Annotated in this window: 45 protein-coding genes and 9 pseudogenes (2 of these 54 cut by a window edge); 29 read left to right on the forward strand and 25 right to left on the reverse strand. The window is 66.2% G+C overall.

The window, feature by feature from the left end; all coding sequences use genetic code 11:
- The 3 genes and pseudogenes from OMK73_RS28870 to OMK73_RS28880 all read left to right on the forward strand — a co-directional run.
- Window positions 1-380: pseudogene (locus OMK73_RS28870) on the forward strand (transglutaminase family protein); it begins 546 nt to the left of the window's first position.
- A gap of 77 nt (window positions 381-457) precedes the next feature.
- On the forward strand, window positions 458-1483 hold the full coding sequence (locus tag OMK73_RS28875) for an alpha-E domain-containing protein (RefSeq protein ID WP_267605037.1): 1026 nt from the start codon (window positions 458-460) through the stop codon (window positions 1481-1483).
- Between the two features lie 1083 nt (window positions 1484-2566).
- On the forward strand, window positions 2567-3160 hold the full coding sequence (locus tag OMK73_RS28880; protein ID WP_267605039.1) for a reverse transcriptase domain-containing protein: 594 nt from the start codon (window positions 2567-2569) through the stop codon (window positions 3158-3160).
- A gap of 41 nt (window positions 3161-3201) precedes the next feature.
- Here OMK73_RS28880 and OMK73_RS28885 read toward each other — a convergent pair whose 3' ends face one another.
- Window positions 3202-4941, reverse strand: coding sequence for an IS1634 family transposase (locus tag OMK73_RS28885; protein WP_267605041.1), 1740 nt, complete (start codon window positions 4939-4941; stop codon window positions 3202-3204).
- A 148-nt stretch (window positions 4942-5089) separates the two neighbouring features.
- Window positions 5090-6841, reverse strand: coding sequence for a recombinase family protein (locus OMK73_RS28890; RefSeq protein WP_267605042.1), 1752 nt, complete (start codon window positions 6839-6841; stop codon window positions 5090-5092).
- 229 nt (window positions 6842-7070) lie between these two features.
- Here OMK73_RS28890 and OMK73_RS39445 point away from each other — a divergent pair, with 229 nt between their 5' ends.
- Entirely contained in the window at window positions 7071-7844 is a 774-nt protein-coding gene (locus OMK73_RS39445; protein ID WP_420715677.1) for a reverse transcriptase domain-containing protein, read from the forward strand.
- A 72-nt stretch (window positions 7845-7916) separates the two neighbouring features.
- On the opposite strand, the gene OMK73_RS28895 is transcribed toward OMK73_RS39445, so the two are convergent.
- The 9 genes and pseudogenes from OMK73_RS28895 to OMK73_RS28935 form a co-directional block, all read right to left on the reverse strand.
- A complete protein-coding gene (locus tag OMK73_RS28895) occupies window positions 7917-9464 on the reverse strand; it encodes an IS3 family transposase (RefSeq protein WP_267605032.1) in 1548 nt (515 codons plus the stop codon).
- A 212-nt stretch (window positions 9465-9676) separates the two neighbouring features.
- Complete coding sequence (locus tag OMK73_RS28900) at window positions 9677-9898, reverse strand: hypothetical protein (protein ID WP_267605043.1); 222 nt, start codon at window positions 9896-9898, stop codon at window positions 9677-9679.
- Entirely contained in the window at window positions 9882-10091 is a 210-nt protein-coding gene (locus tag OMK73_RS28905; protein ID WP_420715678.1) for a BrnT family toxin, read from the reverse strand. The genes OMK73_RS28900 and OMK73_RS28905 overlap by 17 nt, the downstream gene beginning before the upstream one ends.
- Window positions 10092-10114: 23 nt before the next feature.
- Window positions 10115-10882, reverse strand: a complete 768-nt coding sequence (locus OMK73_RS28910; protein WP_267605046.1) for a ParA family protein — start codon at window positions 10880-10882, stop codon at window positions 10115-10117.
- Between the two features lie 92 nt (window positions 10883-10974).
- Entirely contained in the window at window positions 10975-12117 is a 1143-nt protein-coding gene (gene rodA / locus OMK73_RS28915; RefSeq protein ID WP_267605047.1) for a rod shape-determining protein RodA, read from the reverse strand.
- 12 nt (window positions 12118-12129) lie between these two features.
- Window positions 12130-14443 (reverse strand): annotated as a pseudogene (gene mrdA / locus OMK73_RS28920) (penicillin-binding protein 2).
- Window positions 14444-14514: 71 nt separating this feature from the next.
- Window positions 14515-15027, reverse strand: coding sequence for a rod shape-determining protein MreD (mreD, locus tag OMK73_RS28925; RefSeq protein ID WP_267605048.1), 513 nt, complete (start codon window positions 15025-15027; stop codon window positions 14515-14517).
- Window positions 15024-16051 (reverse strand): annotated as a pseudogene (mreC, locus tag OMK73_RS28930) (rod shape-determining protein MreC). The gene mreD and the pseudogene mreC overlap by 4 nt, the downstream one beginning before the upstream one ends.
- Window positions 16052-16253: 202 nt before the next feature.
- Window positions 16254-17296, reverse strand: a pseudogene (locus OMK73_RS28935) (rod shape-determining protein).
- Window positions 17297-17957: 661 nt separating this feature from the next.
- On the opposite strand from OMK73_RS28935, the gene gatC reads away from it, so the two are divergent.
- From gatC to OMK73_RS28970, 7 genes and pseudogenes are all read left to right on the forward strand, one after another.
- A complete protein-coding gene (gatC, locus tag OMK73_RS28940) occupies window positions 17958-18257 on the forward strand; it encodes an Asp-tRNA(Asn)/Glu-tRNA(Gln) amidotransferase subunit GatC (RefSeq protein WP_267605049.1) in 300 nt (99 codons plus the stop codon).
- A 95-nt stretch (window positions 18258-18352) separates the two neighbouring features.
- A pseudogene (gene gatA / locus OMK73_RS28945) lies at window positions 18353-19857 on the forward strand (Asp-tRNA(Asn)/Glu-tRNA(Gln) amidotransferase subunit GatA).
- Window positions 19854-20321, forward strand: coding sequence for a hypothetical protein (locus tag OMK73_RS28950; RefSeq protein ID WP_267605050.1), 468 nt, complete (start codon window positions 19854-19856; stop codon window positions 20319-20321). The pseudogene gatA and the gene OMK73_RS28950 overlap by 4 nt, the downstream one beginning before the upstream one ends.
- Window positions 20318-21282: pseudogene (locus OMK73_RS28955) on the forward strand (dienelactone hydrolase family protein). Before OMK73_RS28950 ends, OMK73_RS28955 begins: the two are co-directional and overlap by 4 nt.
- Window positions 21283-21380: 98 nt before the next feature.
- Window positions 21381-22840: pseudogene (gatB, locus tag OMK73_RS28960) on the forward strand (Asp-tRNA(Asn)/Glu-tRNA(Gln) amidotransferase subunit GatB).
- A 1024-nt stretch (window positions 22841-23864) separates the two neighbouring features.
- Window positions 23865-24533, forward strand: coding sequence for a DUF484 family protein (locus OMK73_RS28965; protein ID WP_267605051.1), 669 nt, complete (start codon window positions 23865-23867; stop codon window positions 24531-24533).
- Window positions 24533-25690 carry a tyrosine recombinase XerC gene (locus tag OMK73_RS28970; RefSeq protein WP_267605053.1) on the forward strand — a complete coding sequence of 386 codons (1158 nt, stop codon included), beginning with the start codon at window positions 24533-24535 and terminating at the stop codon, window positions 25688-25690. Before OMK73_RS28965 ends, OMK73_RS28970 begins: the two co-directional genes overlap by 1 nt.
- On the opposite strand, the gene OMK73_RS28975 is transcribed toward OMK73_RS28970, so the two are convergent.
- Window positions 25687-26646 (reverse strand): transcriptional regulator GcvA, encoded by a 960-nt coding sequence (locus OMK73_RS28975; protein WP_267606555.1) that lies wholly within the window; start codon window positions 26644-26646, stop codon window positions 25687-25689. The two genes, OMK73_RS28970 and OMK73_RS28975, sit on opposite strands and share 4 nt — an antisense overlap.
- Window positions 26647-26876: 230 nt before the next feature.
- On the opposite strand from OMK73_RS28975, the gene OMK73_RS28980 reads away from it, so the two are divergent.
- The 9 genes and pseudogenes from OMK73_RS28980 (at window position 26877) to pcp (ending at window position 34910) form a co-directional block, all read left to right on the forward strand.
- Window positions 26877-27239: a DUF2917 domain-containing protein gene (locus OMK73_RS28980; protein ID WP_267605054.1), complete on the forward strand. Its 363-nt coding sequence runs from the start codon at window positions 26877-26879 to the stop codon at window positions 27237-27239.
- Window positions 27240-27406: 167 nt separating this feature from the next.
- Window positions 27407-28138, forward strand: a complete 732-nt coding sequence (gene lipB, locus OMK73_RS28985) for a lipoyl(octanoyl) transferase LipB (RefSeq protein WP_267605055.1) — start codon at window positions 27407-27409, stop codon at window positions 28136-28138.
- Between the two features lie 43 nt (window positions 28139-28181).
- Window positions 28182-29177 (forward strand): lipoyl synthase, encoded by a 996-nt coding sequence (lipA, locus tag OMK73_RS28990; protein ID WP_267605058.1) that lies wholly within the window; start codon window positions 28182-28184, stop codon window positions 29175-29177.
- 678 nt (window positions 29178-29855) lie between these two features.
- Entirely contained in the window at window positions 29856-30506 is a 651-nt protein-coding gene (gene pxpB / locus OMK73_RS28995; RefSeq protein WP_267605059.1) for a 5-oxoprolinase subunit PxpB, read from the forward strand.
- The gene (locus tag OMK73_RS29000) at window positions 30503-31525 is read left to right on the forward strand and encodes a biotin-dependent carboxyltransferase family protein (RefSeq protein WP_267605060.1); all 1023 of its coding nucleotides are present in this window, start codon (window positions 30503-30505) and stop codon (window positions 31523-31525) included. Before pxpB ends, OMK73_RS29000 begins: the two co-directional genes overlap by 4 nt.
- Before the next feature lie 83 nt (window positions 31526-31608).
- Window positions 31609-32349, forward strand: coding sequence for a 5-oxoprolinase subunit PxpA (gene pxpA, locus OMK73_RS29005; protein ID WP_267605061.1), 741 nt, complete (start codon window positions 31609-31611; stop codon window positions 32347-32349).
- 123 nt (window positions 32350-32472) lie between these two features.
- A complete protein-coding gene (locus OMK73_RS29010; protein WP_267605062.1) occupies window positions 32473-33210 on the forward strand; it encodes a DUF969 domain-containing protein in 738 nt (245 codons plus the stop codon).
- Between the two features lie 3 nt (window positions 33211-33213).
- Window positions 33214-34165: pseudogene (locus OMK73_RS29015) on the forward strand (DUF979 domain-containing protein).
- Window positions 34166-34235: 70 nt separating this feature from the next.
- A complete protein-coding gene (gene pcp, locus OMK73_RS29020; protein WP_267605063.1) occupies window positions 34236-34910 on the forward strand; it encodes a pyroglutamyl-peptidase I in 675 nt (224 codons plus the stop codon).
- Between the two features lie 8 nt (window positions 34911-34918).
- On the opposite strand, the gene OMK73_RS29025 is transcribed toward pcp, so the two are convergent.
- From OMK73_RS29025 to OMK73_RS29045, 5 genes are all read right to left on the reverse strand, one after another.
- The gene (locus OMK73_RS29025) at window positions 34919-36202 is read right to left on the reverse strand and encodes a VanZ family protein (protein ID WP_267605064.1); all 1284 of its coding nucleotides are present in this window, start codon (window positions 36200-36202) and stop codon (window positions 34919-34921) included.
- Between the two features lie 11 nt (window positions 36203-36213).
- A complete protein-coding gene (locus OMK73_RS29030; RefSeq protein ID WP_267605066.1) occupies window positions 36214-36858 on the reverse strand; it encodes an ABC-type transport auxiliary lipoprotein family protein in 645 nt (214 codons plus the stop codon).
- A 92-nt stretch (window positions 36859-36950) separates the two neighbouring features.
- The gene (locus OMK73_RS29035; protein WP_267605068.1) at window positions 36951-37889 is read right to left on the reverse strand and encodes an MlaD family protein; all 939 of its coding nucleotides are present in this window, start codon (window positions 37887-37889) and stop codon (window positions 36951-36953) included.
- Window positions 37889-38788, reverse strand: coding sequence for an ABC transporter ATP-binding protein (locus OMK73_RS29040; RefSeq protein ID WP_267605069.1), 900 nt, complete (start codon window positions 38786-38788; stop codon window positions 37889-37891). Before OMK73_RS29040 ends, OMK73_RS29035 begins: the two co-directional genes overlap by 1 nt.
- Window positions 38785-39906 (reverse strand): MlaE family ABC transporter permease, encoded by a 1122-nt coding sequence (locus tag OMK73_RS29045; RefSeq protein ID WP_420715598.1) that lies wholly within the window; start codon window positions 39904-39906, stop codon window positions 38785-38787. Before OMK73_RS29045 ends, OMK73_RS29040 begins: the two co-directional genes overlap by 4 nt.
- A gap of 148 nt (window positions 39907-40054) precedes the next feature.
- On the opposite strand from OMK73_RS29045, the gene OMK73_RS29050 reads away from it, so the two are divergent.
- From OMK73_RS29050 to OMK73_RS29060, 3 genes are read left to right on the forward strand one after another with little or no spacing between them, the layout of a single operon-like run.
- Complete coding sequence (locus OMK73_RS29050; protein WP_267605071.1) at window positions 40055-40933, forward strand: biotin--[acetyl-CoA-carboxylase] ligase; 879 nt, start codon at window positions 40055-40057, stop codon at window positions 40931-40933.
- A complete protein-coding gene (locus tag OMK73_RS29055) occupies window positions 40930-41781 on the forward strand; it encodes a type III pantothenate kinase (RefSeq protein WP_267605072.1) in 852 nt (283 codons plus the stop codon). Before OMK73_RS29050 ends, OMK73_RS29055 begins: the two co-directional genes overlap by 4 nt.
- A 57-nt stretch (window positions 41782-41838) precedes the next feature.
- Window positions 41839-42561 carry an SPOR domain-containing protein gene (locus OMK73_RS29060; RefSeq protein WP_267605073.1) on the forward strand — a complete coding sequence of 241 codons (723 nt, stop codon included), beginning with the start codon at window positions 41839-41841 and terminating at the stop codon, window positions 42559-42561.
- 18 nt (window positions 42562-42579) lie between these two features.
- Here OMK73_RS29060 and rfaE2 read toward each other — a convergent pair whose 3' ends face one another.
- From rfaE2 to OMK73_RS29095, 7 genes and pseudogenes are all read right to left on the reverse strand, one after another.
- Window positions 42580-43068, reverse strand: a complete 489-nt coding sequence (gene rfaE2, locus OMK73_RS29065; protein ID WP_267605074.1) for a D-glycero-beta-D-manno-heptose 1-phosphate adenylyltransferase — start codon at window positions 43066-43068, stop codon at window positions 42580-42582.
- A 765-nt stretch (window positions 43069-43833) separates the two neighbouring features.
- Window positions 43834-44697 (reverse strand): ferritin, encoded by an 864-nt coding sequence (locus OMK73_RS29070; protein ID WP_043342844.1) that lies wholly within the window; start codon window positions 44695-44697, stop codon window positions 43834-43836.
- Between the two features lie 219 nt (window positions 44698-44916).
- Window positions 44917-46137, reverse strand: a complete 1221-nt coding sequence (locus tag OMK73_RS29075) for a patatin-like phospholipase family protein (protein WP_420715679.1) — start codon at window positions 46135-46137, stop codon at window positions 44917-44919.
- A 96-nt stretch (window positions 46138-46233) separates the two neighbouring features.
- Window positions 46234-47102: pseudogene (locus OMK73_RS29080) on the reverse strand (PhaM family polyhydroxyalkanoate granule multifunctional regulatory protein).
- A 68-nt stretch (window positions 47103-47170) separates the two neighbouring features.
- Window positions 47171-48040 carry an enoyl-CoA hydratase/isomerase family protein gene (locus tag OMK73_RS29085; RefSeq protein ID WP_267605076.1) on the reverse strand — a complete coding sequence of 290 codons (870 nt, stop codon included), beginning with the start codon at window positions 48038-48040 and terminating at the stop codon, window positions 47171-47173.
- 180 nt (window positions 48041-48220) lie between these two features.
- Window positions 48221-49204 (reverse strand): fumarylacetoacetate hydrolase family protein, encoded by a 984-nt coding sequence (locus OMK73_RS29090; RefSeq protein WP_267605077.1) that lies wholly within the window; start codon window positions 49202-49204, stop codon window positions 48221-48223.
- A gap of 87 nt (window positions 49205-49291) precedes the next feature.
- Entirely contained in the window at window positions 49292-50350 is a 1059-nt protein-coding gene (locus OMK73_RS29095; protein WP_267605078.1) for a Bug family tripartite tricarboxylate transporter substrate binding protein, read from the reverse strand.
- Between the two features lie 224 nt (window positions 50351-50574).
- Here OMK73_RS29095 and OMK73_RS29100 point away from each other — a divergent pair, with 224 nt between their 5' ends.
- The 4 genes from OMK73_RS29100 (at window position 50575) to OMK73_RS29115 (ending at window position 53908) form a co-directional block, all read left to right on the forward strand.
- A complete protein-coding gene (locus tag OMK73_RS29100; protein ID WP_267605079.1) occupies window positions 50575-51411 on the forward strand; it encodes an IclR family transcriptional regulator in 837 nt (278 codons plus the stop codon).
- 312 nt (window positions 51412-51723) lie between these two features.
- Window positions 51724-52455, forward strand: coding sequence for a DUF3108 domain-containing protein (locus OMK73_RS29105; protein ID WP_267605081.1), 732 nt, complete (start codon window positions 51724-51726; stop codon window positions 52453-52455).
- Between the two features lie 101 nt (window positions 52456-52556).
- Window positions 52557-53399 carry a 3-oxoadipate enol-lactonase gene (gene pcaD / locus OMK73_RS29110; protein ID WP_267605083.1) on the forward strand — a complete coding sequence of 281 codons (843 nt, stop codon included), beginning with the start codon at window positions 52557-52559 and terminating at the stop codon, window positions 53397-53399.
- 251 nt (window positions 53400-53650) lie between these two features.
- On the forward strand, window positions 53651-53908 hold the full coding sequence (locus OMK73_RS29115; RefSeq protein ID WP_267605084.1) for a DUF3567 domain-containing protein: 258 nt from the start codon (window positions 53651-53653) through the stop codon (window positions 53906-53908).
- 135 nt (window positions 53909-54043) lie between these two features.
- Here the strand turns inward: OMK73_RS29115 and OMK73_RS29120 are convergent, their stop codons facing one another.
- Window positions 54044-54436 (reverse strand): rhodanese-like domain-containing protein, encoded by a 393-nt coding sequence (locus tag OMK73_RS29120; RefSeq protein ID WP_006161304.1) that lies wholly within the window; start codon window positions 54434-54436, stop codon window positions 54044-54046.
- A gap of 177 nt (window positions 54437-54613) precedes the next feature.
- On the opposite strand from OMK73_RS29120, the gene OMK73_RS29125 reads away from it, so the two are divergent.
- Together OMK73_RS29125 and metH are read left to right on the forward strand one after the other, a co-directional pair.
- Window positions 54614-55708 (forward strand): homocysteine S-methyltransferase family protein, encoded by a 1095-nt coding sequence (locus OMK73_RS29125; RefSeq protein WP_267605086.1) that lies wholly within the window; start codon window positions 54614-54616, stop codon window positions 55706-55708.
- Window positions 55709-55743: 35 nt separating this feature from the next.
- Window positions 55744-57671, forward strand: the 5' portion of a protein-coding gene (metH, locus tag OMK73_RS29130) for a methionine synthase (protein WP_267605088.1). The gene runs 820 nt beyond the window's last position; only the first 1928 of its 2748 coding nucleotides appear in the window; the start codon lies at window positions 55744-55746; its stop codon lies beyond the right edge, outside the window.

Below are 57671 nucleotides of genomic sequence, written 5' to 3' on the forward strand. Positions count from 1 at the left end.
GCCACCGAAGTCGACACCCCGGCGCTGCAAGCCTTCGGCCTGCGCAGCGGCGTGTGCCAGGATTTCGCCCAGGTCATGATCGGCTGCCTGCGCTCGCTCGGCCTCGCCGCGCGCTACGTCAGCGGCTACCTGTGCACCAAGCCGCCGCCCGGCCAGCCCAGGCTGATCGGCGCCGACGCCTCCACGCCTGGCTGTCGGTGTACTGCCCAATGGCCGGCTGGGTCGACCTCGATCCCACCAACGACGTGCTGGCCGACACCAGCCACGTCACGCTGGCGTTCGGGCGCGACTACAGCGATGTCTCGCTGCTGCGCGGCGTCATCGTGGGCGGCGGCGCGCACGATGTGGAAGTGGAGGTCAGCGTGCTGCCGGTCGGGTAGGCACTGCGCCGCGGTCAGCGCCTGGCAAGCCAATTGCTTGTCAGTGGCCTGGGTTTGCCGAGAAAAGGGGAATCATCATGCTAAGCCGCACCGCCGACCACCTGTTCTGGATGGCCCGCTACACCGAGCGCGCGGAGAACACCGCCCGCATGCTCGACGTCAACTACCAGGCCTCGATGCTGCCGCAATCGCCCGAGGTGGCGCAGCAGGGCTGGCTGGCGATGCTCGACGTGACGGAGCTCACGCCGGTATTCGCCGCGCATCACGGCGCGGTGGTGCACGAGGAAGTGATCGACTTCATGGTGCGCGACCTGAGCCACCCGGCGTCGATCATGTCCTGCCTGCGCGCCGCCCGCGAAAACGCCCGCGCCGTGCGCGGCGCACTCACCACGCCGCTGTGGGAAACCATCAACACCACCTGGCTCGATGTCCAGCAGATGGTCGTCGATGGCATCCTGCGCCACGATCCGGCGCGGTTCTTCGAGTGGGTCAAGTTCCGCTCCCACCTTACGCGTGGTGTGGAAGCCGGCACCATGCTCAAGGACGAAGCCTATTGCTTCATGCGGCTAGGCACCTTCCTGGAACGCGCCGACAACACCGCACGCATTCTCGACGTCAAGTTCCAGGCTACCGACCTTAGCCAGCAGCAAGACGACTTCTACCAGTGGGCCGCGGTACTGCGCTCCGTGTCGGGGCTGGAGATGTACCGCAAGGTCTATCGCTCGGTGGTCACGCCGGAGCGCGTGGCCGAGTTGCTGATCGTGCATCCGGATATGCCGCGCTCGCTCGCCGCCAGTTTGCGGGAGGTGATTTCGTTGCTGGCGCAGGTGAGGAATGCGCGGTCAGTGGAGACGGAGCGGCGTGCCGGCAAGCTGCATGCCGAGCTGAAATTCACTCGGATCGAGGATATTTTTTCGGTTGGGATTCATGGGTGGCTTAGCGATTTTCTGCGGAGGATCCATGAGCTTGGGGGTGGGGTTAGTCGGGATTTTTTGATGAAGGGGGGTAGGGGGAGGGGCGGGTTGCAAGATCAGCTGCAACTGCAACTGCAACTGCAACTGCAACTGCAACTGCAAAATCAGCTTCAACTTCAACTTACTTAACGTCAAAGTCAAAGGCAGTTTCACCTCCCCTGCGGGGAGGCGACCTACTTTCTTGTCTCGCCAAGAAAGTAGGCAAAGAAGGCGACCCGGATGGGGCGAAAGACTCCTCGTCGGCAGGCAAAAAGAGCGGCCGGTGGCCAAACTCACATCGCCTTAAGGCGATGCTCGGACATGGCCCCCTCTTTTCCGCTCTTTTTGCCTGCCGACGAGGCGCCCCATAACGGGAGATGAAAACCTACACGGCTCGCTTCGCATCGCGCATGGGTGATTGCCGCCTGGGGGCGGTAATCACGGCTACACCGCATGGTGATTTGAGGACATCGCTCTCCCACTGGTTCGGCCGTGTTTCCCGCCCGAGGGGCGGGAAACACCCATGGCGATGCGAAGCGAGCCGTGGAGGTGTGCCAAGGCCGTATGGGGCGCCTCGGGATTTCACGAAAAGAGCGGAAAAGAGGGACCCATGTTTGAGTATCGCCTTAAGGCGATGCGAGTTTGGGTCCCGGCCGCTCTTTTCGTGAAATCCCGAGGGGTGTCGCCCCATCCGGCGCGCCTTTTTTGCCTACTTTTTTGGCAAGCGGCGTGTGTCAAGGTAGTTGTCGGTGTGCCAAGAAGGAAAGCGACAGTACGTCGTCGTACATGCTGTATCTGTGATGAGGGTAGGCCCCTCGGTTTCGCCGATCAGGCGGTGATACCAAACCACCCTGAGCTGCAGCCGTTAAGAGCGGTTGTGGTGAGCGTCAAGGGAAAAGGCGGGATGAATCTCGTCAGGTAGGCAAGGAGGAGGCGAACGCAAGTGAACCATCGAAGAAGTGTCGAGAATTGCAATGATGTCAAAACCGAGGGCTCGACAACACCTCGGGATAAGTCAGACGGCAACCTGGAGGTGGGTCTGACGGCATCCGGCATAGAGATGGCGCGACCTTCCTGCAGGCATGGATACGGAACTTGGGAACCTGTCGTCTCGATGCTAAGGGAGAAACTCAAGCGGAGAACCCGTGAGAGTCAGAGTACCAATGCGAGGCACAGGGGCGGAGTCATGCGTAGTAGCGGTGAAAGGGTTGTAATGACCTCTGGAGCGAAGGCATGACCTTGTCCGGCAGAGACCATAGAACAACCGCGATGCGGGAGGATTCCAGGGTCGACGCCAAGTCGTTCGAGATACCCAAGCGGTTGATTTGGGAAGCCTGGAAGCGTGTGGCCGCCAATCAAGGCGGGCCGGGCGTGGACAGCGAAAGTATTGAAATCTTCCGAAATCGTTTGGCAAGGAATCTATACGCCCTGTGGAATCGAATGAGTTCGGGGAGTTATTTTCCCCAGCCGGTCAAAGAGGTGCTGATTCCGAAGGGGAGCGGGTTTCGTCCTCTCGGGATACCGACCATCACTGACCGAGTGGCGCAGATGGCGGTCAAGTTAATGGTGGAGCCGAGAATCGATGCGATATTCCATGCATCATCGTTCGGTTATCGGCCGAACAAATCGGCGAAGCAAGCTGTGGCGCAAGCGAGAAGGAACTGTTGGCGCTACGATTGGGTAGTCGATATTGACTTGAAATCCTTCTTTGACACCATCGACCACGAGCTTCTCAGGCGTGCGGTAGAAAAGCATGTCACGGAGCCATGGGTACGACTCTACATTAGACGCTGGCTAGACCGAAGTTTGACTCGGAGAGCAAGCTAACCTGTTGAAGCGCCGAGAGATTTTCAAGCGGCAGGGGTTGGCTACTGGGAACAGCCGGGGTCGATGCCGAGCAGCGCAAAGGCTTTGCGCTGCAACGGCGTGGGACGGGTCGTGATGACGATCTTGGTCTGTGGGTTGACCGAGGTCGAGGTGATGTTATAGGTCAACGTGGCGAGGTCCTGCAGCAGCGTCTGCAGGCTATGCACGGGCAAGTCGTCGTCGGTCCGGTGGCGCGCGGCTTTGACGTCGGCCGCCTCCGAGCGCGGCGTTGGCATGACCGGATTGGCACGCTGATCACGCAGCGTTGCCAGGTCCTCATCGTCATGGAGCAGCGGCTTAAGCGCTTGGCGCAGATGCCACTCGACGTAGTAGGCCAGCATGCATAGAAACACGTGCGCGCGCACGCGCGACTCGCTGAAGTGATAGATCGGACGCACCTGCAGATCGACCGTCTTCATCGAGCGGAAGGCGCGCTCGACCTGTGCCAGGCTCTTGTAGGCCAGGACCGTCTGGGTGTCGGATAGCCGTTCACTCGGCACATTGGTCCGCAGTACGTAGAGTCCATCGAGAGCCGTCTCGGCATCGATTTGCTCTTGCTTGCGGGTGAACGTAAAGCTCGTCTCGGTGATGACCAGCTCAAAGTGCTTGGCCATCCGATAGCGCTCGATCACACGACCCACGCGCAAGCCAATCTTGTCTTGGCCGCGCAGGCGATTGCGGGTGCGCTCGGTGGCCTGCGCGATCGCGGCCAGCTCCACTTCGGTGGCCGCCAGCAGCTCGGCGCGCTTTCTGGCGCGCTCCTCGGCCAACGCCGGGTTGCGGCAGACCAGCAGCCGCTCGCCCGGATAGCGCGCGCTGTCCAATGCGATCAGGCCGCGCTCGTCGAACAGCGAGGGCTGCCAAGGGCCGCGCTCCTCGATCAACTCGGCGATCTGCGGCGAGCGCAGCGCGGTGATCCAGCTCATGCCGGCCGGGCGCAGCACCTGCTCGATTCGCGCTGCGGTAATCATGCCGCGATCGCCCACCCACACCACCTGAGACAGGCCAAAGCGCTCCTTGAGCTTGCTAATCTGCGCCGCTAGCGTGGCCGGATCGGCGGTGTTGCCGGCAAACACCTCGACCGCCACCGGACACCCGTCGGCGGCGCACAGCAAGCCAAACACGATCTGCGGGTCATCGCGCTTGCCGTCGCGCGAATAGCCGTAGCGGGCAAGCGCGCAGTGCCGGCCGGTGACCCATGTCGAGGTGAGGTCATAGAGCACCAGCACGCCGTCACTCAGATGCTGGCGGGCGAGGCTGCGTTCAATGCGCGGCTGCGCTTCGCCGAGCCAGTCCAGCGCGGCGTAGAGCCGCTCGACCTCGAACGCGCCAAGTCCCAGCACCTGCGACAGCGAATGGGTTGCACACTCCGGCTGCAACATGCGCCAGGTGGCGAGCTTGGAGCCCGGCGCCAACACGCGCGCCACCACCAAGGCCAGCACCAGTGAGCGCACCGGGGCGGGTGCCGGGTCAAGCAGCTTGGCCAGGCCGCAGCGCCGGGCGATGCCCAGCACGGCGGCCACATGGCCATGCGGCAGCGACCGCTCGATGCTCATCAGCGCCTGGGTTGACGCAACGGCGATGCCGCCCTTGAGCAAGATGCGCAAGTGTTCGATGAGTTGCGGATCCCAGTGCGACAGATTGGCGAGGGTGCGTTTGACGACCTTGCCGCCCTCACGATAGCCCTCACGCAGAAGGATCGCGGGCGGGGATTTGCGATTGGGGACGGTCTCGATATACATGGGCTAAAGCATAGCCAACGAGGCCTCCAATTCAAGGTAAATCTCACCAAACATTGAACGATTTACATGGGAACAAATAGGACGCAAAAAATGGCGCAAAGGCGCGTCATCTCTTGCTTAGCTGCGTTTCAGGCCCTCAAACTTCGGGCTAGAGAGCCCGGTGCAGAAGCAAACCGGGGAATTGGCTGCTCGGGATAGAGGCACTCCGCAAGGCGGGGTGAGTACGCCGCTTACAACGTTGCATACTTTTCACTCCGTCGTCTGAATCATTCGAGTTTTCGCTGTCAAAAGCCCCAGGCTGTGGGTCAACCCTGAACACAACGACGATTTCATCCTTGTGGATTTCGACGCGCTTGACCAGACCCAATACGATCCTGCGCTTTGTCTCAAGATCAATCGTGTCCAGTTTTTCGGTGACGGCGCCTGCAAATTCCTCGATCCGATTGATGACCAGAAACAGCTCGCTTTGCACCGCGCCTTGCTGCCTGGATTCAAGGATCTGCTGGTCAATCTGCTCAAGCCGATTCCTCAACTGCTGCATCTTCGGTTCGAAGTCGGACTTATCGAGGATGCCGTCCGCATAGCTATCGATCAGCCGGGACTTTCCCTTCTCCAGCTGCAGCCGCTGCTTTTCAAGGTTGCTTGTGTCGAAGGCACTCTTCTCGTTGCGCTCCATCATATCCAGTCGACGCTCATATTCGCTCTTCAAGCGTTCTGGATGACTGAGCAATTCCACAACCTGCTGCCATACCAGCTCATCGAGCCTGTCTGTTCGTACCTGCAGATTGTCACAGATGCGGTGGCCACCGAAACGGTAGGCATCAGTCCCAACACAGCGGTAATAGGCGTAGTCCCGCTGATGCCCCTTAGCTGCAACCTTGCTCACCTTCTTGGCGTAATAGGCGTAATGGCACTCGCCGCATACCGTCAACCCTTGCAGCAGGCGTAGCGGTGCACTCTCGCGCCTCTGGCGCGCCAGCTTGCGGTTCTCGGCAAGCTGTTCCTGAGCCGCCTGGAACAGCCCCTCGCTCACGATGGCCGGCACCGGAATCTCGATCCAGTCCTGCGGTTCGGTTCGTGTTGTCGAGTACGGCTTTCTGGGCACGTCAGCACTGTGGCGCTGGGCGCGCACGCGTACCTGCAGGTGATCGCGCGACTGCGTCTTGCCGAACGCAGCTCGCCCCATGTACGCAGGATTGCGCAATATGCCCCACACCACACTACGGTCCCAGTATGGCTTGCCCGACGCTGTCACGGTACCCGACTCGGCAAGGCGGCGTACCACATCCCCTATGCTCAGGCGGTCCATCCCCACCCACTGGAAGATCGCCCGGACCGTTGCAGCCTGGGGCAGTTCGATAACGTACCGGGCCGGCGTTCCGTCGAGTTGCCGGCGAATGTAGCGGTAGCCGTAGGGCGCCCCGGACAGGACATTGACACTGCCGCGTTTTGCGCCGTGAAGCTTGCCACGACGGTGACGCTCGGCGATCTTCGCCCGTTCGTATTCTGCGATCATGCCCTGCATCTGCAATAGCAGCGACTCTTCCGGCGTCGTACCGATCGCGTGATTGAGGAAGACCACCTGGACACCGCAGGCGGAGAACTCTTCCATCAGCAGCGCCTGGTGCGCATATTTGCGCGCCAGCCGGTCCGGTGACAGGATGTACAGCTGATCGATCGTACCGAGCGCGGCACAGTCCCTGAGGCGCTCCAATTGAGGCCTGATCAGCGTCGCACCGCTCACGCCAGCGTCAACGAAACACATGTCGTCGACGATCTGCGCGCCGTCAGCTGAAATACGCTCCTTCAGTGCAGCGATCTGGCTTTCAATGGTGCCGCGTTTGTTTTGCTGTTCGGAGGATACCCGCGCGTAGAGTGCAACCATCGCAGCTTTGCTCATCGTCTACCTCGCTTGATGGTCGCTTGCTTGGACTCTGCAGACCACGTAGCGGACGGCTGTGCCGTCGCGCGTGCTTCGATCGGACTAATCTGCTCGTAAGCCTTTTGCAACTGCTCTTGGGCATAGCGGTTCGGCTCGAAAGCCAGACGCACGCTCCACTTTTTACGTCTTCGGGTCATCGCTGCACCTGCCTGTCAGCGGGAGCGACCGTCTCAAGGACAAGATCCACATTGACGTCAGCACAGCTTCTGGACCAGGGCGCCAGACACTCCCTCGAAATGCGCAGGCCCAATTTTATCCGGCAGTTTGCTCTATTGTTGGTGGCGTTATCAGTCCATTGTTGGCTAACCTCTTTCTTCACTATGCGTTTGATCGATGGGTCCAGACCGAGCATCCGGAGGTGCCGTTTGAACGGTATGCCGACGATGTGGTTTGTCATTGCAGGACGAAGCATCAGGCGGAACAGTTCTTGTCTGCCTTGAGGGAACGGCTTACCGATTGTGGGCTTTCGCTACACCCGGAAAAGACGCGCTTGGTTTACTGCAAAGATGGACGACGTCGAGAGGACCATATCCATACAAAGTTCGACTTCCTTGGATTCAGCTTTCACGCTCGGACGGTACAGGACCGAGCGGGAAATTTGTTCAACGGATTCGGACCTGCGGTAAGTCAAAAGGCACTAACGCGCATGTCTCAGGCCATCCGAAGCATGAGTCTCAATCGAAGTACCTCAATGACGCTGCGCGAACTGGCGCAGCGCATAAACCCAATGGTACGGGGATGGGTGAATTACTACGGTGCTTTCTATCCAGAGCGGCTGAAACAGTTCTTGATCAGAATAGACTTACGGCTTGGCAGGTGGGCGCGAAATAAGTACAAGCGGTTGAGAGGACATAAACGAGGATCTTGGGCGTGGCTCAAACGATGTCGGGAAAGTCTTCCTCAGCTGTTCGCGCACTGGGATTTCTGTTTCGAAGAACGGCGGACAAGAAGAGCCGTATGAATCGAGAGATTCACGTACGGATCTGTGAGAGCCTGAGGGGGCAGTTCCCTCGGGCCACTCGACCCTCAGCCGTTACGCTGCTTTCTTGCAATCCCCCACGTTTTGCTGCGCTCGTTCCGGGTTCAGGTACACGGCATCGACTAGCTGCCAGTTACGGATGCCCGCAGCCCAACGCTGCGGGTTCCGGGCTCGCGCGGCCTGATACAGCGCCGTGCGCTGCGCCAGCAGGGCAGTGGCTTTGCCCTGATGCCGCTGGCTTGGCGTGACGTATTTCAGGCTGCTGTGGCGGTGCTCGTCGTTGTACCAACGCACGAAGCTCAGCACCCAGGCACGCGCTTGCTCCAGGCTCTCGAACGGGCGCTCCGGCCACAGCGGGCAGTACTTCGCCGTGCGGAACAACGCTTCGGCATAGGCGTTGTCGTTGCTCACCCTGGGCCGGCTGTAGGACGGCACCACGCCCAAGTCATACATCGTTGCCAGCATGCTCGCCCCCTTCATGGCCGTGCCATTGTCCGAGTGCAGCACCAGCGGGCGGCCCGCCGTCTGCTCGCGCAAACAACCGTGCATCAGCAGACGGCTGGCATGCTCGGCCGACTCGCTCTCATGCACCTCGTTGGCGACCAATTTGCGGCTGTAAATGTCCTTCATCATGTACCAGTAGAAGAACCGTCCCTTGACTGTGGTCGGTAGCCAAGTGATGTCCCAGCACCAAACCTGATTCGGACCTTCCGCCCGGTGCGTCGTCAACGGACGAGCGCTCGGGGCCTTGCTGCGGCCACGCCGTCTGCCTTGTCCCGCCGCCTTCAGGACCCGGTAGAACGTCGATTCCGACGCCAGGTAGATCCCTTCGTCCGCCAGCTTCGGCACGATCTGGTGCGGCGTCAGGCTGGCATAGCCAGGCTGGTTCGCCGCCGTCAGCAATGCCTGCCGTTCCGCTTCGCTGAGCTTGTTGGCAGGCGCGTCGCGACGCGCCTCAAGCCGCTTATCGGCAGGGGCATGCCGCCAGCGCTGCAAGGTTCGCTCGGTCAAGCCCAGCGCTTCGCAGGCCATTGCCTGTCGCGCCCCGGCGCTCACCGCTTCATCGATCAACTGTATGGCTTCAAAGCGATCCGGGGTGCTGATCAGTCTTCCTCGTCCCGTCCCCAGATCGCTGCGGCTTTTTTGCAGTACCAGCAGCGCTGCCGTTTCCGCCAGCGCCGCATTCTTGCGCTTGAGCTCGCGCTCCAGTTCTCGTACACGCTTCTGCGCCGCTTCGTCTTCCCGGCGCTGCGCCAGGCTTCGCTTGGCCGGTGCCACCGCATTAGCCTGCTCGCACGCCTCGCGCCATTGCCGGATCTGCTCCGGCTGGATGCCCTTCATCCGGCAGTATTCCGACAGTTCCGCCTCACTCAGTGGCGCCGTCTCCAGCACCACGCGAAACTTGTCCGCACTGGACCATTGATCACTTTGCTTCCCGTCACCCGGCACAATTCTTCCTGCAGCTCTCGCCATCTCGCGCCAAGTCCGCAAGGTCACTGTCGTGATCCCCGTGGCCTTGGCCAACTCCACTACCGATCGGTTAAGCGGAGGCATCATCTGCTCGACCGCCCACTCCCGGCGCTCGGCCGTATATCGTTTCATCTTCCAGTCGCACACCACCCTCCATTTTGCTTCATCAAAGAAGACGGAGACGACAAGTATCCTGACATGGAGGGCAAGACAAAAAAGTAGGTCGCCGCCCCGAAGGGGAGGTGAAACTGCAGTTGCTTTTGACCTTAAGCCGTTGAATTTGAAGCTGATTTTGCAGTTGCAGTTGCAGTTGCCTAACTTCACGCTCCAGAGCAACTACATGATTACCGCCCTACCGGGCGACCTACCGAATCGTCACGATTCTCGGATCTCGAGCGCGGGGTGCTTTTGCTCTCGGCGCGCGGGCGGCCGCGCTGTCCAAGGCGCTTCATTTTCTTGATGCCCTCAGTTGACACTTCGAAGGTGTCGGGGTCCGCGGCGATGCCGCGATTGATTGCCGCGTCCTCTTCGTCCGTCGGCATGATGATCTCAGGCTTGGTCGACATAGAGTCTCACCTCTCGCTTGTTGGCCTTGCGCAGGCTGATGATGTGCATCGAGTCGCCTCGCTGCGTGATCACCACGCAGTAAAGACGCGCATCAATCACACCAAAGCCAATTTCGGGCAACTCGCGGTAATCGCGACGGGTATCAACGCCGGCCATCACGCCGGGCCAGGCCAGCCTGAAGGCCAAGGTCAGCGATACGCCGTCATCATCGCCACCTACCCCACCAACTCCCGATGCAACGCCAAATACTCCAACGCCAGCTTATGCCGCGGATCCAGGTGAATCATCGGCATCGCATGCTGATGCGATTCCCGGATCTTCACGGACGACGACAACCGTGAATTCAGCACCGGCAACCCTTCGCTGACCAGTTCCTCCACCAGTTGCAACGGCAGGCTGGCGCGCGGCTGGAACTGGTTGATCACGATCCCTTCGACTTCCAGGTCTGCGTTGTGGTCGTGCTGGATCTCTTTCACGTTGTCGAGCAGCGTATAGAGCGCGCGGCGGGAGAAGTCGTCGCAGTCGAACGGAATCAGGCAGCGCTCCACGGCGATCAGCGCGGAGCGGGTGTAGAAGTTCAGCGCGGGCGGGGTGTCGATGTAGATGGCGTCGTAGGCCGCTTCAAGTTCTTTCAGCGCGTCGCGCAGCTTGTAGATCTTGTAGCGGGATTCGAGCTTGCCGTGCAGCGTGTCGAGCTCGGGATGGGCGGGCATCACATCGAGGTTTTCGAACGGCGTGGCGTGGATGAACGCGGTGACATCCAGCGGCTTGAAGCTGTATGTGAGCGCGGTCTCGAAGAAGTCGGCCACGGTCGGGGTGGCCTCGGCGGCGTGCGCGCCGAGCAGGTACTGGCTGGAATTGCCTTGCGCATCGAGGTCGATGACCAGGGTGCGCAGGCCTTCGCTGGCACTGATGGCCGCCAGGTTGCAGACGATGGTCGACTTGCCGACACCGCCCTTCTGATTGAATACGACGCGCCGCATTTGAGCCCTTGGAGGTGAACGTTCCAAAGGAGAGAGGATACCTTAGCGAGGTGTCATTGCAGCGGCCAAATCGGCCAAATCCGCAAGAAAGCCTACGTCTGTATCAGCCGCTTTTGCCGCGAGATACTCATCAGGATCCCGATGCCCATGCCCAGCGTCACCAGCGCCGTTCCCCCATAGCTCATCAGTGGCAACGGCACGCCCACCACGGGCAGGATGCCGCTCACCATGCCCATGTTCACAAAGGCATAAGTAAAGAAGATCAGGGTGATCGACCCCGCCAGGAGCCGCGAGAACAGCGTCGGCGCGTTGGCCGCGATGTACAGCCCGCGGAAGATCAGCAGCAGGTAGAGCACCAGCAGCACGGCATTGCCGATCAGGCCGAATTCTTCGGAGAACACGGCGAAAATGAAGTCGGTGTGCTTCTCGGGGATGAACTCAAGGTGCGTCTGGGTGCCCTTGAGCCAGCCCTTGCCGAAGACGCCGCCGGAGCCGATGGCAATGATGGACTGGATGGTGTGGAAGCCCTTGCCGAGCGGGTCGGTGGTGGGGTCCAGCAGCGTGCAGATGCGGTGTTGCTGGTAGTCGTGCAGGATCGGCCAGTTCACGCCGGGGGCGCACATATCGTGCTCGAAGCTGACGAGCGCGGTGATGGCAACTACCACGATGGCAAGCAGCGGCAGGATGATCTTCCAGGAGAGGCCGGCGAAATAGATCACATAGAGGCCGGCGGCCATCACCAGCAGTCCGGTGCCGAGGTCGGGCTGCTTGGCGATCAGGCCCACGGGCACGAGGAGCAGCACCAACGCCAGCACAAAGTCGAACCACTTGACCGAGCCCTCCCGTTTCTGGAAGTACCACGCCAGCATCAGCGGCATGGCGATCTTCATGATCTCGGAGGGCTGGATCACCATACCGACGTAGAGCCAGCGGCGCGCGCCCTTGCGGATCAGGCCGAACATGGCCACCGCCACCAGCAGGGCCACGCCGACCGTATAGAGCGGCACCGCCACCCGCATCAGCGTCTGGGTTGGCAGGTAAGCGATGACCCACATCACCAGGTAGGACAGCAGGATGTTGCGCAACTGGTCCTCGACCCGGCCGGGCATGTCGATGGCGGCCGAGTAGAGCGCCACGATGCCGGTGGCGAACAGCAGGAAGACGATGAGCGCGAGCGGCTTGTCGAAGCCGGTCAGGGCCGTCTTGATGAACGATAGGACGCGGCGGCGATCCATGGCGCGTCTCCTTCAGCGTGAAGCGTTGCCGCCGGCCGCGGGCGCGGCTGCCGGTTTGGCGCGGGGTTTTGAACTGGCGGGCGCCACGACGGGCGCCGCGGACGGGGCGGGGGCGGCGCCGGGCGGCTGTGGCCGAGGGCCTGCGCCATGCGCTCGTCGAGCGTCTGCACCGCGGAGGCCGGTGGGATGGCGGCGGGGTCGATCACCGGCGCCACCACGGCGGAGGCGGCCGTGGCGGACGCGCCGGCGCGGGCTGCCACCCGCGCTGCCGGCACGCTGGCGGCTTCGCTGGTGGCGGCGGCTTCGCTGGCGCCCATGACGGTGGCGCTGGCGATGCTGGCGGTGTGGCCGGTGGTAAACACGCTGGGCGTATCCACGGGCGGCTTGCCGCCGGCGCGTTCGGACGCGGGCGGGGCGATGTTCGCCAGTTCCTCCGGCCACTTGCCGGTCAGGTAGTAGTCCATCACCTTGCGCGCGATCGGCGCGGCCACGGCGCCGCCGAAGCCGGCGTTCTCCACGATCATCGCCAGGGCGATCTTGGGATTGTCGGCGGGGGCGAATGCGGTATAGAGCGCGTGGTCGCGCTTGCGTTCGTCCAGCGCGTGGTGGTTGTACTTCTCGTTCTTGCCCATGGTGAAGGTCTGGGCAGTGCCGGTCTTGCCGGCGGACTCATAGGCGGCGCCGGCGAACGCGCGGGCGGCCGTGCCCGAGTGCGTCACGCCCACCATGGCGCGCTTGATCACGTCGATATCCGACTGCTTGAGCGGCAGGCGGTAGCTTTCCTTGGGCACGGTGAGCTCGCGCTCGCGGCTGACCGAATCCTCCACCGCCTTGACCAGGTGGGGCTTCATCGCGATGCCGTTGTTGACCAGGATGGAAGTGGCGTTGGCCAGCTGCAGGATGGTGAAGCTGTTGTAGCCCTGGCCGATCCCCAGCGAGATGGTTTCGCCGTCATACCACTTCTGCTGCTCGGGCTTGCGGTAGGCGCGGCGCTTCCAGTCGGTGGAGGGCAGGATGCCGCGGCTCTCGCCTTCGATGTCGATGCCGGTGACCTGGCCGAAGCCCAGCGGCTTCATGAAGTCGTGGATGGCGTTGACGCCCATGTCGCGCGCCAGCATGTAGTAATAGGTGTCGCACGACTGAATGATGGAGGCGTTCATGTCCACCCAGCCGTGGCCGCCCGGCTTGTCATCGCGGAAGGTATGGTTGCCGAGCGTGAACGAGCCCGGATCGTGGAAGCCCCACGCCGCGGTGCGCTTGCCGGTGGTGAGTGCCGCCAGCGCCATGAACGGCTTGTAGGTGGAGCCTGGCGGGTAGGTGCCGCGCAGCGGGCGGTTCAGGAGCGGCTTGTCGGGCGAGCCGTTGAGCTCGTTCCAGGTATTGGTGTCGATGCCTTCGACGAACAGGTTGGGGTCGTAGGTCGGCTTGGAGACAAAGGCCAGGATGTCGCCGGTGGCCGGCTCGATCGCCACCAGCGCGCCGCGCTTGTCGCCGAAGAGCGCCTCGGCAGTTGTTGCAGGCGGATGTCGAGCGACAGGATCAGGTTGTTGCCGGGCGTGGCGGGGGAGGTGGACAGCGTGCGGATGGGGCGTCCGCCCGCGCTGACTTCCACTTCCTCGAAACCGGTCAGGCCGTGCAGCTCGGTCTCGTAGCTTTGCTCGATGCCGATCTTGCCGATGTAGTTGGAGCCCTTGTAGTTGTCGGCGTCCTTGCGCGGATCGTACTTGGCGCCTTCGGCGCTGTTGGCCTCGTCCATGGCCTCGATGCGTTCCTGGTCGCGCTGCGAGATGCGGCCCAGGTAGCCGATCACGTGCGAGGCGGACTCGCCCAACGGGTACTGGCGGAACAGCCGGGCGCGCACGTCCACGCCGGGAAAGCGGAAGCGCTGGGCGGAGAAACGCGCCACTTCTTCATCGGTGAGCTGGCTGCGGATCGGCAGGCTTTCGAAGCTGCGCGATTCTTCCATCAGGCGCTTGAAGCGGCGGCGGTCGCGCGGCTGGATGTCGATCAGCTGGGCCAGCTCTTCAATCGTGTTGTCGAGCGTGTCGGACAGCTTGGACGGCGTGATTTCCAGCGTGTAGGCGGAATAGTTGCGCGCCAGCACCACGCCGTTGCGGTCCATGATGATGCCGCGATTGGGCTCGATCGGCGCCACCGAGATACGGTTGTCCTCGGCCTTGGCCGAGTACTGGTCGTGCTTGTACCACTGCAGCCAGAGAAAGCGCGTGAACAGCAGGCCGAAGCAGATCACGGCGAACAGGCCCGCCGCCGCTACGCGGATGCGGAAGCGGCCGAGCTCCTGTTCGACATTGCGTATTTCGGTCATGGTACTGCGTCAGCCTTGCGGTTTGCCGCGCGCCCGGGTGGGGCGCGGCGGGACTCGGATGGAGGTAAAGCTCAGATCGGCCGGGTTTCGTCCACGTCGGCGCTGCGGCGCTGCGGCGCCAGCAGCATGCTGGTGGCCAGTGGCCATAGCAGCGCTTCGATGCCAGGGGCCAGCAGCAACTGCCAGCCGGGCAGCGGCGCGCCCATGGCCAGGCGGATCAGCACCGGCACCGCATGGGCGATGAACAGCAGCGGCAGCACGTGCAGCGCCTGGGTATAGACCGTGAACCACAGCACGCGGCGATGGATGGTGATGGCGAAGTACGCCAGCAGCGAGTACGCCATGGCGTGCTCGCCCAGCAGGCGCGCGTCATGCACGTCCATCAGCAGGCCGAGCGCGAAGGCCACGCCCATGCCGACCTTGCGCGGCTGGTGGATGTTCCAGAACACCAGCACCAGCGCCACCACGTCGGGCACCCACAGCGTGGTGCCCCAGGGCATCAGGTTGAACAGGAAGGCCAGCACGAAACTCAGCGCGATAAACGCGGGGTTGACCGGGCGCAGCAGGTATTGGGGATTGGTCAACGCTTGGGCTCCTTGGCGGGGGCGGGCTTGTCCGCGGGCTTTTCGGCCGGCTTGTCAGCGGGCTTTGCAGCGGGCTTGTCGGCCGGCCGCTCTCCTGAGCGTTCGGCATCCCGGACACCCGGGCGGTCCGCCCTGACGCTGCGCGCTTCCTTGGCGTCGCGCGGGCCGTCGATGGACTCGCGCGGCGGCAGTTGCGCTTCATAGCGGATCACCAGCAACTGGCGGTGCGAACGCACGCCGGCCACCGGTTCGCAGTACACGCGCGAGAAGGCGGTATCGGCCTTGCGCTCGATCTGCACGATCTTGGCCACCGGCAGGCCCGGCGGGTAGGTGCCGTCCAGGCCGGAGGTGACCAGCAGGTCGCCCTGTTGCAGGTCGGCCGAGGCGGCCATGAAGCGCAGGTCGAGCAGGCCGGCGCGGGCGCCGCCAAGGCCACGCTGCGCAAGCCGTTGCGCACCACTTGCACGGGAATGGCCTGCTCCTTGTCAGTCAGCAGCGTGACTTCCGACTGGAACGGCGAAACGCGCGTGATCTGGCCGATCACGCCGCGTTCGTCGATCACGGGGTAGCCCGCGCGCAGGCCATGCTGGCTGCCACGGTCGATCACGATGCGCTGGCTGTAGGGGTCGCGGGCGTCGTACAGGATCTCGGCCGCCGTCACGGGCGTGGCCGATTGCTGCACCAGGCCAAGCAGCTTGCGCAGCTGGTTGTTCTCGGCCTCGAGCTGGGACTGGCGCACCGAGCCCTCGGCCTCGGTCACCATGCGGCGCCTGAGCTCGCGGTTCTCGCTGGCCAGAGCGGCGGAAGACTGGGCGTAGTCGAAGGTGGCGCGCAGCGCGTCGCGTGGCACCAGCACCGTGCGCTCCACCGGCATCAGCACGGTGGCGGCAACCTGGCGCACCACGCGCAAGGCGTCAAAGCGCGCATCGACGATGAGCAGCGCCAGCGCGATCGTCACGTAGAAGACGAGGCGCGCAACGGCGGAAGTGCCCTGCTTGAAGAGCGGCGGCGGAGTGTAATCCATTTACCCGTGCGCTGGCAGAAAGGTCCCACGGTCCCGCAGGCACGACCGCGCCGCGGCACGCCAGCCGGGGAGGCTGGGGTGTGCCGGCGCGGCGTGGTGCACGGGGGCGGGCCGGGTCGGGAGGGTGGCGAGGCAAGGCGCGGCCCCGACCAGGTAGTCCGGCAGGCCGCGTCGCGCCACGAGCGATTCCTCTGCTTACGTATTATTCGTAGGAGAAGATGCTGCCGAGCTTGTCCATGCGTTCGAGCGCCATGCCGGAGCCGCGCACCACGCAGGTCAGCGGGTCTTCGGCGACCAGCACGGGCAGGCCGGTTTCCTCGGCCAGCAGGCGATCCAGGTCGCGCAGCAGCGCGCCGCCGCCGGTCAGCATCATGCCGCGCTCGGCGATGTCCGCGCCGAGTTCCGGCGGGGTCTGTTCCAGCGCGATCTTGACGGCCGACACGATCTGGTTGAGCGGATCGGTCAGGGCTTCCAGGATTTCGTTGGACGACACCGTGAAGGCGCGCGGGATGCCTTCGGACAGGTTGCGGCCCTTGACTTCCATTTCACGGACTTCGGAGCCGGGGAAGGCCGAACCGATGGCCTTCTTGATGGCTTCGGCGGTCTGCTCGCCGATCAGCATGCCGTAGTTGCGGCGGATGTAGTTGACGATGGCTTCGTCGAACTTGTCGCCACCCACGCGCACCGAGCCCTTGTAGACCATGCCGCCCAGCGAGATGATGCCCACCTCGGTGGTGCCGCCGCCGATGTCCACCACCATCGAGCCCGACGGCTCCGACACGGGCAGGCCGGCGCCGATCGCGGCCGACATCGGCTCCTCGATCAGGTACACCTGGCTGGCGCCGGCGCCCAGCGCCGATTCGCGGATGGCGCGGCGCTCGACCTGGGTCGAGCCGCAGGGCACGCAGATGATGATGCGCGGCGAGGGCGCAGCAGCTTGGTGTCGTGCACCATCTTGATGAACTGCTTGAGCATCTGCTCGGTGACCGTGAAGTCGGCGATCACGCCGTCTTTCATCGGGCGGATCGCTTCGATGTTGCCCGGCACCTTGCCCAGCATCTGCTTGGCTTCCTTGCCCACCGCCTGGATCGTCTTCTTGGCGTTGGGTCCGCCTTCCTGGCGGATGGCGACCACGGACGGCTCGTCAAGGACGATGCCCTTGTCACGCATATAGATCAGGGTGTTGGCGGTGCCGAGGTCGATCGCGAGATCGTTGGAGAAGTAGCTGCGGAGAAATCCGAACATCAGGAATCCTGTTTTCTGGTGGTTCGCGAGTATGCGAAGTGGCCGGCGCCGCTGCGGGGCCAGCCACGATATTCATAGCGACGGGTAGTATTAAGGCCCCCGGTCGTCCGGTGGGGCCGGCGCCGTTGCCAGCTCGCGTTGTCATACGCTGCGAACTGCCAGGGCCGGGGCCGCCAACCAAGGCCGCTTTGCCGGGTGGCGAAAACGGCCTCTACGGGAACCTTTGATTAGACCACGCGCGAAAGTTCGGTGGAACGGCGCCGCAATTACAAATTAATTGCTGGCGGGGGCGGCCTAATCGGAGGAACCTGTCTCTCATCATCCCTTGTGTACCTTCGACCCCGCACCGGCGCCGGCCGGTCCGGCAGCGCGGCCAGTGCTGGCTGGCCCGGGTGCCCGGAGTACGCCCCCCGCCGGTGTGTCCCGCCAGGGTGTCCCGCTGGGGTGCCCTAAAAGGCTCCGGGGGAGGCGGTTCTGCACCAATGTGACGAAGGCGCGGCCAAAGGATGGCAACGCGCAATGATACCTTATAATTCCCCCTGTTTCGGGGGCTTCTTCCTCGAAAAAACCTGTAACTTTGACGATTCCCGGGCGCTCCCGGCAGCACTTGCCCGGCCCGCCCCGGCCGCGCCCGCATCGTCTTTCGCACCGACCCCAAGCCATGGCTCTCGACCTATCCGACGTCAAGCGCATCGCCCACCTTGCCCGCATCGAAATCAACGATGACGAGGCCGGGCAGACGCTTGTGCAGCTCAATCAATTCTTCTCCCTGGTCGAACAGATGCAGGCGGTCGACACCACCGGCATCGTGCCGCTGGCCCACCCGCTGTCCGCGGTGCGCGAGATGTCGCAGCGGCTGCGTGACGACGTGGTCACCGAGCCCAGCCGCCGCGAGGACTACCAGCGGCCCGCCCCGGCCGTCGAAGGCGGCCTCTACCTGGTGCCCAAGGTCATCGAATAAAGGTCAAGCGCACCCCGGCCCTCGACCCAGCGGCTGCGCCGCGCCGCCCCCAGGCTGCGCCGGCAGCCATCACCTGCCAAGCCAAACCGACCGACATGTCCTTTTCCGCATCTTCCGTGACCTCCCTGCGCGAGCTCTCCGACGCGCTGGCGGCACGCACCGTCTCCGCCGAAGAACTGGCGCGCGATTACCTGGCCCGCATCGCGCAGGCCGGCGCGCTCAACGCCTTTGTCGACGTCAACCCCGAACTCACCCTGGCCCAGGCCCGCGCCGCCGACGAGCGCCGCGCGCGCGGCGAAGCCGGCCCGCTGACCGGCGTGCCGATCGCCCACAAGGATGTGTTCGTCACCCGTGGCTGGCGCGCCACCGCGGGCTCGCGCATGCTTGCCAACTACCAAAGCCCGTTCGACGCGGCCGTGGTCGAGCGCCTGGCCGCCGCCGGCATGGTGACGCTGGGCAAGACCAACATGGATGAGTTCGCGATGGGCTCGTCCAACGAGAACTCGCACTTCGGCCCGGTCAAGAACCCGTGGGACGCCAGCCGCGTGCCGGGTGGCTCCTCGGGCGGCTCCGCCGCCGCAGTGGCCGCCGGCCTGGCGCCAGCCGCCACCGGCACCGACACCGGCGGCTCGATCCGCCAGCCGGCCTCGTTCTCCGGCATCACCGGCATCAAGCCCACCTACGGCCGCGTGTCGCGCTACGGCATGATCGCCTTCGCCTCCTCGCTCGACCAGGGCGGCCCGATGGCGCATACCGCCGAGGATTGCGCCATGCTGCTCGGCGGCATGGCCGGCTTCGACGAGCGCGACTCCACCAGCGTTGCGCCCGCCTTGGGCGGCGTCGATGAGGACTACACCCGCCTGCTGGGCCAGGCGCGCGTCGGCGCCAGCGCTGGCAAGCCGCTGTCCGGGCTGCGCATCGGCCTGCCCAAGGAGTATTTCGGCAAGGGCCTGGCTGCGGACGTGGAGCTAGCCGTGCGCGCCGCGCTGGCCGAGTACGAAAAGCTGGGCGCCACGCTGGTCGAGGTGTCGTTGCCCAAGACCGAGTTGTCGATCCCCGTGTACTACGTGATCGCCCCGGCCGAGGCATCGTCCAACCTGTCGCGCTTTGACGGCGTGCGCTTTGGCCATCGCGCCGCCGAGTACCGCGACCTGATGGACATGTACAAGAAGACCCGCGCCGAAGGCTTCGGCCCCGAGGTCAAGCGCCGCATCATGGTGGGCGCCTATGTGCTGTCGCACGGCTATTACGACGCCTATTACCTGCAGGCGCAAAAATCCGCCGCATCATCGCCGACGATTTCCAGCGCGCCTTCACCCAGTGCGACGTGATCATGGGCCCGGTGGCGCCCACGGTTGCGTGGAAGCTTGGCGAAAAGAGCGCCGATCCGGTGCAGATGTACCTGGCCGACATCTTCACGCTGTCGACCAGCCTGGCCGGCCTGCCCGGCATGAGCGTGCCCTGCGGGCTGGGCGAGGGCGGCATGCCGGTTGGCCTGCAACTGATCGGCAACTACTTTGGCGAGGCCGAGCTGCTGCAGACGGCGCACGCCTTCCAGCAGGCAACGGACTGGCATCTGCGCCGGCCCGCGCAGGCATGATCGCGCGGCGCTGGCTGGTCCGTCTCGCGCTCGGCATCGGGCTGGCCGCCGCCTTGGCGGCCTGCATCCCGCTGCCCCGTTTCGGCACCCGGCCGCCACCGATCGCCAGCCGCGACATCGACCTCGCCGGCGACTGCCGCCGCACCGAGGAAGACGGCTTTCGCGAGGATGCGCAAGTGCGCGTGGCGGACAACACCGTGCAGCAGCTGTCATGGAAGCTGTGGGTGGGCAAGCGCGGCTCGTGCAGCTTCAACCTGGCCGAATTCCGCCAGACCCAGAAGAAGCCGCATATCGAGCTGCGCGCCAATGACGGCAGCGCCTGCAAGCTGATGATGTGGCAGGATCCGCGCCGGGTCACGCTGGCGCACGCCAACTGCCAGGCGCGCTGCTCGCCGGGCATCTATGAAGAAGCCTGGCCGGTGATGTTCGAGCCTGGCGGCGGCGGCTGCGCGCAGACCCGATGAACCCGCTCAGCGCCATGTCCGGCCCCGCCCACCGTTGCATCGCCGCTAGCCTCAAGGCCTTCAGCCTGGGCGCGTGCGCCTTGCTGCTGGCAAGCCACGCCGTGCCCGCGCGGGCCTTGGTGCCGGCAGCTGGCGAACAAGCCATGCCGGCGGCGCAGACGGTGAGTTTCCCAGGCGCCGACGGCGGCAAGCCGCTCAGCGGCTACTGGTTCGTGCCGCAGCGCGGCGCGGCGGCCCCGGCCGTGCGGGTGGTCATTGCGCTGCACGGCTGCACTGGCCTGCACCGCAGTGGCGGCGCGGATGCGGCGGCGCTCCAGGGCCGCTATCGCGAGTACGTGCAGTGGCTGACCGCGCGCGGCTACGCGGTGCTGCTGCCCGACAGTTTCGGCCCGCGCGGCAAGCCGGGGGCATCTGCACCGAACGCCTGGACAGCCGCGACATCGACGACGCCACACGGCGCGGCGATGTGCTGGCGGCGCTGCTGTGGCTCGCGCGGCAGCCCGGGGTGGACACGGCGCACATCGTGCTGCTGGGCTGGTCCAATGGCGCGCAGGCGGTGCTCAGCGCCATCGACGCCAGCCGCGACTGGCCGGCGGGCGCACCGGCGATCGAGCGCGCCGTGGCTTTTTACCCTGGCTGCAAGAGTGCGGTGCAACGGCACGAGTACCGCCTGCGCACGCCCCTGCTGCTGCTGACCGGCGGCGCCGACGACTGGACCCCCGCCACCCGCTGCGCCATGCTGCGCGAGGCGGTCGCGGCGCGCCAGCCGGACGCGCGCTTTCGCCTGGAGATCTACCCCGGCGCGTATCACGGCTTTGACGGCACCGAGCCGCTGCGGGTGCGGCGCGACGTGCCCGACGGCTTGCGTCACGGCCAGGGCGTGACCGTGGGCGGCGACCCGATCGCGCGCGATGCGGCGCTGGCGCAACTGGATTCGTGGCTGGCCAGCCCGAATCCATGACAGAACACGTAGCAGTACATAGCCACACGTAGCAGACTCGTAGCAGACACGTAGCAAACACGTAGCAACATATACAGCACACGAACAGGAATACCGCCATGCAATGGGAAGTGGTGATCGGCCTCGAGACGCACACGCAGTTGTCGACGGCCTCCAAGATTTTTCCGGTACCTCCACCGCCTTCGGCGCGGCGCCGAACACGCAAGCCTCGCCGGTTGACCTGGCGCTGCCCGGCGTGTTGCCGGTGCTCAACCGCGGCGCCGTCGAGTGCGCGATCCAGTTCGGCCTGGCGATCGGCGCGACCATCGCGCCGCGCAGCATCTTCGCGCGCAAGAATTATTTCTACCCCGACCTGCCCAAGGGCTACCAGATCAGCCAGTACGAGCTGCCGGTGGTGCAGGGCGGCAGCATCAGCATCCAGGTCGAAGGCAAGAAGGGCGAAACCTACGAGAAGACCGTGCAGCTCACGCGCGCCCACCTCGAGGAAGACGCCGGCAAGTCGCTACACGAAGATTTCGCCGGCATGACCGGCATCGACCTGAACCGCGCCGGCACGCCCCTGCTGGAGATCGTCACCGAGCCGGACATGCGCAGCGCCGCCGAGGCCGTGGCCTACGCCAAGGCCCTGCACGCGCTGGTGATGTGGCTGGGCATCTGCGACGGCAACATGCAGGAAGGCAGCTTCCGCTGCGACGCCAACGTGTCGGTGCGCCCCTACGGCAGCCCCAAGCTGGGCACGCGCCGCGAGATCAAGAACCTGAACTCGTTTCGCTTCCTGCAGCAGGCCATCGACTACGAAGTCCAGTGGCAGATCGCCGAGATCGAGGACGGCCGCGAGATCCAGCAGGCCACCGTGCTGTTCGACCCGGACACCGGCGAGACGCGCGCCATGCGCACCAAGGAAGACGCGCACGACTACCGCTACTTCCCCGACCCCGACCTGCTGCCGCTGGAGATCGACGCCGCCTGGATCGAGCGCGTCAGATCTGGGCTGCCGGAGCTGCCGGTGGCCATGCAAGCGCGCCTGGTGTCGCAATACGGCCTGTCCGCCTACGACGCCAGCGTGCTGACCGCCTCCAAGTCGCTCGCCAGCTACTTCGAAGCCGTGGTCGCCGAGGCCGGCGCGGCCAACGCCAAGCCCGCCGCCAACTGGCTGATGGGCGACGTCTCCTCGCTGCTCAACCGCGAAGGCATCACCCTGGAAGCCGCACCCGTCAAGCCGGCGCAACTCGCCAAGCTGCTGGTGCGCATCGCCGACGGCACGGTGTCCAACAACACCGCCAAGAAGGATGTCTTCCCGGCCATATGGGCAGGCGAGGAAGGCGGCGACGCCGATGCCATCATCGCGGCCAAGGGCCTCAAGCAGATGTCCGACTCAGGTGAGCTGGAGAAGATCATCGACGACGTATTGGCCGCCAACGCCAAGTCGGTTGAAGAATTCCGCGCCGGGAAGGAGAAAGCCTTCAATGCGTTGGTCGGCCAGGCCATGAAGGCCACCAAGGGGAAGGGGAATCCGGCACAGGTGAATGAGTTGCTGAAGAAGAAGTTGGGGGCATAGAGGGGGGCGTAGGGGCTTTTGGGGGGCTTTCGCTGTTTATTTCGTCGGCGATGGCTGTTGAACCCAACAGCCATACGACATCCCCTGCGGGGGCTGCCGGTCACTCTTCTTTGCGCGGCAAAGAAGACTAACGAGAAGAAAGCCGCCCTGCCGGGGGCAGAGCAATAAGGCTTATGTGGGGCCGGTGGTTGCGTCGTACGGCACTGAGTGTTGGCTGGCGTGTCTTACCGGCTCAAAGGGCATCGTAACTACATGACCCAATGGTCACGTGGTGGTGCCCCTGATCGCTTTGCGCGGTGAGCGTTCGGCCATCTGCCGTTCGCGGAGCGTCTTGCCACGATGCTGCCTGCCTTGCTGGTTTCGTGGTTTTGTCTCTGGCGGCGGGTGCCCGGCCATTTGATGCCCTGCCGTACCGGCGCTGCCGGCAACTTGTTATCAGCTCCCCGGTTTCGTGGTGGGCACCGTGGCCCGTCCGCGAGGGTTCACGCTCGAACATCACCGCGCTTGCCCTCCGAGACAAAACCACGAAACCAGCCACCCCCGAAACGGCGCAGCCCCTCGCGCCGCGAACGGCAGATGGTCGAACGCGCACCGCACACGAGGTCAGGGGCCCCACCACGAAACCAATGGGTCATGCAGTTGCGATGACCTCCAGGCCGGTAGGACACGCCAGCCAACACTCAGGGCCATACGACGCAACCACAGAGGCAAAAACAGCCTTATTGCTCTGCCCCCGGCAGGGCGGCTTTCTTCTCGTTAGTCTTCTTTGCCGCGCAAAGAAGAGTGACCGGCAGCCCCCGCAGGGGGATGTCGTATGGCCCTTGGGTGCAAAAGCCAACACCGATCAAGACCAATCAAGGAGCCCGCGCATAAGAGCCCTTGCGCCCGAAAGCCAACACCGATCAAGACCAACCAAAGAGCCAGCACACCCGAGCACTTGGGTGCAAAAGCCAACACCGAGCACTCCCCCCAGCCTCCCCCAACCTTTTGCTACACTGCCCCCCAAACATTCCGGTTGAAGCCAATGAACGCCCAAGAAGTTGCCTCCTACCTGCAGACCAATCCCCAGTTCTTCGAAGACAACGCCGAACTGCTGGCCGCTGTGCAACTCACCAGCCCCCACAGCCACCGCGCGGTGTCCCTGCAGGAGCGCCAGATGGAAATCCTGCGCGAGAAAAACAAAGGCCTGGAGCTGAGGCTGGCGGACCTGGTCCGCCACGGCCACGACAACGACCGCACCCAGCAGCGCATGCATGCCTGGCAACTGCGCCTGCTGGCCGAGGTGGACTCGCACGCGCTGCCGTATGCGGTGCAGGACGGGCTGCAGCAAGTGTTCGACGTGCCGGGCGTGGCGCTCAAGCTGTGGAATGTGGCCGAGGCCTACGCGCATATGGAAGTGGCCCAGGGTGCAAGCGAAGACGTCCGCCTGTTTGCCGAGGGCCTGCGCGCGCCGTATTGCGGCGCCAACAGCGGCTTCGAGGCAGCGGCCTGGCTGGAGCGCGACGATATCGCCTCGCTGGCCATGGTGACGCTGCGCGTACCCACGCGCGAAGCCGGCACGCTTGGCGCGGCCTTTGGCCTGCTGGTGCTGGGCTCACCCGAGGCGAGGCGCTTCCATGAGGGCATGGGCACGGCCTACCTGGCGCAGATCGGCGAAGTGGCCGGCGCCGCGCTGAACCGCCTGCGCGACTGATGACCGCGAGCCGCGCGCGCAAGGCCGCTTCGCCTGCGGCGAAGAAGCCGGCCGCGCGCAAGGAAGCCGCCGAGGCGCCCCTGGACAAGCAGCCGCCCGACCCGCTGGTGCTGCGCTACCTCGACTGGCTCGCCAGCAGCCGCAAGCTGGCTGCCCACACCCTGACCAACTACGCCCGCGACCTGTCGGTGCTGCAGGCGCACGCCGCGCGCCATGCGCCGGGCATTGCGCTGTTGTCGCTGCAGACCCACCATATCCGCGCCTTTGCCGCGCGCATGCACGGCGGCGGCCTGGCCGGCACCAGCATTGCCCGCACGCTGTCGGCGTGGCGCGGCTTCTTCCTGTGGGCCGCGCGTCATGGCCTGGGCGTGGAGGCCAACCCGGTCGACGGCGTGCGCGCGCCAAAATCCGGGCACCGGCTGCCCAAGGCCTTGTCGGTGGAGCATGCAGTGGCGCTGGTCTCGCACAACGCCGGCGACGGCGCCGAGGGCCGGCGCGACCAGGCCGTCTACGAGTTGTTCTACTCCAGCGGCCTGCGCGTGTCGGAACTGGTGCAACTGGACGCGCGCTATACCGAGGACGGGGAATACCGCTCAGCCGGCTGGATCGACATGGACGGCGCCGAGGTCACGGTGATCGGCAAGGGCTCGCGACGGCGCACCGTGCCCATCGGCAGCAAGGCCATGGAAGCGCTGCGCGCGTGGCTGGCGGTACGCGCGGAACTGTTGCGCCCCGGCGCGCTGCCGGATGACGCGCATGCGCTGTTCCTGAACGTGCGCGGGCGGCGTTTGCCCGTGCGTACGGTGCAGTTGCGCATCAAGCAGCAGGCGATCCGGGCCGGCGTGCCGACCGACGTGCATCCGCACATGTTGCGGCATTCCTTTGCCACCCATGTGCTGCAATCCTCGGGCGACCTGCGCGCGGTGCAGGAGATGCTCGGGCACGCCAGCGTGGCCACCACCCAGATCTATACCGCGCTGGATTTCCAGCACCTGGCCAAGGTCTACGACAAGGCGCACCCGCGCGCGGGCAGGGCGCACTCGGCGCCCGCGCCGGTTGTTGCGCCGGTTGTTGTGCCGGTTTTTACGCCGAAGGCCGTGGATGACGGCAAAGACGCCGAAGACACCGAAGACGCCGAAGACGGGAAGGACGACTAGCCCTCCCACTGCGCCAGGATGCCGCGGAAGGCTTCCATCTCCGGCAGCAGCCAGGCGCGGAACGCCTTCACCTTGGGCGCCTCCAGCATGCCGGCCGAGCAGACGAAGTAGAGCAGCCACGGGCAGGTAATGCTCACATCGAAGAGCCGCACCACGCGCCCCGACAGCAGGTCGTTATAGGCCAGCGACGAGCGGATCAGCGCAATGCCCTGGCCCGCGGCGGCTGCCTGCAGCAGCAGCGAGGAGTCCTCCAGCAGCAGGCCCTTGCGCGGCTCCGGCCAGTCCAGGCCGGCGGCTTCGAACCACGGCTTCCACGGGTCGCCCTCGCCGCGCAGCAGCGACATGCCTTTCATGTCCTGCGGCCGCCCCGGCAGCTTGCCGCCGTTGAAGGCAGGGCTGCAGACCGGGAAGAACACATCGTCCAGCAGCTTCTCCACATACAGGCCGGGATAGTCGCCGCTGCCCATGCGCAGCGCGATGTCGACTTCCTCGCGCCCGAAATCCACCAGCGTGTTGGACGACAGCAACTCCACGTCCAGCTCGGGATGCTGTTCGATAAAGCTGCCGATGCGCGGCGTGAGCCAGCGCGCGGCAAACGACGGCATGGTGCTGATGGTGAGGCGCTTGTCCCGGTTGCCGGCCTGCAGCGCGCGGGTGGCGTCGGCGATCTCCAGCAGGGCTTCGCGCACGCGCCCGGCGTAGGCCCGACCGCCCGGGGTCAGGGTCACGCGCTTGCCGTTGCGCTCGAACAGGGCCTGCCCCAGCTCTTCCTCAAGCGCGCGGATCTGGTGGCTGACCGCGCCATGGGTGACGAACAGCTCGGTGGCCGCGCGTGAAAAACTCTCGTGGCGGGCCGCCGCCTCGAACGCGCGCAGCGCGGTCAGCCCCGGCAGGCGCGGCAGCTCGCGGTGCCAGCCACGTGGCAAATCTCTCTCCCATGCTCCCTTCAGCGCCATCATCTACCTCGTCTTATGTGAGCTCACCTAACAAGAACAAGGAAAATATATCGTTTTGGAAGAGGACCGGCAATCACTAGAATGCAATGCATCGGGGCGCTACCCGCACCGGTGCCGATCCAGTACCAGGCAAGACCAAGCATCAGCCTGCCAAGGCTGGCCTGATCGGCGGCCGCCCATTCCGGGCAAGCGGGCGAGGCAGCCGACGATGTCAGCGAAGGATGCCCAACATGAAAACATTGCTCACAACGACCCTGTTCACCCTGAGCCCGGGCGAAGTTACCTCTCTTTCCATCCACGCCGCCCAGCGCCTGCGCGTGGAAGAGGCCACGGGGATCGACGTCTGGGTCACCCGCGAAGGCGATTCGGAAGATTACTGGCTGCGTTGCGGCGGCAGCCTGCTGCTCGCCAGCGGCGACGAAATCACGCTCAGCGTGGACCCGCGCGCCGCCGAGCCGGTACGCCTGGCCCTGATCGCCGAAGCCCGCCGGCCGGCGGCAACCAGCGTGTCGCACCTGGTGGCGCGCATGGCGCGGCGTTTGGTTCGAGGCACCGAGTGGACGCCTAACCAGGACCAGGTCACGGCCTCCTGAGCCAGCGCGGGAGGATGCGGATGGCCGTGCACGCGGCCATCTGCGGCTGGTCCATTCCAGGCCGGCAAGCAGGGACGCAACAACAGCGTCATGAAGACACACCGAAAGACACACCAAAAAAGGGGCGGCCTCCTGTGAGATCCGCCCCTTTTCGCTAAACTGCCGGGATGCAATCGATACAAGTCATCGAGCAGGGCCGACAAGCCTACGAACCCTGTTTCGACGCGATGCGTGCCTTTACCGCCGCACGCACCCCCGATACCCCTGACCAGATCTGGCTGGTCGAGCATCCCCCGGTCTACACCCTTGGCCAGGCGGGAGATCCCGCGCACCTGCTCGCCCCTGACGAGACGATTCCCGTGGTGCGGATCGATCGTGGCGGACAAATCACTTATCACGGTCCGGGGCAGGTCGTGGCCTACCTGCTGCTCGACCTGCGCCGCCGCCACCTGATGGTGCGCGAGCTCGTCCATTCGATCGAGCAAGCCGTGCTGGACACGCTCGCGTCGTATAATCTCGCAGCCGAACGCAAGCCCGGCGCGCCTGGTATCTACCTTTCCGAAGGCCAGCACCAGGGCGCCAAGATCGCCGCGCTCGGCCTCAAGATCCGCAATGGCTGCAGCTATCACGGCGTCAGCCTCAACGTGCAGATGGACCTCGCGCCCTTCCTGCGCATCAACCCCTGCGGCTATGCCGGCCTGGAAACGGTCGACATGGCAACGGCGGGCGCCACCGTCAACGTGGCCGATGCGGCGGGTGCGTCCCGCCTGCCCGTGACCGCGGCACAACAAGCCGATATCGCGCGGCGCCTTGCGGCGGCGCTGTGCGAAGTGCTGGCAGAGGCGCAAGAGCGCGCCCTGGCCGCCCAACGGAATACCGCCGCGGCCCTGGCCACTTAGTCATCCAGCCGAATATGCACGCACCGCGCGTGCGGAGAACACTATGAGCGACGCCCTGATCGCCACTTCCAGCGAAGCCCCGCAACCCCAGGCGGAGCAGTACGACCCGACCCGCAAGCAGAAGTCGGCCGACAAGACCGCGCGCATCCCCATCAAGATCGTGCCGGCCGAGAAGCTCAAGAAGCCCGAGTGGATCCGCGTCAAGGCGGCCACCGGCAGCTCGCGCTTCTACGAGATCAAGGACATCCTGCGCGCCAACAACCTGGTGACGGTCTGTGAGGAAGCCAGCTGCCCGAACATCGGCGAATGCTTCGGCAAGGGCACGGCCACGTTCATGATCATGGGCGACAAGTGCACCCGCCGCTGCCCGTTCTGCGACGTCGGCCACGGCCGCCCCGATCCGCTGGATGCCAACGAGCCGGGCAACCTGGCCCGCACCATCGCCCAGCTCAAGCTGAACTACGTGGTGATCACCAGCGTCGACCGCGACGACCTGCGCGACGGCGGTGCGCAGCACTTTGTCGATTGCATCACGCTGACCCGCGAGCTGTCGCCGGCCACCCGCATCGAAGTGCTGGTGCCGGACTTCCGTGGCCGCCTGGACAAGGCGCTGGACATCCTGCAGGCCGGCCCGCCGGACGTGATGAACCACAACATGGAAACCGTGCCCCGCCTGTACAAGCAGGCACGCCCGGGCGCTGACTACGCGCACTCGCTCAAGCTGCTGCAAGAGTTCAAGCGCCGCAACCCCACCGTGGCCACCAAGTCCGGCCTGATGGTGGGCCTGGGCGAGACCGACGAGGAAATCCTCGAAGTCATGCGCGACATGCGCGCCCACGACATCGACATGCTGACCATCGGCCAGTACCTGGCGCCGTCGGGCCACCACCTGCCGGTGATGCGCTACGTGCATCCGGACACCTTCAAGATGTTCGAGGCCGAGGCCTACAAGATGGGCTTCACCCACGCCGCCGTGGGCGCCATGGTGCGCAGTTCCTACCACGCCGACGAGCAGGCGCATAAGGCCGGGTTCGCCTGAGTCCGGCTGCGCGCCATCGCGCGCGCCTGCCGGTTTGCTCCCCTCTCCCGCGTGCGGGAGAGGGGCTGGGGGAGAGGGCGGGCGCTCGTTACGCCGTCGTGCTGGAAAAAACAGCTGGCTTCGCTTCAGGTGGTTCCTAGCTAAGCCACCCCTCTCCCCAGCCCTCTCCCCCTGAGGGGAGAGGGAGCGACAGCCGTCGTCATAGCGGCTGCGTTGGCCCATCCGTCGGCTCCGTTCAATGCGGTCGGTCAGGAGTCTGGGCCGGTATCCACCGTTTTTGCCTGCGGCACCTGGCGTTGCATGCACGCCACGGCCTCACATTTTTCCCCGATTTTTTCTCCCCCGCACTTCGGCGCCGGCGACCCCGCGCGCACCAGAATCGCGCCGGCCACGCGCATCGCGGGAGCCCTCCCTAGCGCTCCTGCACCGGATGCAAACGTTGTTTCCCGCCCCCGCACCGGGGTGGTGCGCCAGCGCCATCCCGCGTGAAGACGTGGCTCGCAACGCCTAGGGTCAACACCTAGCCACAGCATCTTCTTGTTTGGTTATTATTAATTTATCGATAAATTGTCGATGAAATAGAGATCTCACTCCCGAACCGGTCGCAGCCGGCACCGCGCCTGACTAGTACAGCGCGCCCGCCTACACTGCAAGACAGGTCCCCCGCTGGTGCCGCCCATGACCCGATGTTCCGTTCACCGCCTCGCCGAGCAAGCACTGCTGTGCAGCGTGCCACCGCCGGCCTCGCTAGATGTACAGCGACGTATCTGGGCCATGGCTCAGCGTGCGGCAGAGTGGCGCGGCGTGGTCGATGCGGTGCCGGGCATGAACAATCTCACCGTGGTGTTCGACCGCGAAGCCGATCCCGAAGCGCTGGAACGCAACCTGAAGCTCGCCTGGGCTTCAGGCGAAGCGCGTGCCGCCACCGGCAAGCTGGTCGAGATCCCGGTGCGCTACGGCGGCGAGCATGGCCCCGACCTGGCCGAAGTCGCGGCGCATACCGGCCTCACAGCGCAGGAAGTGGTACGTCGCCACAGCGCAGGCGAGTACGTCGTCTACTTCCTCGGCTTCCAGCCCGGCTTTGCCTATATGGGCGGCCTGGACCCGGCGCTGGCCACGCCGCGCCGGCGCGAGCCCCGGCTGTCCGTGCCCGCCGGCTCGGTCGGCATCGGCGGCGAGCAGACCGGCATCTACCCGGCTGCCGCACCCGGCGGCTGGCAATTGATCGGGCACACCGCCAGCCAACTCTTCCTGGCAGATCGAGATCCGCCCTCCCTGTTTGCGCCCGGGGATACCGTGCGCTTTGTCGTCGAGGCGCTGCTGCCATGATCGAAATCACCCGACCCGGCGCACTCGCCTCGGTGCAGGACCATGGCCGTCCCGGCTTTCGCCGCTTTGGCGTGGGCACCGCAGGCGCGCTCGACACCGTCGCGCTCACCATCGGCAACCGCCTGCTCGGCAATCCGGCGGGAGATGCCGCCATCGAATTCACGCTGGGCCGCGCCGCCGTGCGCTTCCATGCCGACATGCGCGTCGCGCTGACCGGCGCCGAATGCAGGGCCAACCTGGACGGCGTGCCGGTGTGGTCGTGGCATGCCTTCGACGTGCGCCGCGGCGAAACGCTGACGCTGTCGGCGGCGCAGGGCGGCACCCGTACCTATCTGAGCGTGGCGGGCGGCATCAAAGTGGCGCCGGTGATGGGCTCGCGCAGCACCGACCTCAAGGCCGGCTTTGGCGGCCTCGGTGGCCGCGCGCTGCGTGAAGGCGACCGCCTCGACGCGGGCCGGCCCGGCGTGGCCGAGGACAGCGACTGGCTGGGCGTGCAGGCGCCGGCCTGGGCGCTGCCGGTGAAAAAGCTCGGCGACGCGATGCCGATCCGCATGTTGCCCGCCATCGAATACGAGGATTTCGATGCCGCCGCGCGCGAAGCGCTGTGGCAGTCCGACTGGATCGTCACGCCCAACAGCAACCGCATGGGCTTGCGCCTGCAAGGCCCGGCCCTTGCGCGCCAGCCCGAGCGCGCCGCCGACCTGCTCTCGCACGGCGTGCTGCCGGGCGTGGTGCAGGTGCCGCCGGCCGGCCAGCCCATCGTGCTGATGGCCGATGCGCAGACCACCGGCGGCTATCCCAAGATCGGCGTGGTGATCGGCGCCGACCTGTGGCGGCTGGCGCAGGTGCCACTCGGCGCGCCGGTGCGCTTCGTGCGCGTCACGCTGGACGAGGCCGCCGCCGCGCAGGCCGAGCTGGATCGCTACCTGCAGCAACTGGACCAGGCGCTGCAGTGGCAGGGCAACGGCATGGCGATCGCCTCGCGGCGGCGCACGCGTACCCGCGCGGCCGTGGCCTGAGCGGCCACACGAGCAACGGCAGCAACCCCCAAAGCAACCCCCAAACCTCAACACAAGCCGCAAGACCGGTGAGGAGCAATGCAATGCATATCGACCTGAACGCCGACCTCGGCGAAGGCTGCGGCAACGACCGCGAATTGCTGGGGCTGATCAGCTCCGCCAACGTGGCCTGCGGCTGGCACGCCGGCGACGCCGCCACCATGCTGCAAACCGTGAAGTGGGCGCTGGAGCGGGGCGTCGCCATCGGCGCGCATCCGAGCTATCCCGACCGCGAGAACTTTGGCCGCACCGAGATGCAGCTGGATCCCGAGGTGGTGTACGCGAACACGCTCTACCAGATCGGCGCGCTGGCGGCGCTGGTGCGCGCGCAGGGCGGGCAACTGGCTCACGTGAAGGCGCACGGCGCGCTCTACAACCAGGCCGCCAAGGATCCCAAGCTGGCCGACGCCATCGTGCGCGCGGTGCGCGACTTCGACTCCGACCTGGTCTTCTTCGGCCTGGCCGGCAGCGTCATGGTGAAGGTGGCGCGCGAAGCCGGGCTCAAGGTGAAGGAGGAAGTCTTTGCCGACCGTGGCTACAACCCCGACGGCTCGCTGGTCAAGCGCGGCACGCCCGGGGCGCTGCACGAGGACGAGGACGTGGCCTTGGGCCAGACGCTGCAGATGGTGCGCGAGCAGCGCGTGCGCGCCATCGACGGCACCTATGTACCGATTCGCGCCGAAACCGTGTGTCTGCACGGCGACGGCGCACATGCGCTTGCCTTTGCGCGCCGCATCCGCGAGCGGCTCGGCGCCGAAGGCATCGCAATCCGCGCCGGAGTCTGAGGGGCACGCCACACCTAACGCACGCGCCCCCAAGCATCCGGCTTTCACTGTGCCCCGCGCGACGTCGAGCAGCATGAGGCGACGCAGGGCACTCGCCTCCATCACACTCTATTGGTGTCTCTCATGGAACAGGCAGTCAACCTCTGGCCCCTAGTTGGGGTCGGCATCATCATCCTCGGCTTCGTGTTGCGCTTCAATCCCATGATGGTGGTGGCGCTCGCCGCCATCGCCACCGGGCTGGCGGCAGCCATGCCGGTCATGCAGATCTTCACGGCGATCGGCACCGCCTTCGTCAAGACGCGCAACCTGCCGCTGATCATCCTGCTGCCGCTGGCGGTGATCGGCCTGCTCGAGCGCCACGGGCTGCGCGAGCATGCGCAGGCGTGGATCTCGCGCATTGCGTCGGCCACGGTCGGGCGCCTGCTGATCGTCTACCTCGGCGTGCGCGAACTCACCGCCGCGGTGGGCCTGACCAGCCTCGGCGGCCATCCGCAGATGGTGCGTCCGCTGCTGGCCCCGATGGCCGAAGGCGCGGCCGAGACCCGCTTCGGCAAGCTGCCCGAGCCGATCCGCCAGCGCGTGCTGGCCTTCTGCGCGGCCACCGACAACGTCGGCCTGTTCTTCGGCGAAGACATCTTCGTGGCCTTCGGCGCCATCGCGCTGATGCACACCTTCTTGCTATCGTCCAACATCGACGTGGAACCGCTGCATATCGCCGTGTGGGGCATTCCCACCGCGATCTGCGCCTTCCTGATCCACGCCGTGCGCCTCAAGCGCCTGGACATGTGGCTGGAACGCGAAATGCGCGGCAAGTCTGCCGCAACGCCCGGCGCTGCCGCCACGGCCAAGAGCGGGGAGTAAGCCATGATCATTTCCATCGACTATCTCTACTGGCTCGCCGGCCTGGTGCTGGCCATCACCGCGTTGATGACCTTCGCCGACCGCGACCATCCGCGCCGCCTCAGCACGGGTTTGTTCTGGGCGCTGTACGCGCTGGTTTTCCTGATCGGCGACAAGCTGCCGCCGGCCATCGTCGGCATCGGCGCCGTGGTGATGGCGCTGGTCGCGGGCTTTGGCGGCGTTGGCCACGGCAAGCACGGCACGCTGCCCGAGGCTGAGCGCCGCGCTTCGGCCAAGCGGCTTGGCAACAAGCTGTTTATCCCGGCGCTGCTGATTCCGCTGGTGACCGTGATCGGCACGCTGCTGTTCAAGGACGTGAAGGTCGCCGGCCTGGCGCTGCTCGATCCCAAGAACGTCACCTTCGTTTCGCTGGGCATCGGTTGCCTGGTTGCGCTGGGCGTGGCGTGCTGGCTCACCCGCGACACGGTGGTGCAGGGCGTGCGCGAATCGCGCCGGCTGACCGAGTCGCTCGGCTGGGCGCTGGTGCTGCCGCAGATGCTGGCCATGCTCGGCCTGGTGTTCGCCGATGCCGGCGTGGGCAAGGCGGTGGCGCACCTGACCACGGCCTATATCAACATGGACTACAAGCTCGTGGCCGTGGTGGTGTACTGCGTGGGCATGGCGCTCTTTACCGTGATCATGGGCAACGGCTTTGCCGCCTTCCCGGTGATGACCGGCGGCATTGGCGTGCCCATCCTGGTGAACATGTTCCACGGCAACCCGGCGGTGATGGCGGCTATCGGCATGTTCTCCGGCTACTGCGGCACGCTGATGACGCCGATGGCGGCCAAGCTTCAACATCGTGCCGGCCGCGCTGCTGGAACTCGACGACAAGAACGCCGTGATCCGGACGCAGGTGCCAACCGCGCTGATGATCCTGGTGGCCAATATCGTGCTGCTCTATTTCCTGATGTAAGCGCTAGTATCAATCGTTGGTCATGGCTCCGCACCCGGGCAACCCGGGCCGCGGGCCGGGAGTTCCTGCCATGCGTACCGTGCTGCTGACCGGCTTCGAGCCGTTCGAGAGCGAATCCATCAATCCATCCTGGGAGGTCGTGTGCGCGCTCGACGGCGAGCGCATCGGCGGCACGCCCGATGGCGCCGACGCGGCCGTGATCGTCGCGCGCCAGTTGCCATGCGTGTTCGGCGCGGCCAACGACGCCATGGCGGACCTGCTCGATGCGCTGCAGCCCGTGCTGGTGATCGCGGTGGGGCTGGCGGGCGGGCGTCCGGAGATGTCGGTGGAGCGCGTGGCGATCAACGTGGACGACGCGCGCATTGCCGACAACGCCGGCGCGCAGCCCATCGATTCCCGCATTGCCGAGTACGGACCCGCGGCATATTTTTCCAGCCTGCCGATCAAGGCCATCGTGCGCCGCATGCGCACGGCCGGCGTGCCGGCCTCGGTGTCGCAGACCGCCGGCACCTTCGTCTGCAACCACGTGTTCTACGGCCTGATGCACTTGCTGGCGACACAGAGCGTACCTGCGGGGGTGCGGGGCGGCTTCATCCACATTCCCTATCTGCCGGAGCAGGCCGTGCGGCATCCGGGCCAGCCAAGCCTGGCGCTGGCCACGATGATCGACGGTATCCGCTGCGCAGTGGAGACCGCGCTGTCGACGCAGGACGATATCCGCGAGCAGGGCGGCCAGACGCACTGAGGCGCCGTTCAGGCGCCCGGCGGCGGGGCATCCTCGCGATGGTTGCCATCGCCATCGCCGCCGACGTCGCCATCGGTTGTGCGAGCCGCCGCCAGCCGCTTCGCCTTGCGCCGCGCGCGCCGCACGCTGCGGCGATCCAGCTGGAATTGCTCGAAGCGCCAGATCAGGTAGAACAGCGCCACGAACGGCCACATCCACCCCAGCCATTGCGACAGGCTGTTGAAGTGGATGAAGCGGCCTAGGCGCCAGCCTTGCTCCGAGATCCAGGAATACGGATTGGCGGGCAGCAGGTTGGACAGCATCACCAGCAGCATCAGCGTGGCGAGCGCCAGCGCGCCGCGCAGCCAGCGCGGCAGCCGCAGCAGCAAAACCAGCGCCAGCGAGCCCGTGAGCAGGGCAAAGCGGCCGCCTTCGGACAGCCAGTTGAAGGCGTTGTCGTCCGGGAACTGCATCTCGGCCACCACCGCCTTGAGCAGCAGCGCGCTGGCCAGCAAGGCCGCCAGGATGCGCAGCATCGGCGCCTGCCTGCGCATGGCGATCGAGGCGAACAGCCCGGTGCCCACCCAGCCGCATCCGGTAACGAGTGACTCCAGCAATTGCTGCCCTTGCACGTCGTCCGGCCGCAACAGGCTGATGTTTTCAATCAGGTCGGGCAGCCCCGGGAATACGCCTTGCAACCACTGCACGGGCCAGGAGTCGGGGTCGGTCAGCCACTCGCGCACGATCGCGCCCATGCCGAACAGGTGATCCTGCGGGAAGATCTGCGCGAACGGCCACAGCAGGATCAGGATGATGGCAAAGCTGGCGTGCGGCTCGAACCACGCCATGCGCAACTGGCGCAGCGAGCCGCGATCGATCAGCGCGGCCGAGAAGGGCGCCACCGCGGCGGCCCCCAGCAGAGCACCCAGCGCATTGGTCATCAGGTCGATATTGGACGAGACGCGGTTGGGCAGCCAGGTCTGCAGCGCCTCCATGGTGCCCGACAGCAGCGTGCCCGCCACCAGCGCCAGCAGCACGGCGCGCACGCCGGAGATGCGCGGGTGCAGGGACAGCACCACCAGCGCGCCAAGCGGGCAGTAGCCCAGCACGTTGGTGATGAGATCGAACCCGGTCAGGTAGCGGGGCTTGGGCGCGGTGAGGAAGGCCAGCGCAGAGATGCCGTTGTCGGTCCAGCCCGTGAACGGGTACAGGCTGCCATAGACCACCAGCAGGGTAAAGCAAAGCAGCCCCACCCGCGCCAGCGGCGAATGGCGCGGCGGTGGCGGGACGAGCGGCGCGGGAGCCAATGCCATGCGCGACCCGCTTACTGCAGCGGCAGCGTAGCCACCCAGTCCAGGATCGCCGCAATGGCGGCATCGCTACCGGTGGCCAGTGCCTTGACGCCGCCGGCGCCGTCGGCCGTGGCGGCGGGCTGCGCCACCACGAAGGTCTTCTGCCCGATCAGCCCGTTGCGAAACACCGTGGCACGCACCCGGATCACGCCGCGGCTGGCGCTGGCGCTATCGAACACCTGCTCGAACTCCAGCACGTCGATCTTGAGCGCCGGCGCGGCGGTGTCGCCGAACCAGGTCAGTGCGCCGCGCGAGGCCACGGCTTCGCGCAGGCGGTCGTCGAACAGGCGCACCGGCGACATCACCCAGCGCTGCGTGGCATAGGGCTGCAGGCGTTCCGCCTGGGCGTAGTGCAGGCGGTAGTAGAGCGCGTTGCCGTCCAGCCAGGTGGGGCCGTCGGTCTGCGCCACGCGCATCTTGGGCAGGTGCACGGCGTCGGGCGCCGCGCCGGCGGGCGGGCCGAGGTCATAGGTGACGGTGGGCGTGGAAGGCGTGAGGGCGCAGCCGCCCAGCAGGAGGCAGGCCAGCGCGACGCCGGTGGCGAGCCGGCGCGGCAGGGCGAAGGTGCCGACGCCGGCGGTGCCGGTCACGTCCGGCCGATCTTGGGCATTGCGCATCATGGTTTGCCTTGGTTTGCTCGAAGGGTTCGCCGCGCCCGCCTGGCGAGCCAGGCATGGCGCGAGCGCGGCATCACGGCGTCCACTGCGTGTCAGCGAGCCTGGAAGCCAGGTTCGCCCGGGCCCGGCATGGCGGCGGGGCCGCCAAACAGCACGCTGCGCGGGCTGTCGTTGAACTGGCTGGCGGCGCGGTCGATGCTGCGCACGGTCTGGCGCGCATCGCGCGCGAGTCCGTTGATCTGCGGCAGCGTGTCTTGCGAGACGCCACCGGCGGCCGACTGTACGGAATCGGCGGCGCCTTGCAGGTCACGCCCGACGCGGTCGACGGTGCGCATCACGGTGCCGTCCGGGCTTGCCAGTTCCTGGGTGAGGCGCCGCGTGGAGGCCAGCGTGGCGTTCAGGTTTTCGGTCACCTGCGGCAATTGGCGCACGGCCGGCGCGATCGAGCTGGCCAGTTGCGAGTAGTCGTCGGCGGTCTTGTGCACCGAGCGGATCGCCTCCATCAGGTCGCGCCGGTTGTCGGTCTGGAACATATCAGTGAGCGAGCCCATGATCGTCTCCAGTTGCGAGAGCAAGGTGTCACCGCGCTTTTCCAGCTCTTCGAAGAAGCCGGCCCGCATGATGATGCGCGCCACCGACTTGGAGGAGGTGGCCAGGTGCGGCGACGGCGTGCCGCCTTCCTGCGCGGTGGTGTCGTCGAGCTGCACGTAGCCGATCCCGGTCACGCCCTGGAAGCCGAGCGTGGCATAGGTGGTGTGGGTGATCGGAGTGTCCTGGTTGACGCTGATGCGCACGATGATCTGGCCCGGCACGGTGGGATCGAAGCGGATCGACACCACCTTGCCCACCTCCAGGCCGCGGTACTTGACGTCGGCCTGCGGTCCCAGCCCGTTGACGGTGGAGCGGGTGATCAGGTCATACGGCACGCGCACCGCGTGGTCGCTGCTGAACCAGAAGATCGAGAACAGCACCAGGATGGCGAGTCCGATCGTAAACACGCCGGCCAGGAAGGCGTTCGACTTGTTTTCCATCATGCTTCTCCAGATTGCGGGCCTGCGGGTGTTGCCGCATGCGTTGCCGCGCGTGTAGCGTCCGGCAAGGCCGGGAGCGCCTGCATGGCGCGCTGCCCGCGCTCGCCCAGGAAATACTCGTGGATGAACGGGTGATCGATATGCACCAGTTCCCGGATCGGCAGCGCGGCTAGTACCTTGTGGTCCGCCAGCACCGCGACGCGATCCGACAGCGCCACCAGGGTGTCGAGGTCGTGGGTCACCATCACCACGGTCAGGCCCAGCTCGCGGCGCAGTTCGCGGATCAGCGCCACGTAGTCGTCCGAGGCCATCGGGTCCAGCCCGGCCGTGGGCTCGTCCAGGAACACCAGCTCGGGCTCCAGGGCCAGGGCCCGCGCCAGCGCCACGCGCTTGATCATGCCGCCGGACAGGTCGGACGGCATCTTGTCCGCGTCCCGCGCCGACAGCCCCACCAGTTGCAGCTTGAGCAGCGACGCCGCGCAGATGAGATCGTCGGGCAGGGTGCGAAGTTCACGCAGCGGCAGCGCGATGTTGTCGATCACAGACAGCGCGGAAAACAGCGCGCCGCGCTGGAACTGCAGGCCCCAGCGGTTGCGCAGGGCTTGCAGCCGCGCCGTGTCGAGCTCGGTCAGGTCCTCGCCGAACACACGGATGGTGCCCGAGGTGGGCCGCTCCAGCCCCACGATCTGGCGCAGCAGCACGGTCTTGCCGCTGCCCGAGCCGCCCACGATGGACAGCACTTCGCCCCGGTACACGTCGAGGTTGAGGTGGTCGTGCACCACCGCCTCGCCAAAGCGCTTGACCAGGTCGCGCACCTCGATCACGGTGGTGCGCGGGGCGTGCTGCACGGAGCCGGCGGGAGGCGCGTCGGTGGCGGTGGCAGGAGCGAAGTTGGTCATAAGCCGATGTCCTTGAACAGGATGGCGAAGATGGCATCGGCCACGATCACCACGGTGATCGAGGTCACCACCGAGGCGGTGGTGCCTTCGCCCAGGCTGCGCGTGTTGGGCTCGATGCGCAAGCCGAAGTGGCAGGCGGTGAGCGCGATCAGGATGCCGAACACCACGCCCTTGCCCAGCCCCATCCACAGGTTGGCCACCGGCACCGCATCGGGCAGCGCGCGCAGGAAGAAAGCCACGCTGATGTCCAGCTGGAAGTGGGCGGCCAGCATGCCGCCGGTCAGCGCCAGCACGTCGGTCCACGCCACCAGCAGCGGCATGGCGATGGCCAGCGCGATCACGCGCGGCATGATCAGCCGGAAGCCGTGCGAGATGCCCATCACGCGCATCGCGTCGAGCTCCTCGGTGACCCGCATCACGCCGATCTGCGCGGTGATGGCCGAACCCGAGCGCCCGGCGATCAGGATGGCCGCCAGCACCGGGCCCAGCTCGCGGATCACCGCCATGCCGAGGATGTTGACGATAAAGATGCTCGCGCCGAAGGTGCGCAGCTGGTTGGCCGACAGGTACGACAGCACGATACCGATCAAAAAACCGACCAGCGCCGTGATGCCGAGTGCCTTGTAGCCGACGTTGTAGATATTGGCGGAGATCTCGCGCCAGGGGCCGCGCTGCGGCGCGCGCGCCAGGCGCAGCAGGTCGAAGGCCAGCTGGCCCAGCATGGTCACGCCATTGCCCAGCTGCGCGAACATCGACAGGATCGAGGCGCCGAACAGGGTCACCGGATTGAACCGGTCCACCATATGCTTTTTCCAGTTCTCGCGGCGCAGCCCGGCGATACGGGTAAAGACGCGGCGCTGGGCTTCATTGGCCTCCAGCTTCTCGGGCAGCTTGCCGCCCCAGGCCTGCCACATCAGCTGCGCGCCGATGTGATCGAGCCGGGCGAGGCGCGCCAGCGACCAGTGCGCGTGCGCGTCGATCTTGTGCAGCTCGTTGCGCAGTGCGCGCGCACGGTGGCAATCGGAGAGCGCAAGCGCTGTCCAGTCGCCGCGCAGTTGCACGGTTTGCGCTCCTTCCGCGCGCGTCACTTCTATGGCTGGCGTGGTTGGGCTTTCCAAAGGAGGGGAGAAGTGATGGGCAAGTCCCGATTCTATGCCACCCGCGGCGTCAGCGGGCGTCCGGAGCGCCTCGGCCTGGGATTCGCACGGCTACAATGCGTAGCTGCCTATCTGCCTATACCCTTTGTGTTGTCCATCGTCGAAACGCATGTCCGCTGACAAATCCTTGCCCACGCCAGATCCGCTCCCTGCGGCCGCCGCTCCCGCGCAAGCCTGGCGCATCGACCCCGACCGCCTGCGCGCCGCGCTCACCGGCGCCGCGCGCGGCTGGGCCCTCGACGTGGTCGACGAGACCGGTTCCACCAACGCCGACCTGACGCTGGCCTGCCGCACCGCGCCGTGGGCCGAGTCCGCCACGCTGCGCCTGGCCTACCGGCAGACCGCCGGGCGTGGACGCCAGGGGCGTCCCTGGCAAGGCCAGGCCGGGCTGACGTTCTCGGTGGCGCTGCCCTTGCCGCTGGCGCCCTCGCAGTTGAGCGGGCTGAGCCTGGCGGTAGGGCTGGCGCTGGCCGAGGCGCTGGGCGACTGCGACGCGCGCCTTGGCGCCGCCATTGGCCTGAAATGGCCTAACGACCTGCAGATCGACGGCCGCAAGCTGGCCGGCATCCTGATCGAGTCGGTGCCGGCCGGCCCGCAGGGGATCTGGGCGGTGGTCGGCATTGGCCTGAACCTGGTGCGCGATGCGCAGATGGAAGCCGCGCTCGGGCGCAGCCTGGCCGGCGTGACCGAATTCCTGCCAGGCTGCGACCCCACCACGCTGCTGGCTGCGGTGCTGAACCGGCTGGCGGTGATGCGCGAGGATTTCCTGGCGCAGGGCTTTGCGCCGATGGCGCCCCGCTGGTCCGCGCGCGATGCCTTTCGCGATCAGCCAGTGCGCCTGCTGCACGATGGCCGCGTGCAGGCCGAAGGCCTGGCGCGCGGCGTGGACGGCGACGGCCACCTGCTGCTGGAAACGCCCTCGGGCCTGGAGCGCATTGCCAGCGGCGAAGTGTCGCTGCGCCCGGCGGACAACGGAGCGGGCGCATGAGCGGCGCCAGCGCCGGCATGCCGCGTGTGCCGCAACTGCTGATCGATATCGGCAACACCCGCCTGAAATGGGCCTGGTGCGACGATGCCTGGTCCGGCGCGGTGCTGCACGGGGCCCCGTTGCCCACACCCTGGCAGCACGGCGGCGCAGTGGCCCATGGCGAACTGGGCACGTTGGTGGCGCAATGGGCATCGCTGCGCGCGGCCAACGCCAGTGGCGCGCAGCCCATGGTGTGGGTCAGCAACGTGGCCGGCGCAGCCATCGCCGCCGGCCTGCAAGCCGCGCTCGACGGTGGGTTCGGCCCCGACGTCGGTGTGAACTGGGTACGCTCGGGCCCGCGCTTCGGCGGCCTCGTCAACGGCTACCGCGAGCCCGCGCAGCTCGGCGTGGACCGCTGGATCGGCAGCATCGGCGCGCGCTGCTACCGCCCCGAAGGCGCGCTGCTGATCGTCACCGCCGGCACCGCCACCACGCTCGACGTGGTGAGCGCGCAGGACCGTTTCGAAGGGGGTTTGATCCTGCCCGGGCTGGACCTGATGCTGGGCGCGCTCGCGCGCAACACTGCGCAATTGCCGTCCCTGGACGTGAGCGATGCCGGGCTGGCCACGCCCTGGGCCGACAACACCCGCGACGCCATCGCCGCCGGCTGCCTGGCGGCGCAAGCCGGTGCCGTGGAGCACACGTGGCGCGCGCTGTGCGAGCGCGGGCCGGTCCGCTGCCTGCTCTCCGGCGGCGCCCGCCATGTGCTGGCAAACGCGCTCTCCATGCCGGTCGAGCAGCACGATAATCTCGTGCTGCTCGGCCTCTATGTGATGGCCTCGCAAAGCCCGGTCGGCACAGCGGGCTGAGCCGCCTCACACCCCATCGCCGTCTTCACCCGTCGCCCCACCCCTGCATCGCCCCCAATGTTCCAACGAAGCCTCTTCATCCTGCTGGTCCCGGTCAACGCGCTGCTGTTCGCTGCCGTGCTGGGCGCGTTCGGCCCACAGCCGCTGGCCGGCTGGATGGAAAGCGCGCGCGAGCCCGAACGCGCTGCCCAGCAGACGCGTGCCGAACGCTTCCGCCAGATGCCGCAGGCTAGCGGCAAGCGCCCGGCATCCACGCCCGCCGCTGCGGCTGCCGCTACCCCAGCCGCTACCCCTGCCGCTACCCCAGCCGCCTCGCCAGCCATGGCTTGTGTCGAGATCGGTGGCTTCAACGGGGAGCTGGTGCGCAAGGTGGCCGATGAGCTGGCTGGCGCACCGCCCGGCGCCTGGCGCGTGGAACAGTTCGAGCGGCAGGAGCAGGCGCGCTGGTGGGTCCACCTGCCTCCGCAGGCCTCGCGCGAGAACCTGCAGCGCAAGCTCGGCGAGTTGCGCCGGCGCAATATCACCGATGTGTCGGTGGTCAGCACCGGCTCGCCGGAAACCTATACGGTGTCGCTGGGCTTGTTCCAGGAGCGCGAGCATGCCGAGCATTTCCTCGACAACCTGCGCGAGCACGGCGTGCGCACCGCGGTGCTGACCGATACGCCGCATCCGCTGACGCGCCAGTGGCTGCGCGTGCGCAACGCCGACGCGGCACTGCGCACGCGGCTGGACGAGATGCGCCAGCGCTATGGCGCGCAGGACTTGCTGACCTGCAGCTGAGCGCGCCTTGGCCGCTTTTCAGGCGCCCTGGCGCACCTTGGACAGCAGCTTGGTGGTGGAACGGTCGTGCAGGAACGCAATGGCATGCGCCTGGCCGCCCCAGCTGCGCACCAGGCGGGTTTCTTCCAGCGTATCGATGTCGTAGTCGCCGCCCTTGACGTAGATGTCCGGGCGCACCAGCCGGATCAGCTCGACCGGCGTCTTCTCGCGGAACATCACTACCAGGTCCACCGAGGCCAGCGCTGCGATCAGCGCCATGCGATCCGATTCGTGGTTCAGGGGGCGGTCGTCGCCCTTGCCGAGCATGCGCACTGATGCGTCGCTGTTCACGCCCACTACCAGGCTGGCGCCCAGGGACTTGGCTTGTGCGAGGTAGGTGGCGTGGCCGCGGTGGAGGATGTCGAAGACGCCGTTAGTGAAGACCAATGGGCGCGGCAGCGCGGCTAGTTTTTCTGCTAGGGCGGCTGGGTTGTCGGGAGGGACCAGTTTGGATTCAAAGGTGGGCATGGTGGGAGGGAAAGGCGTTGTGTTTGGGCGGCGGTGGGTTCTGCGATTGTGTTCGGGTGGGGGCTGAACTTCAACTGCAACGGCTTAACTGCCACGTCAAGGTCAAAGGCCTAAACTCAAAGGCAGTTTCACCTCCCCTGCGGGGAGGCGACCTACTTTCTTGTCTCGCCAAGAAAGTAGGCAAAGAAGGCGCCCCATAACGGGAGATGAAAACCTTGACGGCTCGCTGCGCATCGCGGGCAGGTGATTGCCGCCTGGGGGCGGAAATCACGGCTACACCGCATGGTGATTTGACGACATCGCGCTCGCGCTCGCGCTGGTTCGGCCGTGTTTCCCGCCAGTCAGGCGGGAAACACCCACGCGCGATGCGCAGCGAGCCGTCAAGGTTTACCTAGGCCGTATGGGGCGCCTCGGGATTTCACGAAAAGAGCGGAAAAGAGGGACCCATGTTTGAGTATCGCCTTAAGGCGATGCGAGTTTGGGTCCCGGCCGCTCTTTTCGTGAAATCCCGAGGGGGTGTCGCCCCATCCGGCGCGCTTTTTTGCCTACTTTTTTGGCAAGACAAAAAAGTAGGTCGCCTCCCGAAGGGGAGGTGCAACTGCAGTTGCTTTTGAAGTTAAGCCGTTGAAGTTGAAGCTGATTTTGCAGTTGCAGTCACAGCCAAACGCCCACCAAAACCCAACACCCCAAAAAACAAAACCCCATCATCCGATGGGGCCCGTCCTGCCGAAGGCGCCAAAACTACACCCCCAGCAAAACCCAACTTTATGCCTGCGCCGGCTGCGCACCACCCGCCGCCTGCAACCTCACATTCAACTCCTTCCGATACCGGTTCAAATCCTGCACCGTCTCGAAAGTGCGCTCGAACAGCAGCGACATGTTGTGCAGGATCCGCTCGATCACCTTCTTCTCCCAGCCTTCGTCGAAGCGGATCTGCTCGTCGAGCCAGTGCTCGAGCCAATCCGGATCCGGCAGGCGCGACTGGATGGTGTCGTTGGGGAACAACGCCTTGTTGACGTGCAGGTTGGTCGGGTGCAGCGGCTTTTCAGTGCGGCGGGCGGAGGCCATCAGCACGCCGATCTTGGCGAAGGCCGAGCGGGCGCTGTCGCCGAACTGGTTCAGGTATTTCTTCATGTAGCGCAGGTAGGCGCCGCCGTGGCGGGCTTCGTCCTGCGACAGGGTGCGGTAGATCTGCTTGATCACCGGCTCGGTGTGCCATTCGGCGGCACGGCGATACCAGTGGTTAAGGCGGATCTCGCCGCAGAAATGCAGCATCAGGGTTTCCAGCGGCGGGGCCGGGTCGAACTCGAAGCGCACGGCGTGCAGCTCTTCTTCGGTCGGCACCAGGTCCGGGCGGAAGCGGCGCAGGTATTCCATCAACACCAGCGAATGCTTCTGCTCTTCAAAGAACCAGATGCTCATGAAGGCCGAAAAGTCGGAATCGTGGCGGTTGTCTCGCAGGAACATCTCGGTGGCGGGCAGGGCCGACCATTCCGTGATGGCATTCATGCGGATCGTCTTGGCCTGGTCGTCCGTGAGCAGGCTCGGATCGAAGGAATCCCAGGGGATGTCCTTGTCCATGTGCCAACGTACCGCTTCCAGCGATTTGAACAGTTCGGGGTAGAGCATGGTAAGCCTTTGAAATTACGGGCAGATTCTACCAGATGCGAATTATTCCCAATGCCCTTTTTAAGCGCAAAGGACAGGGGTGTTTGTGGTTGAACCTGCGCGATGCCCAATTTATGGGCGAATATCGCGCCTTTCCCTTCTTTTGTTGACGCGGAAAAGAGGCCCATACGACGCTCTTGGACGGGCCCGACGATGCGGCAAGCCTGCCGTGCCTTTAAGTCAGGCCGTCACACCGGCGGGTGGTTCGACATCAAGTGTAACCGTCCGTGGGGGCGTTGAGTTTGTGTCGTCGCCTTGATCGGGCGGGATGATGTCATAGAGGAACGCCGCGAGCTCGTGCTGTTGCGCCAGGACGTCTTTCTCGCCTAGGGCGATCAGTGCCTGTGTGAACTCGGGCTCGAACAGCAGGTAGCTGGCAAAGGCCGCGCCGCGCGCCTCGGTGCCGCCCAACGGCGCCAGCAGGGCGCGCACGGTGCGGGGCAGTTGTTGCACATGTGTCGCGGCAATGGCTTCGATGGGCTCGCTGGGCGAGATCGTCATCACCTGCACCGGGCGCCAGCCTTCGCTGTCGTTGGCGATCTCCGGCATGCGCGAGAGCAGGCTGTTGATGTGCTGCAACCGTTCCAGGTCCGCCGAAAGGCCGTCGAGGAAGATGCTGGCCAGGGCCTGGCCGCCTACCTGCGCCAGCGACGGGTAGCCGCCGGTCGGCACGGTGTCGAACCAGCCGGGACGCTGGCGGGAGGCGGCGCCGATGGCCAGGATGCGCGAGGCGCCCAGGTGGATGGCGGGCGACAAGGGCGACATCTGGCGCATGGTGCCGTCGCCGAACCACTCATGGTGGCCTTCCAGCTCCAGCGGCAGCGCGGGGAACAGGAAAGGGATGGAGGACGACGCCAGCAGGTGGTCCACGCCGATCTTGGCTTCGACGGCCAGCCGCTGGCTGCGGCGCCATGGGTGGATGCGGCGATGGGACTGGTAGAAGGTGACGTGGCGCCCGGTGGTGTAAGACAGCGCCGTCACGGCAAAGGCCTGGAGGTCGCCGGCGTCCAGGCTGGCCTGCACCCGCTCGGGGTCGAACAGCTCGCCGAGCAGGCCGCCCAGCGGCGCGTTGTCGAACAGCGCCCGCGGCGCGCGCCGGATGGCCCAGCCGAAGGTCAGCGCGGAGAGCCACCGCGCGCCGGATGCGCCCACGCCGACGATGCCGGTGCGGTAGACATCCTCGGCATGGATGCCGCTCCACAGCGCGGCCAGGCTGTCGGCCGCGGCACGGAAGTTGGCCGCGTTGATCGCCAAGCCGGCACCGTTGATGGCGCCGGCCGATGTGCCGCAGATGATGTCGAAGGGAATGCGGCCACGATCGCGGCCGTGCTGCGCGGCGATGCGGGCAAGGCCGCGCAGCACGCCAGCCTGGTAGGCGGCGCGGGCGCCGCCGCCCATCATGATCAGCGAGGTGGTCTTCACTACAGGCGTTGGCTCCGAAGTTGGATCACGGGGGGCCCTGGCGTCGCGTGGCTCGGGTGCGGGTGCGGCTCCGGCTCAGGACGGATCGCCGGAAGTATCGGCCGCGCCGTTGGCACTGCCTTGCGGCTCGGCGGGCTTGGCCGCCGCGGATTTCTTGCTGGCAGGGCGCGTGGCCTTGCGCGCGGGTTTGGCGGCCGGCTTGGCCGCAGCCTTGGTGCCGGCTGCCTTGCTGGCCGGCTTGTGGGCTGGCCTGGCCTTGCTGGCCGGCGCCTTGCCGTCCGGCCTGGCGGCGGGTGCGGGCGCGGCTTCCGGCGTGGCCGCGCCGGGCATGCCAAAGGCGCCCAGCTTCCCGAATGGGGACATGCTGGCCGTTGCAGCGCTGCTGGCAATCTGGTTGAACTGTTGCTGCAGCACATCCCACCAGAGGTTGGCATCCGGCGGGGAGTGCCGTTCTGGCTGGTTTCCGGGCCGGACGCGGTGGCCGGCCCTTGCGCCTCGCCGGCTTCGGGCGCATCGGGGCCGTTGTCTTCCTCGTCCTCGTTTTCCTCGACCGTGGGCTCGGGCCAGACGCGTCGGGCTGCCGGGGGCTCCGCGGGTTGCTGGCGCGGCGCGGCGCTGGGCGAGTTGGCCGCGCGCGCCACGTTTTCCATTGCGCTTTGCATCGCCTCCGGCGAGAGCGCGGTACCGATGGTCTGCAGCGCCACCAGGGTGGCGCGCTGCACCTCCAGGCCCTGGATGGTGGTGCGCAGCAGGTTGGTGTTGAGCTGGAGCCAGCCTTCCACGGCCTTGAGATCGTGGATGCGCTTGTCGACGTCCTCCAGGTTCATCGGCGGGGTCATGGCCTGCAGGCCAGGCATCAGCCCGCCCGGCATGCCGGCGGCGCTGCCCCACATCTTGCGAAGGAACTCGAAGCCGTTGGTGAAATCTGGAATCTGGCCGAACATGGTCTCGCCTCCGGGGGTGGCAGCCGGCGGCGCCGGCTGCGGAACTGCATTGATCGGAACTACGTGCGTTACTCGAACTGCGGCGGCCGCTTTTGCCGCAGGCTGGCTACGCCTTCCTGCACATCGGGGCCGGCAAAGCCCATGAATTCCAGCGCCAGCGAGGCATCGAACGAGGGGCCCGCCATGCGCAGCCAGTTATTCAGCGCGTACTTGGTCCAGCGGATCGCCGTCTGCGACCCCGCGGCCAGCCGGCGCGCCACGTCGAAGGCGCGCTCGACCAGTTCCTCTTCGTCCACGGTCAGCGACACCAGCCCGATGCGCTCGGCCTCTTCGCCGCTCACCGACTCGCACAGCATCAGATAGTACTTGGCCTTGGCCATCCCGCACAGCAGGGGCCACACGATTGCGGCATGGTCGCCCGCCGCCACGCCCAGGCGTGTATGGCCATCGACGATGCGCGCGGTCCTGGCCGCGATCGAGATATCGGCCAGCAGGCCGGCCACCAGCCCGGCGCCGACCGCCGGGCCGTGCATGGCCGACACGATCGGCTTGTCGCAATTGATCACGTTGTAGACCAGGTCCCGGGCCTCGTGCCACACGCGGGTGCGGGTGGCGAAGTCGTTGGCCATGTCTTCCACCAGGGACAGGTCGCCGCCGGCCGAAAAGCCTTTGCCTTCGCCGCGGATCAGCGCCACGCGCACGTCCGGATCGGCCGACACGTCGCGCCAGATTTCCGCCAGCTCGCGGTGCGTATTGGCGTCAGCGGTGGCTAGCTTGCGGTTGGCGGACTGTTGCGCACCCATCACGATCTCGAGGATGGGACCATGCCGGCGCAGGGTCAGTGCCTGGTAGCGGTCGTAGCGTGGCGACAACGGCGCGTTGTCCGCCTCGGACGGATTGGAAGAGGGCGGGGAGGATTCCGGCGGGATAGCGGTCATGAGGCAGCGATGGCCGTGGCCATTCCTTGGTGACGCTTGGGGGCCGGGCCGCGAGGGGCGGCCCGGGGCTCCGCCGGCAGCTGCCTGGGGCAGTCGATGGCAATTAGCCAACCGGGCGGTCGGTCAATTATAAGCACTCCCATCCACGCGCGGCCAGCGGCTGCCCGCCCAGGCCCGGTCTCAGTTCTTTGCCGACACCAGCTGGTCGATCGCGCCGAACACCGAGCGGCCTTGCGCATCGAACATCTCGATCTTGACCGCGTCGCCGTACTTCATGAAGCCGGTGACCGGCTGGCCGCCGTCGATGATCTCCAGCATGCGCTTCTCGGCGATGCAGCAGTAGCCCTTGCTGCGGTCGACGTTGGAGATCGTGCCCGAGCCGACGATGCTGCCGGCGCGCACATTGCGGGTCTTGCAGATATGGGCGATGAGCTGCCCGAAATCGAACACCATGTCGGTGCCGCAGTCGGGCGCGCCCACCTTCTTGCTGTTCCAGTGGACGGTCATCGGCAGGTGCACGCGGCGCTCGCGCCAGGCCTCGCCCAGTTCGTCGGGCGTGACCGCCACCGGCGAGAACGCCGTGGCAGGCTTGCTCTGGAAGAAGCCGAAGCCCTTGCCCAGTTCGGCGGGGATCAGGTTGCGCAGTGACACATCGTTGGCAAGCATGATCAGCCGGATGGCGTCGGCAGCCTGCTCGGGCTTGGCGCCCATCTTGACGTCGCCGGTGATGACGGCGATCTCGGCCTCGAAGTCGATGCCGAAGGCTTCGCTGGCGCACACGATATCGTCGTGCGGGCCGATCATGTCGTCGGAGCCGCCCTGGTACATCAGCGGGTCGGTCCAGAACTCCGGCGGCATCTCGGCGCCGCGCGCGCGGCGCACCAGCTCCACATGGTTCACGTAGGCGGAGCCATCGGCCCACTGGTAGGCGCGCGGCAGCGGCGCCATGCATGCCCTGGGGTCGAAGGCGAAGGGATGGCGCGCGCGGCCCGCGTTCAGGGCATCGGAGACGTCCTGCAACTGCGGCGCGTAGAAGTTCCAGTCGTCCAGCACGGTCTGGAGCTTGCCGGCGACATCGTTGGCGTAATGGGCGGTCTTCAGGTCGCGCGAGACAACCACGAGCTGGCCGTCGCGCGAGCCGTCCTTGAGGGTGGCGAGTTTCATGTAAGCAGTACGTTAAGGAATGAGCAGATCAAGCAGATCAAGCAGATCAAGCGGAAAAAGCACGGAAAAAGCATAAAAAGCAGCCCGCTAGTCTACCGTGATGCCCTTGGCCTTGATCAGTTTGCCCCAGCGCTCGGCTTCGGAGCGCGCGTACTGCGCGAATTCCTCAGGCGTGCTGGAGACCGGCTCCACGCCGATGCCCTCGAAGCGCTTTTGCACGTCGGCGCTCTTGAGCGCCTTGACCAGTTCGGCGTTCAGGCGGGTCACCACCGGCTTGGGGGTGCCGGCCGGCGCCACCACGCCTTGCCAGGCATAGGCTTCGAAGCCGGGCACGCCGGCTTCGGCCACCGTCGGCACCGCGGGCAGGGCCGTCAAGCGCTTGGGCGTGGCCACGCCCAGCGCGCGCACCTTGCCGGCCGCCACGTTTTGCTGGCCGGAGGCGAGGTCAAGGAACATCAGTTCGACCTGGCCGGCAAGCAGGTCCTGCACCGCCGGCGCGGCGCCCTTGTAGGGCACGTGCGTCATCCTGGTCTTGGTCTGATCCATAAACAGCTCCATGGCCAGGTGGTGCGGGCTGCCCGCGCCCGGCGAGGCGAAATTCACCTTGCCGGGGTTCTTCTGCACGTATTCGATGGCTTCCTTGAGCGTGCGCGCCGGGAAGTTCGGCGTTGCCACCAGGATCAGCGGAAAGCGCGCCACCATCCCCACATGCACGAAGTCCTTGTCGGCGTTGTACGGCAGCTTCTTGTACAGCGACGGATTGGCCGCCAGGGTGGCGGTATCGGCGGTCAGCAGGGTGTAGCCATCGGGCTTGCTGTGCGCCACCGCGTCGGCGCCGACAATGGTGGCCGCGCCCGGGCGGTTGTCGATCACCACCTGCTGGCCCAGCGCCGGGGTGATGGCCTGGCCCAGCGTGCGCGCCACCACGTCGGTGCCGCCGCCGGCCGGGTAGGGCACTACCCAGCGGATCGGCTGGGTGGGCCAGTTGTCGGCGGCACGGGCGGGCTGGAACGCGGCGGCGCCCAGCGTCAGCGCGGCTAGCAACGGCGCGGCGCAGGCGCGCCATGCTTGCAGGGCGGGGCGTTGGCCGAAGGGGGAAAGGCGGGTTATCTTCGTCTCCTGTAGAAAGCGGCCGCGTCGCGCCATCTGGATTGCATGGCGGCATGCCCGCGCCGGTGTTGGCCGGTGCCGAAGATATCGATTCGCCCCGACCTGTATTTGTGCGCTCAAAGTCTACCGACGGTTTAAAAATTGGTAAATCGATTTCGCTATAGTAAATTCATGGGCCGGCCAGCATGATTGCTTTGCGTGCGCGCAGCCGGAAATGTGAGTTATGCATTTCTTTTCTAATCTCTTGCCTCCGTTGCCGCATGACCGAACTTGAAGAGGACGATTCCAAGCTGCGTTCCGGCATCCAGTCGATCGAGGTTGGCTTCAAGCTGCTGCAGGCGCTGGCCGCATCGCCGCGCGCCATGATGCTGCGTGACCTCGCCGCCGCCGCCGACATGAACCCGGCCAAGGCGCACCGTTACCTGGTCAGCTTCCAGCGGCTCGGCATGGTGGTGCAGGATCCGGTTGGCGGGCGCTACGACCTCGGGCCGTTCGCGCTGCAACTGGGCCTCGCCGGCCTGAACCGGCTCGATCCGGTCAAGAAGGCCCGCCCGATCCTGTCGCAATTGCGCGACGAGATGGACCAGACCATCGGCATCGCCGTCTGGGGCAACCACGGCCCGACCATCGTGCACTGGGAGGAATCCAGCCACCCGGTCACGGTCAGCCTGCGCCTGGGCGACGTGATGCCCATGCTCAACTCCGCCACCGGCAGGCTGTACGGTGCCTACCTGCCGAAACAACAAACGCGGCCGCTGGTCGAACGGGAACTGGCGGAGCGCGGCCATGACGATATTCCGGACCTGCCACGCTCGCTGGCCGACTATGACGTGGTCTGCGAAGACGTTCGCGCCCACGGCGCGGCGCGTGTCAAAGGCGGCGTGCTGCCGGGCATCAATGCGTTCTCGATGCCGGTGTTCGACGCCAACGGCCACGTGGCGATGGCGCTGATCGTGCTGGGCGCGCAGAGCGTATTCGATGCAGAATGGGGCGGTGCGGTCGACCGTCATGTGCGCGATATCGCCTGGCAGATTTCTTCGGAGCTTGGTTATCTTGGCGGCAGCCCGACGAGCGGGCCGAACGGCCCTCACCCGTAAGCCTACCTCGCGCCGCCTGCGCTGGGCGGTTGCGCTTGCGCTGGTGCTGGCCGCCCACCTGCTGGCAGTGCTGGGGCTGCTGCATATGCCCGGGCTGCCGCGGGACCCGACCGCGCTGCCGCCGCTCGAAGCCATCCTGCTGCCGCCGCCGGAGCCACCGGCTCCCGTGGCGCCGCCACGCCCGGCCCCGGTCGTGCAGAAGCGGCCCCGGCGGCGCGCGCCGAGCCCACGCCCACGCCTGAGTCCCCTGTTGAAGCACCCGCCGCCCCTGAGGCGCCGCCGCTGCTTGCCACGCCGGGCGCCGGCCCTTCCATGGCGAGCGCCGCTGGCGAGGCCGGGACCAGCGCGGCGCCCGCATCTGCGCCGCCTGCCACGCAGGCCGCGGCGCCCCCCGACAACGTTCGCTATTCGGCGCCCCCATCCACGCTGCTGCATTACGCCAGCTTCGTCAACGGCGTGCAGAACCCGGATGGCCTGATCCGCTGGCAGCACGACGGCGCGCATTACCAGCTCGCGGTGGAAACGCGCGTGTTGTGGTTCCGCTTCGCTTTTCACAGCACCGGCGCGCTCAGCGAGCGCGGCCTCGCGCCCGAGCGTTATGAGGAGAGCCGCCGCAACCGCGTCGAGGCGGCACGCTTCGATCGCGCCGCCGGGTCGCTCGTCTTCGAGGGGCGCGGCAAGCAGGAGCCGTTGCCCGCCGCGGGCCAGGACCGTTTCAGCGTGTTCCTGCAACTGGTGGGGCTGGTGCGGGGCAATCCGCAGCGCTATGCCACGCCCGGCGTGACGGAAACCTTCGATGTGGCGGATACGCGTGACCTGGAGCCCATGCAGGTGCAGTATGTGGGGGAAGAGGATGTGGATACCGGCCGCGCCACCGTGCGGGCCAAGCACTTCGTGCGCCTGCCGCGTCATGCCAACGATCGCCGGCGCGTGGAGGTGTGGCTGGCGCAGTCGCTGCAATGGATGCCGGTCAAGCTGCGCCAGACGGAGCCCGACGGCACCCAGATCGAGCTTGTCTATCGCGACAGCGAACCGCTGCACTGAGTCTTGAAGCCGTGCTCGGGCCGTCCTCAAGCCGTCCGCAAGCCGCGGCATCGGCCGCCGCTGTGGTTCACCGTGTTTTCACCAACAACCGGAGACCCGTCATGAGCGCCACCCTGCCACCATCCGAAACCCGCCGCGTGCGCGTGGGCGAAATCAGCCTGCACGTTCGCATCGACGGGGGCGACGGCCCCTGGGTGGTCCTGGCGCATGCGCTGGGCGCCAATCACACCTTGTGGGACGCCACGGCGCGCCACCTGGCGCCGCGCTACCGCGTGCTGCGCTACGACCTGCGCGGGCACGGCCAGAGCGATGCGCCGATCGGCGCCTACTCGATGATCCGCCTGGCCGACGACGTGGCCTGCCTGATGGATGCGCTGGAGGTGCCCGCCGCGCATTTCGCCGGGGTCTCGGTGGGCGGCATGATCGGCCAGACCGCGGCCGTGCGCCATCCCGAGCGATTGCTGTCGCTGACCCTGGTCGCCACCGTCAACCGCACGCCGCTGGATGCCCACCCGATGTGGCATGAGCGCATCGGCCATGTGGAAGCGCACGGCATGGCGGGTGTTGCCGACAGCACCATGCAGCGCTGGCTCAGCGCGGCGTTCCGGGGCGCGCATCCGCAGGAGGCGGCCCGCGTGCGCGAGATGCTGCTGGCCACGCCCGTGCACGGCTACGTGGGAACCAGCCAGGCCATCATGGCATTCGACCTGGCCGGGGCGATTCCGCGCATTCATTGCCCTACCCTGGTAGTGGCCGGCGAGGAGGACCTGGGGGCGCCGCCGGCGATGGCACGTGAGATTGCCGCCGCCATTCCCGGTGCCCGGCTCGAAATCCTGCCGCACGCCGCGCACCTTGCCCATATCGAGCAGGCCGATCGATTTCACGCCGTGCTCGATGCTTTTCTCGGCAATGCGGCTTGCGGCGCACAGTGTGATGTACCCTGAGACGAACCGTCGCTAGCAGGGCAGAACAGCGGGCGATATCTTTCCCACCAAACTCAAGAACTTGCTGGGGTGGCCGTTGCCCAACGTAGTGAGGGAACGCTTAAAACCTGCGGTTTGCCGAAGCAGAACTTGAAAACACGGCAAACACCCTCAGCTTGGAGGTGAAATCGCGGAGGGCAACCGGCCAGTGTGCCGGTTATCGAAATAATCAGTCGCCCGCCGCTTGACCCATGACAGCCAGGAGGTATGCCATGCAAATGATCTACAACAGCGACAATTACTGCATTGTCGAGTTTGGTGCGGATGTCGAGCATGCGCCTCTTGCCTCTGGCGGCTATGAAATCGTGGACAAGAACCTGAAACGCGAGATTTTCCTCGGTGGCCAGATGGCCGAGAGCTTTCGCGCGGACGTGGCGCGTCTGATCGAAAGCGAGCCGTCGGTGGAAGAGGTGGATGATTTCCTTGGCAAGTTCGATACAGTGATGATTCACCCGCTAGTGATGCACTAGGCTCCGCGGTTGCCTTTGCCGGCTTTCCGTCGTGCGACGGGCCGGCAAGCCAAGCCATAGAGAAAATAGCAAGAAGCCCGCGCACTGCGCGGGCTTCTTGCTTTCAGGATCCGTTCCCGGCCACTTCCCAGCCATTCAATACTGTTCCCAGGGCAGCCCGGCATGGCGCCAGCCGTTGAGCGTGTTGCGGTGGCGCTCGGCGTCGAGGTCGCCTTCGAAACCATGCAGCACGTTGTAGACGGTAGAGAACCCGGCACCCTCCAGGGCCCGCGCGGCGGCCGTCGAGCGGTTGCCGCTGCGGCAGATCAGCAGCACCGGGCGCGCCGAGGCCTGCCCCGCGAGCTTTTTCACCGACTGCACGAAATGCGGGTTCACCTCCCAGTCCGGGCCATCGTTCCAGGGCACGTTATGCGCTCCCTTGGGGTGCCCAACGAAGAGGTACTCCATTTCGCTGCGGCAATCGATGAAGAGCGCGTCGGGCGACTCGCTGAGGAGCGTTTGCGCGTCGCCGGGGCTGAGGTGTTGCATGGGCAAGGCTTTCCGTTAATGGGAATGTGGGGGCATGTGCCCCAGTGTAGGGCCGGGCGGTGCCGCGCTGCAACCCGCGAGCGCCGTTGGCTGCACCGGCGGGCTGTTGCCGTTATTCCGCAAACCATTGATGCAACTGATAAAATCGCAGTCTTTTCTCTTGCTGTCGAGCCCCACATGAGCGCCGCCCCACGTTCCGCCTCGCTTCCTCCCGCGCGCCCCTACACCCGGGCGGCCAACCTGCCGGCCCTGCTGCGCGAGCGCATCCTGATCCTGGACGGTGCCATGGGCACCATGATCCAGCGCTACAAGCTGACCGAGGCGGATTACCGCGGCGAGCGTTTCGCCGGCCACCATGTCGACGTCAAGGGCAATAACGAGCTGCTGCTGCTGAGCCGCCCGCAGGTCATCAGCGAGATCCACGAGCAGTACCTGGCCGCCGGCGCCGACCTGATCGAGACCAACACGTTTGGCGCGACGGGCGTGGCCCAGGAAGACTACAAGATGGCGGACCTCGCGTACGAGATGAACGTGGTCGCCGCCCGGCTGGCGCGCGAAGCGTGCGACAAGTACAGCACGCCCGACAAGCCGCGCTTCGTGGCCGGCGCCTTCGGCCCCACGCCCAAGACCGCCAGCATCTCGCCGGATGTGAACGACCCGGGCGCGCGCAACGTGACCTTCGAAGAGTTGCGCCATTCGTACTACGAGCAAGGCAAGGGCTTGCTGGAAGGCGGCGCCGACGTGTTCCTGGTGGAAACCATCTTTGACACGCTCAACGCCAAGGCCGCGCTGTTCGCCATCGACCAGCTGTTCGAGGACACCGGCGAGCGCCTGCCCGTGATGATCTCCGGCACGGTCACCGATGCCTCCGGCCGCATTCTCTCCGGCCAGACGGTGGAAGCCTTCTGGAACAGCCTGCGCCACGCCCGCCCGATCACCTTCGGCCTGAACTGCGCGCTCGGCGCCACGCTGATGCGCCCCTACATCGCCGAGCTGGCCAAGATCTGCGACGCGGGCGTGTCGTGCTACCCGAACGCCGGCCTGCCCAACCCGATGAGCGATACCGGCTTCGACGAAACCCCGGAGGTCACGTCGTCGCTGGTGGAAGAGTTCGCCGCGTCCGGCCTGGTCAACCTGGTGGGCGGCTGCTGCGGCACCACGCCCGAGCACATCGCCGCCATCGCCGAGCGCGTGGCCAGCAAGAAGCCGCGCACCTGGCCCGGCCAGTACCGCGACGATAGCGGCAACGGCAGCGACCGCGCCGCCGCCTGAACATGCATCGCGAGCCCACAGAACAAGATCAAGCCATGACCAACGATACCCTGCCGCCGCGTCCGATGCGCCTGTCCGGCCTCGAGCCTTTCACCATCGACGAAGACACGCTCTTCGTCAACGTCGGCGAGCGCACCAACGTCACCGGCTCCAAGGCCTTCGCCCGCATGATCCTGAACGGCCAGTTCGACGAGGCGCTGGTGGTAGCCCGCCAGCAGGTCGAGAACGGCGCGCAGATCATCGACATCAACATGGACGAGGCCATGCTGGACTCCAAGGCGGCCATGGTGAGGTTCCTCAACCTGATCGCCTCCGAGCCCGATATCGCGCGCGTGCCCATCATGCTGGACTCGTCCAAGTGGGACGTGATCGAGGCCGGCCTGAAGTGCGTGCAGGGCAAGCCCGTGGTCAACTCGATCTCGCTCAAGGAAGGCGAGGAACAATTCCGTCATCACGCCGAGCTGATCCGCCGCTATGGCGCGGCTTCCGTGGTGATGGCCTTCGACGAGAAGGGCCAGGCCGACACCTTTGCCCGCAAGACCGAGATCTGCAAGCGCAGCTATGACATCCTGGTCAATGAAGTCGGCTTCCCGCCCGAAGACATCATCTTCGACCCGAACATCTTCGCTGTTGCGACCGGCATCGAGGAGCACAACAACTATGCGGTGGACTTCATCGAAGCCACCGCCTGGATCAAGCAGAACCTGCCGTACGCCAAGGTCAGCGGCGGCGTGTCCAACGTGTCGTTCTCGTTTCGCGGCAACGACGCGGTGCGCGAGGCCATCCACACCGTGTTCCTGTACCACGCCATCAAGGCGGGCATGGACATGGGCATCGTCAACGCCGGCCAGCTCGGCGTGTACGACCAGCTCGACGCCGAGCTGCGCGAGCGCGTGGAGGACGTGGTGCTCAATCGCCGCGAGGACAGCACCGACCGCCTGCTGGAGATCGCCGACCGCTACAAGGGCGGCGGCGCGAAGCGCGAAGAAAACCTGCTGTGGCGCGGCACGCCGGAGAACCCGGTGCCGGTGGCCGACCGCCTGTCGCACGCGCTGGTGCATGGCCTGACCACCTTCATCGTGGAAGACACCGAGGAAGTGCGCCAGCAGGTGGAAGCGCGCGGCGGCCGCACGATCGAGGTGATCGAAGGCCCGCTGATGGACGGCATGAACATCGTGGGCGACCTGTTCGGCGCCGGCAAGATGTTCCTGCCGCAGGTGGTCAAGAGCGCCCGCGTGATGAAGCAGGCCGTGGCCCACCTGCTGCCCTACATCGAAGAGGAAAAGCGCCTGCTGGCCGAGGCCGGCGGCGACGTCAAGGCACGCGGCAAGATCGTCATCGCCACCGTCAAGGGCGACGTGCACGACATCGGCAAGAACATCGTCTCGGTGGTGCTCCAGTGCAATAACTTCGAAGTGGTCAACATGGGCGTGATGGTCCCGTGCAACGAGATCCTGGCGCGCGCCAAGGTCGAGGGCGCGGACATCGTCGGCCTGTCTGGGCTGATCACGCCGTCGCTCGAGGAAATGGCCTACGTCGCCTCCGAGATGCAGCGCGACGACTACTTCCGCATCAAGAAGATCCCGCTGCTGATCGGCGGCGCCACCACCTCGCGCGTGCACACCGCGGTCAAGATCGCGCCGCACTACGAAGGCCCGGTGGTCTACGTGCCGGACGCCTCGCGCTCGGTCAGCGTGGCATCCAGCCTGCTGTCCGACGATGGCGCCGCCAAGTACCTGGACGAGCTGAAGACCGACTACGAACGCATCCGCCACCAGCACGCCAACAAGAAAGCCACGCCGATGGTGTCGCTGGCGAAGGCCCGCGCCAACAAGACGCCGGTGGACTGGAGCGCCTACGTCCCGCCCAAGCCGAAATTCATCGGCCGGCGCATCTTCCGCAACTACGACCTGACGGAGCTCGCCAACTACATCGACTGGGCGCCGTTCTTCCAGACCTGGGA

It is taken from the genome of Cupriavidus sp. D39 (assembly GCF_026627925.1).
GTDB lineage: Bacteria > Pseudomonadota > Gammaproteobacteria > Burkholderiales > Burkholderiaceae > Cupriavidus > Cupriavidus ulmosensis.

Bases quoted from the DNA above. Each gene is read 5' to 3' on its own strand.
- OMK73_RS28875 (WP_267605037.1), top strand. From the start codon at position 458: ATGCTAAGCCGCACCGCCGACCACCTGTTCTGGATGGCCCGCTACACC.
- OMK73_RS28880 (WP_267605039.1), top strand. From the start codon at position 2,567: ATGACCTTGTCCGGCAGAGACCATAGAACAACCGCGATGCGGGAGGAT.
- OMK73_RS28885 (WP_267605041.1), bottom strand. From the start codon at position 4,941: ATGTATATCGAGACCGTCCCCAATCGCAAATCCCCGCCCGCGATCCTT.
- OMK73_RS28890 (WP_267605042.1), bottom strand. From the start codon at position 6,841: ATGAGCAAAGCTGCGATGGTTGCACTCTACGCGCGGGTATCCTCCGAA.
- OMK73_RS28895 (WP_267605032.1), bottom strand. From the start codon at position 9,464: ATGAAACGATATACGGCCGAGCGCCGGGAGTGGGCGGTCGAGCAGATG.
- OMK73_RS28900 (WP_267605043.1), bottom strand. From the start codon at position 9,898: ATGTCGACCAAGCCTGAGATCATCATGCCGACGGACGAAGAGGACGCG.
- OMK73_RS28910 (WP_267605046.1), bottom strand. From the start codon at position 10,882: ATGCGGCGCGTCGTATTCAATCAGAAGGGCGGTGTCGGCAAGTCGACC.
- rodA (WP_267605047.1), bottom strand. From the start codon at position 12,117: ATGGATCGCCGCCGCGTCCTATCGTTCATCAAGACGGCCCTGACCGGC.
- gatC (WP_267605049.1), top strand. From the start codon at position 17,958: ATGGCTCTCGACCTATCCGACGTCAAGCGCATCGCCCACCTTGCCCGC.
- OMK73_RS28950 (WP_267605050.1), top strand. From the start codon at position 19,854: ATGATCGCGCGGCGCTGGCTGGTCCGTCTCGCGCTCGGCATCGGGCTG.
- OMK73_RS28965 (WP_267605051.1), top strand. From the start codon at position 23,865: ATGAACGCCCAAGAAGTTGCCTCCTACCTGCAGACCAATCCCCAGTTC.
- OMK73_RS28970 (WP_267605053.1), top strand. From the start codon at position 24,533: ATGACCGCGAGCCGCGCGCGCAAGGCCGCTTCGCCTGCGGCGAAGAAG.
- OMK73_RS28975 (WP_267606555.1), bottom strand. From the start codon at position 26,646: ATGGCGCTGAAGGGAGCATGGGAGAGAGATTTGCCACGTGGCTGGCAC.
- OMK73_RS28980 (WP_267605054.1), top strand. From the start codon at position 26,877: ATGAAAACATTGCTCACAACGACCCTGTTCACCCTGAGCCCGGGCGAA.
- lipB (WP_267605055.1), top strand. From the start codon at position 27,407: ATGCAATCGATACAAGTCATCGAGCAGGGCCGACAAGCCTACGAACCC.
- lipA (WP_267605058.1), top strand. From the start codon at position 28,182: ATGAGCGACGCCCTGATCGCCACTTCCAGCGAAGCCCCGCAACCCCAG.
- pxpB (WP_267605059.1), top strand. From the start codon at position 29,856: ATGACCCGATGTTCCGTTCACCGCCTCGCCGAGCAAGCACTGCTGTGC.
- OMK73_RS29000 (WP_267605060.1), top strand. From the start codon at position 30,503: ATGATCGAAATCACCCGACCCGGCGCACTCGCCTCGGTGCAGGACCAT.
- pxpA (WP_267605061.1), top strand. From the start codon at position 31,609: ATGCATATCGACCTGAACGCCGACCTCGGCGAAGGCTGCGGCAACGAC.
- OMK73_RS29010 (WP_267605062.1), top strand. From the start codon at position 32,473: ATGGAACAGGCAGTCAACCTCTGGCCCCTAGTTGGGGTCGGCATCATC.
- pcp (WP_267605063.1), top strand. From the start codon at position 34,236: ATGCGTACCGTGCTGCTGACCGGCTTCGAGCCGTTCGAGAGCGAATCC.
- OMK73_RS29025 (WP_267605064.1), bottom strand. From the start codon at position 36,202: ATGGCATTGGCTCCCGCGCCGCTCGTCCCGCCACCGCCGCGCCATTCG.
- OMK73_RS29030 (WP_267605066.1), bottom strand. From the start codon at position 36,858: ATGCGCAATGCCCAAGATCGGCCGGACGTGACCGGCACCGCCGGCGTC.
- OMK73_RS29035 (WP_267605068.1), bottom strand. From the start codon at position 37,889: ATGGAAAACAAGTCGAACGCCTTCCTGGCCGGCGTGTTTACGATCGGA.
- OMK73_RS29040 (WP_267605069.1), bottom strand. From the start codon at position 38,788: ATGACCAACTTCGCTCCTGCCACCGCCACCGACGCGCCTCCCGCCGGC.
- OMK73_RS29050 (WP_267605071.1), top strand. From the start codon at position 40,055: ATGTCCGCTGACAAATCCTTGCCCACGCCAGATCCGCTCCCTGCGGCC.
- OMK73_RS29055 (WP_267605072.1), top strand. From the start codon at position 40,930: ATGAGCGGCGCCAGCGCCGGCATGCCGCGTGTGCCGCAACTGCTGATC.
- OMK73_RS29060 (WP_267605073.1), top strand. From the start codon at position 41,839: ATGTTCCAACGAAGCCTCTTCATCCTGCTGGTCCCGGTCAACGCGCTG.
- rfaE2 (WP_267605074.1), bottom strand. From the start codon at position 43,068: ATGCCCACCTTTGAATCCAAACTGGTCCCTCCCGACAACCCAGCCGCC.
- OMK73_RS29070 (WP_043342844.1), bottom strand. From the start codon at position 44,697: ATGCTCTACCCCGAACTGTTCAAATCGCTGGAAGCGGTACGTTGGCAC.
- OMK73_RS29075 (WP_420715679.1), bottom strand. From the start codon at position 46,137: ATGATGGGCGGCGGCGCCCGCGCCGCCTACCAGGCTGGCGTGCTGCGC.
- OMK73_RS29085 (WP_267605076.1), bottom strand. From the start codon at position 48,040: ATGACCGCTATCCCGCCGGAATCCTCCCCGCCCTCTTCCAATCCGTCC.
- OMK73_RS29090 (WP_267605077.1), bottom strand. From the start codon at position 49,204: ATGAAACTCGCCACCCTCAAGGACGGCTCGCGCGACGGCCAGCTCGTG.
- OMK73_RS29095 (WP_267605078.1), bottom strand. From the start codon at position 50,350: ATGGCGCGACGCGGCCGCTTTCTACAGGAGACGAAGATAACCCGCCTT.
- OMK73_RS29100 (WP_267605079.1), top strand. From the start codon at position 50,575: ATGACCGAACTTGAAGAGGACGATTCCAAGCTGCGTTCCGGCATCCAG.
- OMK73_RS29105 (WP_267605081.1), top strand. From the start codon at position 51,724: ATGGCGAGCGCCGCTGGCGAGGCCGGGACCAGCGCGGCGCCCGCATCT.
- pcaD (WP_267605083.1), top strand. From the start codon at position 52,557: ATGAGCGCCACCCTGCCACCATCCGAAACCCGCCGCGTGCGCGTGGGC.
- OMK73_RS29115 (WP_267605084.1), top strand. From the start codon at position 53,651: ATGCAAATGATCTACAACAGCGACAATTACTGCATTGTCGAGTTTGGT.
- OMK73_RS29120 (WP_006161304.1), bottom strand. From the start codon at position 54,436: ATGCAACACCTCAGCCCCGGCGACGCGCAAACGCTCCTCAGCGAGTCG.
- OMK73_RS29125 (WP_267605086.1), top strand. From the start codon at position 54,614: ATGAGCGCCGCCCCACGTTCCGCCTCGCTTCCTCCCGCGCGCCCCTAC.